Here is a 57,149-nt window from a genome sequence, read left to right on the forward strand (position 1 = left end):
ACCTGCCGTGCCCATCGCAACTCCCGAGGTCTACGCCGAGATGATCGCCCGCGCCAAGGAGCACTCCTTCGCGTTTCCGGCCATCAACTGCACGTCGTCCGAAACGATCAACGCCGCCATCAAGGGCTTTGCGGACGCCGGCAGCGACGGCATCATCCAGTTCTCGACCGGTGGCGCCGAGTTCGGCTCGGGCCTGGGTGTGAAGGACATGGTCACCGGCGCCGTGGCACTCGCCGAGTTCGCCCACGTCGTCGCCGAGAAGTACGACGTGACGATCGCTCTGCACACCGACCACTGCCCGAAGGACAAGCTCGACGGCTTCGTCCGCCCGCTCATCGCGATCTCGCAGGAGCGCGTGAACAACGGACAGAACCCGCTGTTCCAGTCGCACATGTGGGACGGCTCGGCCATCCCGATCGACGAGAACCTCGAGATCGCGCAGGAACTCCTCGCTGCCGCCAAGGCCGCGAAGATCATCCTCGAGATCGAGATCGGCGTCGTCGGCGGTGAAGAGGACGGCGTCGAGAACGCCATCAACGACAAGCTCTACACCACGGTCGAGGACTTCGAGAAGACCGTCGACGCGCTCGGCGCCGACAAGGGCCAGTACCTGCTCGCCGCTACCTTCGGCAACGTCCACGGCGTCTACAAGCCGGGCAACGTCAAGCTCAAGCCGTCCGTCCTCGCCGAGGGCCAGGCCGCCGCGTCGAAGAAGCTGGGTCTGCCCGAGGGGTCGAAGCCGTTCGACCTCGTCTTCCACGGCGGTTCGGGTTCGCTGAAGTCGGAGATCGACGAGGCGCTGAGCTACGGCGTCGTGAAGATGAACGTCGACACCGACACGCAGTACGCGTTCACCCGTCCGATCGCGGGACACATGTTCACCAACTACGACGGTGTGCTCAAGATCGACGGCGAGGTCGGCAACAAGAAGGCCTACGACCCGCGCAGCTACCTCAAGAAGGCCGAGGCGTCCATGACGCAGCGTGTCATCGAGGCCTGCAACGACCTCAAGTCGGCGGGACGCTCGGTCTCGGCCAAGTAAGGCCCCACCGATACCAGAAGGGCGCCGACGTTCTCGTCGGCGCCCTTCGTCGTCCCTACGGTGTGCAGAAATCCTCGCGACACGCCGAGGGCGAACGACGACTTCTGCACACTCGTGGTCGCTGTCGTCCCGTTATTCGCTGCAGACCTTCCACTGCTCACCGTCGAGCGTGAGGTCGAAGGTGCGGTCGGTGACATCGTCGGGATCGTTCACCGTGTGCGCGGTGACCTGCGCGATGGCGGTGCCCTCGGTGATCTGGATGCGATCGACGCTCGTCACCACCGGGATCTCGCCCTGTTCGACGGCGAGCCGGTGGATGTCGCGGAAGTTCTCCGGATCGACCGTCTCGTAGAAGTCGGAGAGCGCTCCGCAGGTCGACTCCCGCAGAGTCTCCAGGTCGCCCGATTCGAGTGCTCCGACGAATGTGTCGATGCCCGCGCGGATCCGGCTCTCGGGGGAGTTGTCGGCGCGGTCCTTCAGGAACACGATCACGCCGGCCGCGACGATCGCCACGACCACCAGCACGGCCGCTGCTCCGACAGCGATCAGCCGACGACCGCGGCTCTTGTCGCGGGCCGGCGGGATGCGCGTGGGCGTGGGCTGGACGGCGACGCGGACGGGCTCGGGCTGAACCGTCGGTTCCTCACGGCGCGGAGCGATGCGCTGCGGCGGCGCCTTCGGCACGTGGCTGCGGACCGGGATCTGCACCGTGGGCGCATCGGCGGAGGTGACATCGGGCGCGGGCTCGGATTCGGGGGTCGGGCGGGACTCGACGGTCTCGGGTTCGACGACGGGAAGCGCCACGGTCTCGTCCGTGGTGACGCTCTCGTCTGCAGCCTGTTCCGGCTCATCGCTGCTCGCGTCCTCACCCGAGGACGCCGCATCGGTGGTCGGCTCCTCAGGTTTCTCGGAGACCTGCTCCGCCGGCTCGTCGGCCTTCTCGGTTCCCGCGCCCACTGCATCCTCGGGCACTGCATCCTGGGACGCTGCATCCTGGGGCACTGCATCCTGGGGCACTGCATCCTGGGGCACTGCATCCTGGGGCACTGCATCCTCGGATACCGCTTCTTCTGCGGCTGCTTCGTCGGTCGCCGCCGGCTCGACAGGGGGTTCGTTTTCCGCACTCTCGTCCGGTGTCTCGACAGAAGGGGTCGTCGAAGTCTGCTCGGGTGACTCTTCGTTCTTCGGGTCCGACAACGTGCTGCACCTCGCTCGACGGCCTGCGGTTACCCGGGGACTCTATCGAGCCTTCGCCACGGAAGGGCACAATGACCCCATGACGTCTTTCGGTGATCTTCTCGGACCGCAGCCCACCCTTCTCCCCGGCGACGACGACGCGGAGTCGGCCCTGCTGAACAACGAGGACCCGGCGAAGGTCGCAGCCGACCATCCCACCGCCTCGATCGCCTGGGCGTACCTCGCCGAGGCCGCACTCGACAGTGGCGAGACGATCCAGGCATACGCCTACGCACGCACCGGATATCACCGCGGTCTCGACCAGCTGCGCCGCAACGGCTGGAAGGGTTTCGGTCCCGTGCCCTACAGCCACGAACCCAACCGCGGTTTCCTGCGTTGCGTCGCCGTCCTGGCCCGGGCAGCCCGAACCATCGGTGAGTCGGACGAGCACGCCCGCTGCCTGGACCTGCTCGAGGACTGCGACCCGCGGGCAGCGGAAGAACTCGGCGTCGAATAGACGCCCGTACATGTCTGTGTTGAACAGACTGTCCGCGGCGACCCGGCGTCGACCCACCCGTCAGGGAGCTCGTAAACGCCTGACCGACTCGTTCGATCGGCTGCGCACATCGGCGCTGCCGATCGTGCAGTGCGCGCTGGCGGCGGGCCTGGCGTGGTGGGTCGCGAAGGATCTGGTCGGGCACCAACAGCCCTTCTTCGCCCCCATCGCGGCAGTCGTCTCCCTCGGGCTCGGTCTCGGCGCCCGATTGCGGCGTTCCGTCGAACTCGTCTGCGGTGTGACCGTCGGGATCGGCGTGGGCGACCTGCTCGTCTCGCTGATCGGCAGCGGACCGTGGCAGATCGCGCTCGTCGTGACCATCGCGATGAGTACGGCGGTCGCGTTGAACAGCGGCCCGATCTTCGCGATGCAGGCCGGGAACTCCGCGGTGCTCGTGGCGACGCTGCTGCCACCCGGTGGCACCGGTGGGCCCGATCGGATGGTCGACGCCCTGGTCGGGGGTCTCACGGGCATCGCGGTCGTCGCGATGATCCCCACCCATCCGGTGCGGCGTGCCCGGCGCAACGCCGCCGAGATCCTCGCCACGGCGAGCGAGGTCCTGAGGAAGGTCGAGACCGGGCTCGTCGAGAACAACCCGAAACCGATCGAGGACGCCCTCAAGCAGGCGCGGGCCACCCAGCCCGCGATCGACTCGATGCGCACCCACCTCAAGGGCGGTCGGGAGATCAGCCGGATCTCGCCGCTGTACTGGAACAGCCGCAAGCGTCTCGCGGTCCTGACGGCTGCCGCCGACCCGATCGATCACGCGATGCGCAACATTCGCGTGCTCGCGCGCCGGTCGCTGACCCTCGTCCGCGACGACGAGATCCTCGATCCGCGGCTCGTGCAGCGGTTCGCCGAGGTGGCCGATGCGGTGGACGTGCTCCGCGAGATGGTTCTCGCGGAGCCGGGGGAGCAGCCCGACCAGGCCGAGGCTGCACGTGTGCTGCGCAGCATCGCCAAGAAGATGGATCCCGAACTCATCGCCGGGGCAGGAGTGTCGGCCACGGTGGTGTTCGCGCAGATGAGGTCACTGATCGTCGACCTGCTGCAGACCGCCGGACTCAAGCGGATCACCGCGATCGCGACCCTTCCATCCACCGTCGAACATCCGGCCTACGACCCGGACGAGTAAGCCCTCCGAGCCCGCCGGGCACGTAGCCGTTGAAACATATGCGCATTCGTGCATACGATGGCCCGAGGTTCGGAGAGGGAGTTCGATGGGTTCGGGTCACGGGCACTCACACGGCGTCGGCCACGGTCACGGTCAGGGCGCCGGTCCCACGCGCGCCGTCATCCGGCGCATGGCCTTCGCGCTGGGCATCCTCGGAGCGTTCTTCGTACTGGAGGCGTTCGTCGGTCTCCTGATCGGTTCTCTCGCCCTGCTCGCCGACGCGGGCCACATGCTCACCGACGTCGTCGGGGTGTCCATGGGCATGGTCGCCCTCATCCTCGCCCGACGCGGGAGCAGCGCGGCCTCGCGCACCTTCGGCTGGCATCGCGCCGAAGTCCTCACCGCGATGGTCAACGCGGTGCTGCTGCTCGGCGTCGCCGGCTGGGTGTTCTACGAGGCGATCGACCGCATCGGCGACGCCCCCGAACTTCCCGGCCTGCCCATGATCGTCACCGCCCTCGCGGGACTGGCCGCCAACATCGTCGTGATGCTCATGCTGCGGGCCGACGCGAAGGACAGCATCGCGGTGCGCGGCGCCTACATGGAGGTGCTCGCCGACGCCGTCGGATCCGTCGGCGTCCTCATCGCGGGCGCACTCGTCATGATCTTCGGCTGGAGCCTGGCCGACGTCGTCGTCGGTGTGCTCATCTCCCTGTGGGTCGTGCCGCGCGCCCTGCGACTGGCCGCCGAGTCGCTGCGCATCCTCACTCAGACCTCGCCGGCGCATCTCGACGTCGACCTGCTGCGCACCGACCTGCTCGCGCTGCCCGGCGTGTGCGGCGTGCACGACCTGCACGTGTGGACGCTGACCACCGGCATGGACGTCGCGACCGTGCATCTCGTCAGCGACCACGACCCGCAGTGGATCCTCGACTCGGCGCGCACCGCGCTGTCGTCGCACGGGCTCGAGCACGCCACCGTCCAGGTGGAGTCGACAGTCGACGGCAAGCAGTGCGAGAAGGACGTCACCTGGTAGCTCACCGCGCGAATCGGTTCGGCCGCAAAGTCCACCGCCCCGGCCCGCCGTAGAGCCGGACGACGTCCAGCGGTCCCACGTCGACCCTCCGGAACGACGCCGCCGGAGCGTCGAGAGCGCACACCGTCGCCGCTCGCACGACCGCCGGGTGTGTCACCACCCCGACCCGTTCGTAGCCGTCGTCCTGTGCCGCCAGCCAGGTGCCGACCCGGCGGATGAGGTCCTCGACGGACTCGCCGCCGTGCGGTGCGGCCGCCGGCTCGGTCAGCCACATCGCCAGCTCGCCCTCGGGCACATCGCCCATCGCCGACCCGCACCACCTGCCGTAGTCGAGCTCGCGCAGCGCGGAGTCGATCTCGGCGGGGACACCGAAGGCGTGGACCGTGTCGACCGCGCGTCGCTCGGGTGCACATACCCACCGGTCGACGACCGGCACCGCGAGGCGTCCGAGTTCGCGGCGGCCCCGATCGGAGATCGGTTCGTCGCACGGAAATCGGGCCTGTTCCGTCGCGCGCGTGGAAGCGTGTGCGACGACGAACAATCGGGTCACGGCAGGTACGTCCTCTCCGCTTGACATCGCACAACGCCCGGTGCGAAGGTGCGTCGGTAAAGATGTGCCGAGGTGTAGGCAATCCGGTGGAAAGCCGGAGCGGTCGCGCCACTGTAACCGGAGATGTCGAAATCTCCGGAAGCCAGAAAACTCCCGCGGCACATGACGGAATCGAATGGGGCGCGAAATCCCAGGAGGATTGTCATGGCTGTTGTCCATACCCCCGACGAGTCGCTCGGCTCCGCCGCACTCGCAGTCGCTCTCGCCGCAGTGATCGTCGCGGCTTTTCTCGTTCTCTACCTGGTCGGATTCGATCAGGGCGCGATCTCGCGCACCGGCATGTTCATGCACGAACTGATGCACGACGGCCGGCACCTCCTCGGTCTTCCGTGCCATTGAGAACGGGGACCACGATGCCCGGAACCTACCTCCACCTGCTGCTGCGGGGCCTGCTCGCCGGACTCGTCGCGGGTCTGCTCGCCGGCGGTGTCGCCTTCGTCGTCGGCGAACCCCACATCGAATCCGCGATCGCGCTCGAAGAAGCTGCCGGCGAGGCGCATTCGCATGATCACGACCACGCTGCGACCACCGGGGAATCCCACGGTCACAGTCACGGCGAGGATGCGCTCGTCGACCGTACCGGGCAGAAGGCCGGACTGTTCCTCGCGACGACTCTCGCCGGTCTCGCGTTCGGCGCCCTCTACGCGTCGGTGCTGCACTTCGCGCGTCGCCTCACCGACATGCCGGGCTGGAAGCTCGGATTGTTCGGGGCGGCCGGAGCGTGGCTCGCCGTCGAGGCCGTCCCGTTCGTGAAGTATCCGGCGAATCCGCCGGCCGTCGGTGATCCCGACACGATCGATCAACGCACCCTGCTGTGGCTCGCCTCGGTCGTTCTCGGACTCGTCGCGATCGCCGTGGCCGTCGCGGTGGCGAAGGCGCTGGCCGCCCAGGATCTGCACACCGTCCGCATCGCAGGCCCGGCGGTTGCCTTCCTCGTCGTGGTGGGTCTCGGATATCTCGCCTTGCCGAAAATCGACGAGGTGGGGGAGGGCTTCCCCGCGACGCTGCTGTGGGAGTTCCGGGTCGCGTCGTTCACCGTGCAGCTCACCCTGTGGGCGGTGCTCGGTGTGGTCTTCGCGTACCTCACCGAACGCGCGTCCCGTCGCGTGACGATCCCGGCCTGACGGCATGGGTTCGGGTCTGCTCGTCGCCGGAACGACCTCGGATGCAGGAAAATCCGTGGTCGTCACCGGGATCTGCCGATCCTTGGCGCGGCGCGGCCTGAAGGTCGCGCCGTTCAAGGCGCAGAACATGTCGAACAACTCGATGGTGACGAGCGAGGGCGCGGAGATCGGGCGCGCCCAGTGGATCCAGGCAGTGGCTGCCCGTGCGATCCCCGAGGCCGCGATGAACCCGGTGCTGCTCAAGCCCGGCGACGACCGGCGCAGCCACGTCGTGGTTCTCGGGCGGCCGGCCGGAGCGCTGGAGGCGGGTGAGTTCGCCGGTGGACGAAAGCATCTCGCCGACGCGGCATTCGGTGCCTTCGACGACCTCCGGCGTAGATTCGACGTGGTGGTGTGCGAAGGTGCCGGGAGCGCGGCCGAGATCAATCTGCGCGACCACGACTATGTGAACATGGGTCTGGCGCAACATGGTTCGATGCCGACCGTCGTGGTCGGCGACATCGACCGCGGTGGTGTGTTCGCCTCGATGTACGGGACGCTGGCCCTGCTCGACGCCGCGGATCAGCAGTTGATCCGCGGCTTCGTGATCAACAAGTTCCGCGGCGACGTCTCGCTCCTGAAGCCCGGACTCGACTCGCTCGAACGGCTCACCGGCCGCCCGGTGCTCGGCGTGCTGCCATGGCAACGCGACCTGTGGCTCGACTCGGAGGATTCACTCGCCCTCACCTCCCGTCCCGCACACGATGGTGACGGCGCACTGAGCATCGCCGTCGTGATGCTGCCGCGGGTCAGCAACTTCACCGATGTCGACGCGTTGTGCCTCGAACCGGACGTGCGGGTCCGCTTCGTCGACGACCCGCGAGCGCTCGCCGGCGCCGACGTCGTGATCGTGCCCGGAACACGCGCGACCCTCGCGGATCTCGCGTGGCTGCGCTCGCGAGGACTCGACACCGCGATCGTCGACCACGTCCGCCGAGGTGGACCGGTCCTCGGTATCTGCGGCGGCTTCCAGATGCTCGGCACGCGCATCGACGACCCGCACGGCGTCGAGGGTGTTCCCGGCGCAAGCGCGGCGGGTCTCGGGTTGCTCCCGGCCCGAACCGAGTTCGGACACGAGAAGGTCCTCCGATTGCCGAGGGGGTCAGCGTTGGATGCGGCTGCCTCCGGATACGAGATCCATCACGGACGCGTCACCGTCGACGGTGGCACCGAATTCCTCGGTGGCACCCGGGAGGGTTCGGTGTTCGGCACCATGTGGCACGGCGCCCTCGAAGGGGACGCGTTGCGCTGGGCGTGGTTACGCGAGGTCGCTGCGGTGGTGGGCCGCGAGATCCGCACCGGGGAAGTGAGTTTCCCGGCCGCACGCGAGGTCCGCATCGAGGCGCTCGCGGACCTCGTCGACGAACATCTCGACATGGACGCTCTGCTCACCATGCTCTCCGACGAGCGAACCCTGCCCGTGCTGAGGGGAACCCTGCGGTGACGGTCCTCATCCTCGGTGGGACGGGGGAAGCCCGTTCCCTCGCCGCGGCATTGGACGACGCGGACATCGCGTTCGAATCCTCCCTGGCAGGCCGGGTCCGCAATCCACGCCTGCCCGTCGGTCCGGTGCGCATCGGAGGGTTCGGCGGAGCGGACGGTCTCGTCCGGTACCTGACCGAGCGCGGTATCCGAGCCGTCGTCGACGCCACCCATCCGTTCGCCGCGGGCATCAGCGCGAACGCCGCCGCGGCATGCGCCGCCGCGAACGTGCCACTGGTGCGCCTGCAACGACCGGGCTGGCACGACGCGCACGGCCGGTGGACGTGGGTCGACGACCACGACGGCGCCGCGCACGTCGCCGCGACCGGCCGGAGGATCTTCCTCAGCACCGGACGGCAGACACTCGACCGCTTCGTCGGACCGCTCGCCACGCACGACGTGCTCGTCCGCGTCGTCGATCCACTGACGACCGAACTGCCACCGAGCTGGTCGGTGCTGCTCGGACGCGGCCCCTACACGGCGAGTGACGAACGGAAGCTGCTGCTCGACAACGGGATCGATACCCTCGTCACGAAGGATTCGGGTGGTTCGCTCACCCGCGGCAAACTCGACGCCGCCGATGAACTGGGCGTGCGCGTGATCGTCATACGCCGCCCGCCCACACCCCGCGGTGTCGCCGCGGTGGAGACCGTGACGGTAGCGCGGGAATGGGTCCTCCGGGTGGCGGAGGTCAGACCTGCGGACCTTCGGAACGCAGATCGTCGACCTTCTTCATCGCTTCGCGCAGTTCCCGGAGCCACTGCTCCGAGTGCTGCCCCACGAGCCTGACGGTCCACTTCAGTGCGTCCGAACGGGACCGCGCGACACCGGCGTCGACGAGGGTGTCGAGCACCTTCCGTTCGGGTTGGCGCAGTCGCGTCATGACCGGGACGGCGAGGTGGGTGAACAGGTCGGTCCGGTCGCCGACCGTCACGCCCCAGGCCACCTTGCGGCCGTAGCGGGCCTCGGCCTCGTCGGCGATGCGCATCCGGTCGGCGCGCGTGGTCTCGCGGAATCGAGCGATGCGTCCGTCGATCTCGGTGTCGCTCGTGCCGTCGGGTACCCCGAGGGGGCCGACGACGAAGATCTCTTCTCTGTCGATCTCGATGTCGGGCGGTCCGGTGAACCAGTCGTCGGGGAGCCTGCCGGCGAACCACTCGGCGGCATCGCTCGCGTCGGGGACGTCTGCCTGTTGCCAGCCGCCCGGTCGTCCGAATCCGTGGATGTGTGAATGTCGCATGATGTCCTCCTCGGGACGCGACCCGGTGCGTGTCGCACCGATCAACCTGTGCGCGTTGCACTGATTACAGTGTTGCACCGCAAGCGTGTCGTGCGCCACTGTCGAGCGGCGAACGGTGCGGTCAGCGACCGTTCCGGGGAGTCAGAACTCCGGAGGTGACCGGAGGGGCGCTGCGCAGGGGAGCGGTGGAGAGCACGACGGGTAACCACACCGCAGTGGATGCCATCACCGCGCCCCAGCACAGATACAGGCCGACGTGCGGTGCGTGAGAGGTGTGGGCGACCATCCCGGCCTGTGACCAGACGGCGAACAGTCCCACCATCGACGCCGCCCCCGAACCGAGCATCGCGAGCGTTGCGGCACCCCACCGGCGGCGGAGCAATGCGACGAGCGGTACGAGGATGCCGAACACCACCACGAAGACGTCGAAGACACGGAGGGGAAGGGTTGCGGCCTCGGAGTCCCAGCGCAGAAGGGTCGTCAGGGACGTCACCGAAGTGGCCTGGGGAAGCAGCAGACCCATGACCAGCAGCGCGACGCACCCGGCCAGGATCCGGACCCGCGAGCGGCCGACGACCACCTCACCGGCGACGCGGTGTTCGATGCGATCGAGATCGTGACGGAATTCCGCCAGGTCGTCCATGGTGCACCCCCGGAGCGCGGCGACGCTTCGGTCCCAGTATGCGACGCGGGTCACATCGGCGTGCGGGTTCGGGAAAGCAGTTTCGGGCAGGCGCGATCGGGCATGCTCCAAGGCGTGAGCCGATACGACGCGTACATCTTCGACGTGCAGGGCACGCTGATGGACTTCTACACCCCGGTCACCCGGGCGGTGGCCCATGCGCTCGGACCCGATGCCGATCCGGCGACCGTGGGCGACCTGGTGCGGGCCTGGAGGAGCGACTACTACGAACGCATCCTCCGTCTCGACCAGTCGGTGGAGAAGTGGTATCGCGTGCAGGACTCTTACGTCGACGGACTCGGCGACGTGTGCGAGCAGTTCGGGATCGACCTTCCCAAGGACGTGCGCGTCGAGACGGCGCGGGCCTGGCAACGCCTCGAGGCATGGCCGGACGTGCGGCCCGGGCTGAACGAACTCCGTTCGCAGGCAGTGGTGGCGACACTGTCCAATACGGACATGGCCACGATGATCGCGCTCTTCCGCGACCAGCAGCTCGAGGCCGATGCCATCCTCACGGCCGAACTGTTCGGCGCCTTCAAACCCGAACGTTTCCTGTACGAGCGCACCTGCCGGTATCTGGGCGTCGATCCCTTCCGGGCCGCGATGGTCGCGTCGCATCCCTACGATCTGCGGGCCGCCCGCGAAGTCGGACTGAACACCGTCTTCGTGTACCGGCCGCTCGAGAACGGCCGCGTCGAGGACTCGGTCGACGACACCGAGGGGGAGTTCGACCATCGCATCGAGGACCTGCGGGACATTCCGTGACAGGTTGTCGGCCGTGGACGCCGACGTGTTGTCGGAGTTGACGCGACCGACTCGGCGTGGCGCAGTGCGCCATGTTCGTCGCGTCCAGCAACCGGAGTTACGTTTCGGGCAGAACGAACACGGATTCACCCCGGAACTTCACCCTCGGCCGGAATTCCCGTCGCGGCTGGGAAATATCGGGGAGGCTATCGACGGACGAGGGCGACCGCGATGGCGGTCGCCACGGCTCCGAGTCCGACCTTGGAGGCGAGTCGCGCGGTACGGCCGATATCTTCCGGGGCCGGCGCGGGTCCGTCGCCGAGCGTGCCGCGATCCTCGACCACACCGTGGTAGACGTTCGAGCCGCCGAGCCGGATCCCGAGAGCACCGGCGAACGCCGCTTCGACCGGACCGGCATTCGGACTCGGATGCTGACGGGCGTCCCGGCGCCACGCCCGGACCGCGCCCCGGCCGTCGTCACCGAGTGCGACAGCCAGCAGGGCGGTGAGGCGAGCGGGGACGAGATTGAGCAGGTCGTCGAACCGGGCCGAGGCCCAGCCGAACCGTTCGAGCCGCGGTGTGCGGTGACCGACGCGCGCGTCCAGGGTGTTCGCGGCGCGGTACCCGAGCAGGCCGGCCGGACCGAGGACCGCACCCCACCACAGCGGGGCGACGACGGCGTCGGAGGTGTTCTCGGCGACCGACTCGATCGTGGCGCGCGCGATCCCGTTCTCGTCGAGCCGAGACGGGTCGCGGCCCACCAGGTGGGTCACCTGTTGCCGCGCCGCGGCGAGATCGCCGTCGCGGAGTTGGGCGTCGATCGTCCGGGCCTCGAATCCGAGGGAGCGGCCGCCGAGCACGGTCCAGGTGGTCAGCGCCGTGACCGCCACCGCCGGCACCGGACGACCGCGGGTTGCGTGGTCGGCGACGTATCCCAGCGCTCCGGCAGAGCCGACCAGCAGCGAGGTGAACACCACCCCGGCAACGCGGTGGTCGGCATACAGCCGGCCCTCGGCGGCGCGCGCCAACTTCCCGAAGCCGCTCACGGGATGCCACCGCTGCGGGTCGCCGACGAGTTGGTCGGCGGCGTAGCCGAGCGCCAGTCCGAGTGCCCTGTGCTTCACAGGATCGTTCTCCACGCCTCGACGAGCGTTGCCGTGGTCGCCGCGTCGCGCACCGCGATCCGTACCCAGTCGTCACCGAGGCCGGGGAAGGTGTCGCCGCGACGCAGCGCGAAGCCCATCTCCCGCAATCTCTCCCGCGTTCCCTCTGGCGTTTCCGCCAGCACGAACGGGGCTGTCGCGGGGGAGACCACGTGGATTCCGAGTCCGGTGAGGGCGTCGACGAGAACCTTCCTGTCGCCGGCGATCTCCTGTGCGATCACCTCGGTCTCGCGTACTGCGTCACCGGATGCGCACGCGATCATCGCGGCCCCTGCGGGAGTGGACACCGACCAGGGTGGTTGCTGCGCGGCGAAATCCGCGAGCACTGCGGCGTCGCCGACCACGTATCCGGCGCGCAGACCCGGGATCGCCCACGTCTTGGTGAGCGACCGCAGCACCACGAGTCCCGGAACGAGCTGTCCCGTCAACGATTCGGTTTCGCCGGGAACGGCGTCCATGAACGCCTCGTCGACCACGACCACCCGTCCCGGTCGGGTCAGTGCCAGGAGCGTGTCGGCCGGGTGCAGGACCGAGGTGGGATTCGTTGGATTGCCGACGATGACCAGGTCGGCATCCTCCGGGACCGCACCCGGATCGAGGACGAACCCGTCATCGCAGCGCAACACGACCCGCGTGACACGATGTCCGGCGGCCAACAGTGCGGCCTCCGGTTCGGTGAACTGCGGGTGCACCACCACCGGCTTCCGCCACGCCCGTGCCCGAGCGATCAATGTGAACGCCTCGGCACCTCCGGCGGTCGGGAGGACCTCGTCGACGCTGCGGCCGTGACGATCGGCGAGAGCGGCGCGTGCATCGCTCGGGTCGGGATACCGGGCGAGATCGTCCAGCGATGCACGCAGGGCGTCGTCGAGCCATGCCGGTCGCGGTCGGCGCGAGACGTTGACGGCGAGGTCGACCAGCCCCTCGGTCGCGTCGCGGTCGCCGTGATGGTGCAGGTCGGGTTCGGGTGTTCGACGACGCGCAGGTGCCGAGGTGGGTTCGGGGGCGGGTTCCGCCGACCGTGCGGCGTCTGCGAAACGTCGCGCGAGATCGGGATGTCCGGCCCAGTGCGTGTGCAGGTACGACGCGTGCACGCTCGCGGTGGCGATGCCGTCCGGCCGGCCGTCGAGCAGCCACGCGGGAGACGAGCCGGAATCGATCACGGTGCGGTGGAACTCGTGACCGGTGACGCGGGTGCCGGCGGGGGCGAGCAGGGTGTCCTGCGGTGCGATCGCGGTGCGGTAACCGAGGGTCAGGCGCGGGGTCATCCGTGCCACCGTGTCGAGGGCTCCCACCATCTCGTGCCCGTCGATCTCGCGCCCCAGATAGAGCAGACCGGCGCACTCGGCGACGGTCGGAACTCCCGCCGCGATCGCCTCACGCAGATGCGCGCGCAGGGGGAGGTTTGCGGCGAGGTCGGCGGCATGTACCTCGGGGAACCCGCCGCCGAGGTAGATGCCCGCGGTGCCGGTGGGCAGTCGTTCGTCGCGCAGGGGATCGAAGGTCACCGGTCGGCATCCGTGTGCGCGCAGCAGTTCCTCGGTCTCGGTGTAGCGGAAGGTGAAGGCGCGGCCTCCGGCGACGGCGATCACCGGTCCGTCCTCGGTGGATGTGCCCGGTGACCACGGTGTCGCCGACAGAGCGGGTGCTGCCGAGGCGATACCGAGGATCTCGGTGAGATCGATGCGCTCGGCGATCCGCGCGGCGAGACGATCCACCTGCGCGGTCGCCTCGTCGCGCTCCTCGGCGGGCACCAGGCCGAGATGGCGCGAGGGGACGGTGACGCCGTCGTCGCGACCGAGCACACCGAGCACCGGGATACCGGTCGGTTCGAGTGCGCGGATCACCTCGTCCGAATGTCGCTGCGATCCGGCCTTGTTCAGGATCACGCCGGCGATCCGCGTGCCGCGGTCGTAGGACGACATGCCGTGCACGATCGCCGCGATCGACCGGGAGGCGTGCGAGACGTCGACGACGAGGATCACCGGTGCGGACAGCAGGGCGGCGGTGTGGGCGGTGGACGCGTACCCCTCGGTGCCGATCATCCCGTCGTACAGCCCCATGACACCTTCGATCACGGCGATGTCGGCACCGGCGGCGCCGTGCAGGAAGAGGGGAGCGACGAGGTCGTCGCCGACAAGATGCGGGTCGAGGTTGCGGCCCGGTCGGCCGGTGGCGAGCGAGTGGTAGCCGGGATCGATGTAGTCGGGACCGATCTTGTGCCCCGACACGATGTGGCCGGCGCGACGCAGTGCCGCCATGAGACCCGTGGCGACGGTGGTCTTCCCGTGCCCGGATGCCGGTGCGGCGACGACGACGCGTGGAACCCTCACCACTCGATCCCTCGTTGGCCCTTCTGTCCCGCATCCATCGGATGCTTGACCTTCGTCATCTCCGTCACCAGGTCGGCGACCTCGACGAGTTTCGGGTGCGCACGCCGCCCCGTGATCATGACGTGCTGGTGTCCCGGCCGTGAGGTCAGCGTATCGACGACCTCGTCGATGTCGACCCAGCCCCAGGCGATCGGATAAGTGAACTCGTCCAGCACGTAGAGGCCGTGCTGCTCCGCGGCGAGACGTCGCTGGATCTCACGCCACCCGGCGAGCGCATCGGCGGCATGATCCTCCTCGGTGCCTTCCTTGCGCGACCACGACCAGCCGGAACCCATCTTGTGCCACTCGATCGGCCCCCCGGTGCCGCGCTCGGCGTGCAGATCGGCGAGGGTTTCGAAGGCGGTCTGCTCGCCGAGTCGCCACTTGGCGGACTTGACGAACTGGAAGACGGCGACCGACCAGCCCTGGTTCCAGCCACGCAGTGCGAGGCCGAATGCGGCTGTGGACTTTCCTTTTCCGTCGCCGGTGTTGACCATCAGCAGCGGCCGGTTGCGGCGCTGCCGGGTGGTGAGACCGTCGGCGGGGACGACGGTGGGTTGTCCCTTCGGCATCAGGCGGCCCTCTCTCGGACGATTCCGGTCAAAGCGTCGGCATCGACCTCACCGACGGGCACATACTCGGCGCCGAGGCGTTCGGCGAGACGGGCCGCGAGACCCATCCGGAACCGGCCCGTCTCGGAATCGACCACCACGGAGGAGATTCCCTGTGCAGCGATGACGTCCGCGGCGTCGAGCGAGCGCTGCACAGCGTCCGGTCCGGCGGTGGCGCGACCGTCGGTGACCACGACGAGCAGGGCGCGTCGACGCGGATCCCGCAGGGAATGACGCCGAAGGGTGGTGGCCGATTCGATCAGTCCCTCGGCCAGCGGGGTCCGTCCACCGGCGGGAAGTTCTCGCAGCCGTGCGGCAGCCACGTCCACCGAATTCGTCGGCGGGAGTGCGACGGTCGCACCGGTGCCGCGGAAGGTCACGAGTCCGACGGTGTCGCGACGGCGGTAGGCGTCGAGCAGCAGCGACAGGACAGCGGTCTTGACCTGCACCATCCGGTTGCGTGCTGCCATCGACCCGGATGCGTCGACGCAGAGCAGGACGAGATTGGTCTCGCGGCCTTCGATGATCTTGCGGCGCACCTGCAGACCCCGATCGGTGAAGGCGGACGCGCGGATCGTGGCGGGCAGATGAACCGGGCCGGTGTCGCCGCGGCGACTACCCACGGTACGGCCGATCGTGGTGACCGCCCGCGACCGGCGACCGGCCGCCCCGCGCCCGACCCGATCGACGGAGAACACCCTGGCGCGAAAAGGATCCGTCGCCGACGCCAGGCTGGTGGACGACCGATCACCCGAACCGGAGGACGTCTCCGCCGCCGAGTCGTCGGGTGCGCTCTCGCCACCACCGGGATCGTCGTCGGGGCCAGGATCCGGATCGTCTCCACCGAGAAGTTCGTCGAGCAGATCGTCGCTGCTGGTGGGGGCGTCGAAGGGGTTGCGGCGCCGACGGTGTGGCAGTGCGAGTCGGGCCGCTGCCGCGATGTCCTCGCGTGTCACCTCGAGCCGGTCGTGCCAGGCCGCGTGTGCGATCGCCGTGCGGGCGGTGACCAGGTCGGCGCGCATGCCGTCCACGTCGAACGCCGCGCACACCTCGGCGATCGAGACCAATGCGTCGTCGCTCAGTGCGACCTGCGGGACGAGTTCGCGGGCGGAGGCGACTCGCCGCGACCACTCTGCGTCCCGATCCGCCCATCGCGCGGTGAACCCGGCCGGGTCGGCGTCGAAGGCCATCCGCCGCCGCACGATCTCGGCGCGCATGTGCGGGTCGCGGGGCGCGGTCACGTCCACGGCGAGTCCGAAGCGGTCGAGCAACTGCGGGCGAAGCTCACCCTCCTCGGGATTCATCGTTCCGACCAGTACGAATCGGGAGGCGTGCTCGACGGAGACCCCGTCGCGTTCGACGGTCGAGCGGCCCATCGCCGCGGCGTCGAGCAGCAGGTCGACCAGGTGGTCGTGCAGGAGGTTGACCTCGTCGACGTACAGCACGCCGCGGTGGGCCAGTGCCAGAAGACCGGGTTCGTATTCGGCCGTGCGGTCGGCCAGTGCCTTGCCGAGATGCAACGCTCCGGTGACGCGATCCTCCGCCGCGCCGACGGGTAGTTCCACCAGCCGGACCGGCCGGACATGCGAGGCCGCACCGGGCGGATGGGGGCCGTCCGGGCAGGACGGATCGGGGGCGTCCGGATCGCACGAGAACCGGCACCCGTCCACGACGGTGACCGGGGGCAACAGTGCGGCGTGGGCACGCACCGTCGTCGATTTCGCGGTGCCCTTCTCGCCACGCACCAGCACACCGCCGATCGTCGGCGACACCGCACACAGGGTCAGGGCCAGCGCGAGGTCGTCGGAACCGACCACCGCACCGAACGGATACACGTGCACTTCGACCTCCACAGGCTCCCGCTGGGATGTTTTTCGCGGCAAGCTGTTCGAAGGCCGGTATTCGGACTTCCCGGTCGGACGCCGTGCGATCGCCTTCCCGGACCGGACGGTCCAGTGGCTGCGCGGATGCGCGTGATCGACGACTCCCGGGTCACCGCAGCGGGCCTGTGCCGGATTCTCACCGGCTTCCCGATTATCCCCGTGAGGGGCACCTTCGATTGCCTTGCCACGGCCGAGTCTAGGCCATGGCGCGTGGGCTATGGTTCACCGCCATGGGACCGATACGACAGACGACAGGCATCACCGTTGTCGGAATCGGGGCGGACGGATGGTCCGGTGTGCCGTCCACCGTCCGGGAGCGGATTCTCGCGGCCGAGGTCCTGCTCGGCGGCCGGCGCCACCTCGACCTGGTTCCCGCCGGCACAGCGGTGCGCGAGGAGTGGCCGTCGCCGCTCCTGTCCGGGCTCGACGACCTCCTCGACCGGCACGCCGGCAAGGACGTCGTCGCGCTCGCATCCGGTGATCCGCTGGTCTCCGGGATCGGCACCACGCTGATCCGACGCCTCGGAGGCGACGCCGTGGAGGTGATCCCGGCGATCTCGTCGGTGGCACTTGCCCGTGCACGCATGGGTTGGTCCGCGGAGGAGTGCGAGACGATCACCGTCGTGGGTCGCGAGATCGATGCTCTGCGCAGAGTTCTGACGCGCGGACGCAAACTCGTCGTCCTCGTCGACGGTGCACGTGTCGCGGATGTTGCGACGCTCCTGGAGGCCGCCGGTTTCGGGAACTCACGGGTCGCGGTGTTGTCGCATCTCGGTGCTGCGGACGAGTCCCGGATCGATGCGAAGGCGGCCCATCTGACCGATACGGGCGTCCGGTCTCTGAGTCTGATGTGCGTCGAGGTCGACGGCCCCGCCGGGTTGTCGGTGCTGCCCGGTCTCGACGACTCCCTGTTCGAGCACGACGGGCAGCTCAGCAAGCGGACCGTACGCCTCGCGGCGGTGTGCGCACTCGCACCGCGACCGGGCGAGTTGCTGTGGGACGTCGGTGCGGGAGCCGGGTCCGTCGGAATCGAATGGGCGCGAACCGATCCGCGCTGTCGTACTCTCGCGATCGAGAAGGACGAACGGCGCGCCGGCGCGATCGAACGCAATGCCGCCGCGCTGGGTGTGCCGTCGATCGTGCGCATCGTCCGAGGTGCTGCACCTGCCGCGCTCGTCGGACTCCCGGTGCCCGATGCGATCTTCTTGGGCGGGGGAGGAAGTCGCGAGGGTGTGCTCGACACGTGTTGGGACGCATTGCCTCCCGGCGGTCGGCTCGTCGCGCACGCGGTGACGCTGGAGACCGAGGCGGTCCTGGTGCAGTGGTGGAAGACGCACGGCGGTGAACTCACCCGTCTGTCCGTCGAACACGCAGATCCCATAGGAACATTCACCGGCTGGCGTGCGCAGCGACCGGTCGTGCAATGGAGCGCAGTGAAAGGCGAACGATGACCGTCCATTTCGTAGGATCCGGACCCGGAGCGGCCGACCTGCTCACGCTGCGAGCGGTGAATTTGCTGCGCGAGGTCCCGGTCGTGCTGTACGCCGGTACCTATCTCGATGCCGACACGCTCTCGCACTGTCGTGACGACGCCGAACTGGTCGACACGCAACACCTGGACCTCGACGAGATCACCGCGCATCTCGTCGACGCGCACCGGCGCGGCCTCGACGCCGTGCGGCTGTGCTCCGGCGACCCGTCGCTGTACTCGGCGCTCACCGAGCAGACGCGACGGCTCGACGCCGCGGGCGTGCCGTGGGACGTCACACCCGGTGTGCCCGCCTACGCCGCGGCCGCGGCGGCACTCGGTACCGAGCTGACGGTCCCCGAACTCGTGCAGACGGTCGTGCTGACCCGCACGCAGGCCCGATCGACGGCGATGCCCGACAGCGAGGCTCTGGCGCGGGTCGCAGGAATCCGGGCGAGTCTCGTCCTGCACCTGGCGATCACCCGCATCCGCGTCCTTGCCGAAGAACTCACTGCCGAATACGGCGCCGATTGCCCCGTCGCGGTGGTCGCGTTCGCGTCGCGACCGAACCAGGTCGTGCTGCGCGGCACCCTCGCCGACATCGCCGACGGTGTCGAGGCGGCGGGACTGAAGCACACCGCGGTGATCGTCGTCGGACACGCTCTCGGCGTGCGTGAACGGCCGGATGTGGCCTGTTCACACCTCTACGACCCTTCCCGCGAGCGCGCCGGTCTCGGATAGCTCCATCCTCGCGCGCCGAACCGGGGTTCGCCCCGGTTGCAACAGTGGCGAACCCCGGTTCACCGCGCGAACCTGTTGACAACCCGCGGGTGAACACCGCAGTCAAACGGTTGTCGAGGATCCCGAATGGCGACCGCCGACCGACCGTTTCGTCCACACCGCACCCGAAGGCATCACGAAGGTGCCCGCAGCGCCGACGATGAGCAGGCACTTCATGTCGATGCTCGCCGGATCGAGCTTCTCGAGCGTCGTGACCTCGAGCGACTCGCCGGACCGTCCCACATCGCGCCCGATCACGACGACGGTGTCGGCCGGACGATGCTTCAGCAGTACCGTTTTCGCGTCTGCGACCTGCGTCGTCCGAGACCGCGACGCCGGGTTGTAGATGCCCAGGACGAGATCGGCCTCGGACACCGCTGCCAGCCGCTTCTCGATCACGTCCCACGGCTTGAGTCGATCCGACAGGCTCATCACCGCGAAGTCGCCGCCGATCGGGGCGCCGGCACGCGCCGCGACGGCCTGCACCGCGGAGACCCCCGGCAGGACGCGGATCGGCACCGACGCGTATGTCTCGTCCTGCGCGGCCTCGAACACCGCCGACGCCATGCCGAACACCCCGGCATCACCGCCGGAGACAACGGCGACCTTCTCACCCGCCAGGGCGAGGTCGAGAGCGAATCGCGCGCGGTCCACCTCGACGGTGTTGCCGCTGGAATGACGGTGCAGGCCGGGACGTACCGGGACGCGATCGACATACGGTCCGTATCCGACGACGTGATCGACCTGTGCGAGTGCGTCGGCGGCCTCGGGGGTCAGCCACTTCTCGTCCGCCGGGCCCAACCCGACGACGAGCAGTTCGTTCGCGTCCGGATGTGTCGCCTCGACCGCGACGGACGGCCGCGATCGGTCGGCGACCGACCGATTCGTCGGAGAGCGATCACCGGCGGTGAGGATCACCGAGAAGTACGGCACCGCGTCGGCGTCGACCTCGGCGACCGGAAGGATGCGTTGCCGATCCATCGACGCGCGTTCGACATAGACGGCACCGTCGAGGCGCCCGGACTGGGCGAGAGCCTCCCGGACGGAGGGAAACGTCCTGCCCAGCTTCATGATCGCCGCACCGTCGGTGTCGGCGAGTCGCCGTGCGAGCTCCGGGGCGGGCAGTGTGCCGGGCAGGATGGTGAGGACGTCGGTGCGCCGCACCATCGGTTCGGCGGCTGCAGCAGAGGCGGCGGACACCGAGGTCACCCCTGGCACCACCTCCGTCGGATATCGCGGAGCGAGGCGGTCGTGCAGGTACATGTACGAGCCGTAGAACAGAGGGTCGCCCTCGCAGAGCACGACGACAGTGCGTCCCGCGTCGAGGTGGACGGCCAACCGGGCGGCGGACTCGTCGTAGAAATCGGCGATCGCACCGTCGTAGCCGCCCGGGTGATCGATGGTGCCCGTCGTCACCGGGTACACCAGCAGTTCCTCGATCACGCCGTCCGGGATCAGGTCGGCGGCGATCGACCGGGCGATGGATCGGCCGTGCGTGCCGGAGTAGTAGGCGAGGACGTCGGCCTCGGCGATCAGCCGCGCGGCCTTGCGTGTGATGAGTTCGGGATCGCCGGGACCGAGTCCCACGCCGTAGAACCTGCCTGACACCATCTCGCTCATTCCTTCTCCTGCGCAAGTGCATTGATCGCGGACGACGCCATCGCCGACCCCCCGCGACGTCCCCGGACCACCAGATGGGGGATCTGCAGCCGATGGTCGAGCAGCGCCTCCTTCGACTCCGCGGCGCCGATGAAGCCGACGGGAACACCGACGATCGCCGCCGGTCGCGGGGCGCCGTCGTCGAGCATCTCGAGGAGATGGAACAGGGCGGTCGGGGCATTGCCGATCGCAACGACAGCCCCCTCGAGGCGGTCGGCCCACAGGGACACTGCCGCCGCGGAGCGGGTCGTGCCCCAACGCTCGGCGAGTTCGGGGACACGCGGGTCGGCGAGCAGACACATCACGTCGTTGTCGGCAGGCAGGCGCGTACGGGTGACCCCGGAGGCCACCATGTTCGCATCCGTGAGGATCGGAGCACCTGAGTTCAGTGCAGTGCGCGCGGCCGGAACAAGATCGGGATGGATGACGAGGTCCCGTGCCAGATCGGTCTGTCCGCTCGCGTGGATCATCCGGACCGCGATCTTCTCCGCCGTCGCGGGGATCGCGGACAGATCCGACTCGCTGCGGATCGTCGCGAACGACCGGACGTAGATCTCGGCACCGTCGGTGACGTAGTCGTACCGACGCGGGGGAGGTCGAAGGGTCACGGGGTGCTCCTGGCAAGAACGACGCGGTGAGGCGAGTGTGGTGCGCCGCAGACGCGCTCGCATCCGGCGACGTGAATTCGGGAATCGGTGGTATTTCCGGCGACGATCCGGCGAGCCAGCGCTCGGGTGTCACCTTCGGCGAGGCTACACCCGGGCGCTCCCGTGCACGCTGTCACCCGCTGCCACGCCGAATCCGGGGCCGTCTCGAAGCCGGTCTCGCGAAGCGCGACGAGATCCGACGCGGACGGGAGTATCAGGCCGCGCCAGGGCGTGACGACCACACCTCGATCGGGCAGCGCAGCAACCATGGCGGGGGTGAGGATTCCCAGGGGGACCAGCACCGACACCGCATCGCCGAGCACGCCGTACGGCATCGTGAAGGCCGGTGGCCGCGGAGCGGGATCGGTGCCACCGAGTTCCGCTCCCGCACGCGGGAGTTGACGCACGTGCCACACCGACTCGCGAATCTCGACGAACCGGCGGGCCTGGCGCAGGAGCATCTCGGGAACCTTAGTGAGCCGCACCGTCGGCCCGTCGAGTCCACCCACGACGATCCGTGCCGTCCCGCCGCCGAGCGCGACCGCGGTGAGATCGCACCGCAGCGTCACCACGTCGCCGCGGCCGTCGTCGAGGCCGAACAGGAACCGGCCGGGCAGGTCGGCGAGGACCGGATCGGCGCACAGTCCGGCGTCGAGATCGCGGACGAGAGGTCGGACGTCGGTGAGTCCACCCACGAGTCCCGACAGCGGCGACGCGACGATGTTCCGCACCCGTTCGTGGCTCGCCGAGGGCAGCAGCCCGGCCGCCGTGACGGCGTCGGCCAGTCCCGCGGGGACGGCACCGCACTCGTCGAGGTCGATACCTCTGAGCTGCAGGTTCCCTCGCGACGTCAGGTGGACGTCGCCGTCGGCGTAGGCGATCGACGTGTCCGACAGTGCTCGGAGCGCCCCGTCGGGCACCTGCCCTCCGGGCACGCGCAGCCGCACCAGTGCGCCGTCCGCCGCGACATGTGGGCGAAGGATTCCGGGGCACCGATCGGGAGGGAAAGGGGGTGGCAGAGCATCCACAGACGCACATGGTTGCACACCTTTCCGGCCGGGTGCGCTACTCTCACCTTGCCGTGGTGCTCGGGAAGCCGGTGGGAAACCGGCGCGGCCCTCGCCACTGTGAGCGGATAGTTGCTCGCCCTCGTCCGTACCGGTCCGCCGGTGTGGAGGCCACTGGATCTCATCCGGGAAGGTCGGCGCAGCAGCGGTGACCCGTCAGCCAGGAGACCGGCCACGGCACGTGAGGTCCACGAGGGTTTTGGAGACTGAACATGGCTGTACGCCTGTGTTTTCGGGTTGCGTCGTGACGCGCCTGACTTTGTTGTCGACGTCCGACACCGACCTGCTGTCGGCGCGGTCGAGCGGTGCCGACTGGGTGCTCGGCAACCCGTCGCGCCTCGACGTGTCCACCGAACTGCCCGCTCTGCTCGACGGATCCGACCTGGTCGTGGTGCGGATCCTGGGTTCCGCCCGCAGCTGGCGATCGGGGCTCGACACCGTGCTCGCCGCGGGTGTCCCGGTGATCGTCCTCGGCGGCGAACAGACCCCGGACGCCGAGCTCATGGAGCATTCGACGGTGCCGATCGGCATTGCTGCCGAAGCGCATCGCTATCTCGCACACGGCGGCCCGGCCAATCTCGGGCAGCTCCACGCCTTTCTGAACGACACCGTGTTGCTCGGTGGTGACGGTTTCGAACCGCCCGCCGAGCTGCCCGAATGGGGTGTGCTCGACCGTCCCGAATCGTCCGGCGGCGCGCGGTTGCCGCGCGTCGGCGTGTTGTTCTACCGAGCCCACCACACCAGCGGAAACGTCCAGTTCGCACACGACCTCGCCGACGCGATCGACGCGACCGGCACGGCTCGTGGCGTCGTGATCCACTGCGCGTCGCTGCGCGGTGCGCCCGACGACCTGCTCGCCGAACTCGGCACCCTCGACGCGCTGGTCGTGACGGTGCTGGCGGCCGGTGGCACCCGACCCGCCACCGTGAGCGCGGGAGGTGAGGACGAGGCGTGGGACGTCGGAGCGCTCGCCGCGCTCGACATCCCGATCCTGCAGGCCCTGTGCCTGACGTGGAGTCGCGACGACTGGGCGGAATCGGACGACGGTGTGTCACCGCTCGATTCGGCCACGCAGATCGCCGTCCCCGAATTCGACGGGCGCATCATCACGGTGCCGTTCTCGTTCAAGGAACTCGACGCCGACGGCCTGCCCCGCTACGTCACCGACCCGGAACGGTGTCGACGCGTCGCCGGTATCGCGGTGGCGCACGCACGATTACGGCATGTACCTCCGGCGCAGCGCCGGATCGCAGTCATGTTGTCCGCCTATCCGACCAAGCATTCCCGTGTCGGCAATGCCGTCGGCCTCGACACGCCGGTGTCGGCGATCCGCATGCTGCGCGCCCTGCGCGAGGCCGGATACGACCTCGGCGACGGCTTCCCCGGCATGGACGTCGAGGACGACACCGAAGCCGGTAACACCCTCATCCACGCCCTGATCGATGCCGGCGGGCAGGACGAGGAATGGCTCACCGCCGAGCAACTCGCCGGAAATCCGGTGCGGGTGAGCACATCCGACTATCTTCGGTGGACCGGTGATCTACCGGCAGAGCTCACCGATGCGATCGTAGCGGCATGGGGACCGGCACCGGGATCGCTGTTCGTCGACGGCGACGCCATCGTGCTGGCGACCCTGCAAGCCGGCAACGTGGTATTGATGATCCAGCCGCCCCGGGGATTCGGCGAGAATCCGGTGGCGATCTACCACGATCCCGACATGGCACCCTCGCACCACTATCTCGCCGCCTACAAGTGGGTCGAGCACGGTTTCGGTGCCGACGCCGTGGTTCACCTGGGCAAACACGGGTCGATGGAGTGGCTGCCGGGCAAGAACGCGGGTCTGTCCGCCGCTTGTGCGACCGACGCCGCGATCGGGAACCTGCCGCTGATCTACCCGTTCCTCGTCAACGATCCGGGCGAAGGGGCACAGGCCAAACGCCGAGCCCACGCGACGATCGTCGACCACCTCATCCCACCCATGGCGCGCGCCGAATCCTACGGCGACATTGCTCGTTTGGAGCAGCTGCTCGACGAGTACTCCAATATCGCGGCGATGGACCCGGCCAAGCTGCCCGCGATTCGGGCTCAGATCTGGACGCTGATCCAGGCCGCGAAACTCGATCACGATCTCGGGCTCGACGACCGCCCGCACGACGCCGAGTTCGACGACTTCCTGCTGCACGTCGACGGCTGGCTGTGCGAGGTCAAGGACGCCCAGATCCGCGACGGCCTGCACGTCCTGGGCGCCGCGCCGGTCGGGGAGGCGCGGGTGAATCTGGTGCTGTCGATCCTGCGTGCCGCGCAGGTATGGGGCGGTAAGAGCAACGCCGTCCCTGGATTGCGCACCGCGCTGGGACTGAAGCCCGATGCCCCACTGGCCGAGGTCGACGGAATCGAAGGCGTTGCGCGGTCGCTCGTGCAGGCCATGGAGGACGACGACTGGCGTACCGGGTCCGCTTCGCGCATAGTCGAATCCGTCCTCGGCCATCCTGATATCGAGGTCGCTCGCGTACTCGCCTTCGCCGCCGAGGAGGTGGTGCCTCGCCTCGCGGGCACGACCGCCGAACTCGACGCCGTCCTGCACGCCCTCGACGGCGGGTACGTCCCTGCCGGACCGTCCGGCTCGCCGCTCCGTGGCCTGGTCAACGTGCTGCCGACGGGCCGCAACTTCTACACCGTCGACCCGAAGGCCGTGCCGAGCCGGCTCGCGTACGACACCGGCGTCGCACTCGCGAACAACCTGATCGAGCGGTATCTCGCCGATACGGGGGAGTACCCCCAGTCGGTGGGCCTGTCGGTGTGGGGGACATCGGCGATGCGCACCGCCGGCGACGACATCGCCGAGGTGCTCGCGCTCATCGGTGTGCGTCCGGAATGGGACGCCGAGTCGCGTCGGGTTCGCGAACTGACCGTGCTCCCGCTCGAGGAACTCGGCCGGCCCCGCATCGACGTCACGGTCCGCATCTCGGGTTTCTTCCGCGATGCGTTCCCGCACGTCATCGGGATGCTCGACGACGCGATCCGCATGGTCGCCGCCCTCGACGAACCCGACGAGCAGAACTTCGTGCGAGCCCATGCTCGGCGGGACGAAGCCGAACACGGCGACGCCGACCGTGCGGTGCGGCGCATCTTCGGATCGAAGCCCGGCTCGTACGGTGCCGGCATCCTGCAGCTCATCGACTCCGGGAACTGGCGCACCGACGCCGATCTCGCCGAGGTCTACACCGCGTGGGGTGGCTTCGCCTACGGGCGTGGGTTGCACGGTGTTCCGGCCGCCGACGACATGCGTGCGAACTACCGGCGGATCGCGGTGGCGGCGAAGAACACCGACACTCGCGAACACGACATCGCCGACTCCGACGACTACTTCCAGTATCACGGCGGCATGGTCGCAACGGTGCGAGCGCTGACGGGCACCGACCCGAAGGCGTACATCGGCGACTCCACCACCCCCGATGCGGTGCGCACCCGATCACTGGCGGAGGAGACTGCACGGGTGTTCCGCGCCCGGGTCGTCAACCCGCGGTGGATCGGTGCGATGCGGCGGCACGGCTACAAGGGCGCCTTCGAACTCGCCGCCACCGTCGACTACCTGTTCGGCTACGACGCCACCGCAGGTGTCGTCGAGGACTGGATGTACGAGTCGCTTGCCCAGAACTACGCGCTCGACCCCGCGAACCAGCAGTTCCTCCGCGAAGCGAATCCGTGGGCGTTGCGCGGCATCGTCGAACGACTCACAGAGGCGGCCGATCGTGGGTTGTGGTCCGAGCCCGATCCGGAGACGATGAACAGGCTGCAGCAGGCCTATCTCGACGTCGAGGGCGATCTCGAGGACCGGGGGTGAGAGTTCGGCTCATCGGGATCGGCCCCGGCGGACCGGACGATCTCACGGTCGCGGCGGTGCACGCCCTCGAGAGCGTCGACGTCTTCCTCGTACCCGACAAGAAGCGGGGCGTGGACGATCTCGTGGCGGTCCGCGAGGAGGTCCTGCGCCGCCACACCTCCGGTGCGCATCGGGTGATCGTGGTGCCCGACCCGCCCCGGGACCGTAACCCGGCGCACTACGGCGACGAGGTGCGCGACTGGCACGCCGCCCGCGCCGCAGCCTACGAATCCGTTCTGCTCGAACAGGTTCGGGACGACGAAACCGTCGGATTCCTCGTATGGGGAGACCCGAGCCTGTACGACAGCACGATTCGTGTCGTCGACCGCATCCTCGGGCGAGGGAACGTGCGGTTCGATTACGACGTCGTTCCCGGAGTCAGCAGCGTGCAACTGCTCGCGGCCCGACATCGTCTCGTGCTCAACACCATCGGCGGACCGATCACCGTCACGACCGGTCGCAGGCTGGTGCAGGACGTCGCAGCGGGTGCGTCGAACATCGTGGTGATGCTCGACGGCGGCCTCGCCTGCGCGGACCTCGACGGGGCCTGGAACATCTGGTGGGGTGCGAATCTGGGGACCGACGACGAAGAACTCGTCGCCGGCCCGCTCGCCGAGGTGCTCCCGGCGATCCGGGAGGCTCGTGCCCGGGCCAAGGGGGTCCGAGGCTGGGTGATGGACACCTATCTACTCCGACGAGGATGAGTTCGGGTCGCCCGGAACCGTTCCCCGCGCGTACCAGGCGCGGGCGTCGAGCGAGAACGGTCCCGACGGAAGAGCATCACGACAGGCGTCACGTACTGCAGCGCGGTGCCTTTCGGGCATCGACACCAGGTGCCGCCCGGCCGGTCCTACGCCGAACGTGAAGGGCTCCCAGAAGTCGGAGAAATCGGCGTAGTCCACGCGTGCGGACAGGGCGCCACCGATCACGTCGTCCAGACCGGCACGGCGGAACCGCTCGGCGATGTCGCCCTCGGTGGTACCGGCCAACCTCGTCTCACCCGGAGACCCGGGCTCGACCGTTCCCACCGCGGCCCAGAAGATGCGGAGCATCGTCATCCCGCCGGCCGTGGTGTCCCACATGCATGCGGCGACGGTGCCGCCCGGGCGGGTCACCCGCACCATCTCGCGCACGCCCACTTCGGGATCGTTCATGAATCCGAGGACCAGCGACGCCAGGGTGACGTCGAACGTTCCGTCCGGCCACGGCAGATTCTCGGCCACCCCGACGCGAACGTCGATCTCCGGTGCTATCTGCCGGCACGCCGCTGCGAACTGGGGAGCCGGGTCGATCGCCGCGACGTTCGCTGCGCCGACCCGGCCGACCAGTTCACGGGTCAGCCCACCCGGCCCGCAGCCCACGTCGCAGACCCGATGCCCGGCCCTCACCTCGCTCGCGTCCGCCAAGGCGGGCGCGAGCGTCGCTGCGTAACGGCCCATGAAACGGTTGTACTGTTCGGCCGGTCCGGCGAACTGCATATGCCCAACATATCGGCCCGATCGGTGGCCTCGTGGCGGTTCACATCGTCCTGATCGAGATCACTTCTCGTCGTCGTCCGAGCGCTCGACCACCTCGGGAGCGTTCTCCCGCGTTGCCATGCTGCCGTTGCGACCGTGATCGACCGGCCCCGGTGGGTCCTTGCGCACCTCGTCGTCCTTCTTCGACGTCGTCACTTCTACCTCCGTACGCTGGGCCGACTCGTGTCCGGACGGATACCCGCAGACGTGCACGCGCACACTTCGGGGTGGCGTCGGTGCTCCGGACCGGATTGACTGGACCCAACGACACAAGGAGGCAGCATGCAGATCCGTGACAGGGTTTTCGTCGTCACCGGTGGAGGCAACGGGATCGGACGCGATGTCGTCCTCGAACTCCTCGTGCGTGGCGCGCGGGTCGCGGCGATCGACTTCCGCACCGAGGCTCTCGACGGCACCCGTGCTCTGGCGGACGCCTATGTCGACCGTCTCACCACCCACACGGTCGACGTCTCCGACCGCGCTGCCGTCGAAGCGCTGGTGACCGAGGTGACCACTGCGCACGGACGGGTCGACGGCGTCGCCAACGTCGCCGGCATCATCCAGAAGTTCGTCCCGTTCGCGGAGCTGCCGTACGACGAGATGAACAAGGTCCTCGACGTCAACTACTGGGGTGTCGTGCACATGTGCAAGGCGTTCCTGCCCGCACTGCTCACCCGGCCCGAAGCGAGCCTGCTCAATGTCTCGAGCATGGGAGCCTTCGTGCCCGTGCCGGGCCAGTCCGTCTACGGCGCGAGCAAGGCGGCGGTCAAACTGCTCACCGAAGGTCTGTACGCCGAACTGCGCATGACGAAGGTCGCGGTGACGCTGGTGTTCCCAGGCGCCGTCCGCACCGGCATCGCCGAGAACTCCGGTGCCGCCATCCCGGGACGCAGCACTGACGCCTCCGTCAAGATCACCTCGTCCGCCGAGGCAGCCCGCAGGATCGTCGACGCGATCGAGAAGGGCACCTTCCGGGTGTGCATCGGCAAGGACGCGACGATGCTCGACCTGCTCGCCAGGCTCATGCCGCGTCGCAGCATCGAGTTCCTGGCGAAGAAGATGGGCTCGCTCGTCGAGCGCTGACCTACCGGCGACCGGTCCGCAGCGGATGCGGCCGGGGCGGGACGTCCGTCGGCGACCGGCTCAGCACGATCGGCAACCACTGCGAGGTCATCACGATCATCACCAGCCATTCGGCGACCAACGCCACGGTCGGGTGATGCGGAGCGTTCGTGATCATTCCCGCCTGCGACCAGTACGCCAACAGCCCGAAGAACGACGACAGCCCCGAGCCGAGCATCGCGAGCGACGCCAGCTTCCATCGTCGCAGCCACAACGCCAGCGTCGAGATCACCACCCCGAACACGAGGGCCAGGGCCGCGAAGATCCGCAGCGGCACCGCCACGGGTGCGGTGTCGCCGAACCAACTACCGAAGACCGTCCACGACCACGCCGACGACGTCTGCGGAAGCACCATGCACACCGTCAGGACGACGACGCAGATCGCCAGGACCCGTCCGCGGCGACCGGCGTCGAACTCCCCGGCGACCTTCTTCTCGATCCGGGCGAAGTCGTTCCGATAGGCCGACAGGTCCGCGCTCGTACCGTCCGCGCTCATGCCTCGACCTCTCCGTTCCGACACATGGGTGGCCATTATGCGCCGCACACCGATGTGACCTCGCTCATGTCGTCCACCTGCGATTATGCTCCGACACATGCGTCCGGAGCGGTGCCGGTGTGGCGCCATGGTGCACCGGGTATCGCCCCTTACGAACCCGATCGAGGGCGGGCGAGAATGCCGGACCAGGACCAGTACCGCATGCAGCACCCGGGAGAGCAGCACCCCGTTCCGCCGCTCGAGGAGCAACCGGAGATCGCCTACCCCGGCCGGCCCGCCGAACTCGCTCCGGCCTATGTCTTCCTCGCCTCCCAGGAGTCGAGCTACATCACCGGGGAGACCATCGCCGTCACCGGCGGAGTCCCGTTCACCTGAGAATCAGAGCGCGAAATGGTCATCGGAGCGCGTAACAGCGCGCATCGATGACCATTTCGCGCCCCGGAGTTCACGAGGTCTGCATGTCGAGCAATTCCGACACCGTCACGAACCGGTAGCCCTCGGCGCGCAGGCCGTCGACGATCCCGGGAATCGCCTCCAGCGACGCTGTCCGGGAGGGGTACATGACGTGCAGCAGGATGATCGAGCCGGGACGGGTCTCGTCGAGTGCGGTCTGCACGATCGTCTCGGTGTCGGACGCATCGGAATCCGGTTCGACGTCCCACATCACGGTGGTCCGGTCGTGCTGGTCGAGATAGCGGGGGAGCGCGACGAGCTTCTTGCCGTAGGGCGGGCGAAAGGTGATCTCCCCGTCGAACCCGGTCTCGCGGATCGCGGCGTCGGTGCGCTCGATCTCCTCGGCCACCGTGCCGCTGCCGACGAGCATCATCCTGCGGTGCGTCGCGGTGTGATTACCGAGTTCGTGCCCGGCCTCGACGATGGCCCGGCCCAGCTCCGGTCGTTGTTCGAGTTCCGAGCCGGTGACGTAGAAGGTGGCGGGGACGTCGGCGTCCTCGAGGGTCTGCAGGACCTGCGGGGTGAGGACGCTCGGGCCGTCGTCGAGGGTCAGCGAGACCACCTTCTCGGGTGTCTCCACCCTATGGACGAGTGCCCCGAACAGCTGGAAGGTGCGGGAGTTCGAAAGCTGGAAGGTCGCGACGGCGACGACGACCAGCACCACGAGCACGGCGGATACGACGACGAGGGTTCTTCGGCGGGATGCCATTCGGACATGGTGCCTCATCCGGTGTCGATGGGTGGAGGACGCCCGGTTGCGCGGTTCCGGGACCGACGCCGGGTCTTGCGAGATTCGCGAAACGTTCGATGCGGTCGGCCACGAGTTCGGGATGTTCGACGACGTTCGTCGCGTGGCTGATGACGCCGGGCACGATCTGCTTCCCGTCGGGAAGCTTCACGTCCTCCCACACCCGCCACTCGTGTTCGTGACGGACGTTGGCGGCCTCGAACGAGTACGACCCGGCGTCGATGTCGAGCATGGTTTCGACGAGGTACTCGAACTCGAGATCGGTGGTGTGCGGGCCGTGCCAACTGCCCCAGCACAGATGGAAGCGGATCCGGTCCTGGGGCAGACCCCGCAGGGCGTAGTTCAGCGCTTCCACCCGGATGCGGGTGAAAGCCAGGTAGTCCTCGACGGTCGGCTCGGGGTTGATCTGGTCCCAGTTCTCGGCGACGGACGGGTCGTCGATCTGCAGGATCAGACCGGCGTCGATGATCGCTTTGTACTCCTCGCGCATGGCATCCGCGCATGCCCAGATGAATTCTTCCTCGGTTGCGTAGTGCTCGTTGCCGATCCGCGAGGCGCTACCCGGTGACAAGGAAGTCATGAAACCGTTCTCGACCCTTGCGGCCGCCAGCGCGGACTTCAGATTCGCGATGTCCGACGCGATGGCGTCGTGGCCGATATAGGTGACCGGTCCGGTCGCAGTAGGGAAGAGGGGTGCCTCCTCCCCGATCGACACCCCGCTGTCGGGATCGCCGTAGGCCTCAGCGAACAGCGTCCAGTCGCGCCGGTCGGGGAAGGTGGTCAGACGCACGTTGCCGGGTGTCGACCGGATCGGTGTACTGCCGAACGGTCCCCCGTCGGTCAACTGGAGACCGGACAGGCGCTGGAACGAGTACGACCACCAGGCACCGTAATCGACGGTCGAGGACATGGCCTTGCCGTACTCGCCGTCGCCGGGAGTGCAGATGCCGAGGTCGACCTGGCGCCGAACCAGCGCGGTCACCTCGTTGCCGAGCAACTGTGCGAACTCCTCGGAGGTATCGAGGCGAAAGCCGTCTGCCGCTTCTCGTCGTGCTCGGTTGGCTTCGACGAGAGCAGTGGTGCGCGGGAGACTTCCCGCATGGGTGGTGCGAATGCGAGGGGTGGACATTGTCGACGACCTTCTTCGTAGTGCGGTAGTTATCGGTTCAGTTCGGCGCGCACGGTGGCTGCAGCGGCGACGAGATTCGCCAGTGAGGCCGTGACCTCCGTCGTGCCGCGGGTCTTGAGCCCGCAGTCCGGGTTGACCCACAGTCGCTCGGCTGGCACCGCCTGCAGAGCCTTGCGCAACAGTGCTGTGATCTCGTCCTCGCTCGGGACCCGCGGCGAATGGATGTCGTACACGCCGGGGCCCACGCCGAGGTCGAATCCCGCGGCGTCGAGATCGTCGAGGACCTCCATGCGCGAGCGGGCCGCTTCGATGGACGTGACGTCGGCGTCGAGTTCGACGATCGCCTCGATCACCTCTCCGAACTCCGAATAGCACAGGTGGGTGTGGATCTGCGTGGAGTCGGCGACACCGGATGTCGCCAACCGGAACGCACCGACCGCCCACTTCAGGTAGTCGGGTTGTTCCGACGCGCGCAGCGGCAGGAGTTCACGAAGCGCAGGCTCGTCGACCTGGATGATGCGCACCCCGGCGGCCTGCAGGTCCACCGTCTCGTCGCGGATCGCGAGCGCGATCTGGTCGGCGGTCTCGGCGAGCGGTTGATCGTCGCGGACGAACGACCACGCCAGGATCGTGACAGGGCCCGTGAGCATGCCTTTGACCGGCTTGTCCGTGAGAGACTGGGCGTAGACGATCCACTCGACCGTCATCGGTGCGCGGCGTGCGACGTCACCGTAGAGGATCGGCGGCCGCACACACCGCGTGCCGTAGGACTGTACCCAGCCGTTGGCGGTGGCGAAGAACCCGTCGAGCTGCTCGGCGAAGTACTGCACCATGTCGTTGCGTTCGGGTTCGCCGTGCACCACAACGTCGAGCCCCAGCTCCTCCTGCAGCGCAACCACTTCGGAAATCTCGTCCCGCATCCGCCGCACATACTCGCCGTGGTCGATCTCGCCTGCGCGCAGCGCTGCGCGGGCCACCCGGATGCGGGTCGTCTGCGGGTACGAGCCGATCGTGGTCGTCGGCAACAACGGCAGATCGAGATGGCGACGCTGGATCTCGCGCCGACGGTCGGCGGGTGTGCGGGTGCGATCGGTGGAGATCGATGCGAGGACACCGCGCACCCGATCGTTGCGCAGGCGCGGATCCGAGGCCCGCACCTGTGCGGCGGTACGGGCAGCGGCGAGTTCGTCGGTGACGGCGTCGCATCCCGTACGCAGAGCGGTCGCGAGAGTGACGATCTCCGAGACCTTCTCGCTGCCGAAGGCCAACCACGTGCGCAGCGATGCGTCGAGATCCGGTTCGGCATCGATCGTGTACGGCACGTGCAACAGTGAGCACGACGACGACACCGCAACGGCGGCGGCGGAACCGAGCAGGGTGGCCAGCGTCGACAAGGCCTGTTCGAGGTCGGTGCGCCAGACGTTGCGGCCGTCGACGACGCCGGCGACGATGAGCTTGTCGGCGAGCTCGGGCAGGCCTGCGATTCCGGTGGTGCTACCGGCTACCAGGTCGACGGCGAGACCTTCGACTCCGGTGCGTGCGAGCCGCTCGAGCGCCGGCCCGAGGCTGCCGAAGTACGACGCGACGAGAATCGACGGCCGCTTCGGTGCCTGCACCAGGGCGTTGTACACCCGTCCGATCGCATCGAGGGCAGGTGAGTCGAGGTCGCGGACCAACGCCGGTTCGTCGAGCTGTACCCAGTCGACCCCGGTGTCGGCGAGCTGCGCCAACAGGTCCAGATAGAGGGGAACGAGCTCGTCGACGCGGCCGAGCAGCGGTCCTTGCCCGTCGACGGGCTTCGACAGCAGCAGGAAGGTCAGTGGACCCAGGACGACGGGGCGAGCGGGCACATTGAGCTCGCGTGCCTGTGCGATCTCACCCAGAATCTTTGTGGCATCGAGTTCGAAGACGGTGTCGGGTCCGATCTCGGGGACGAGGTAGTGGTAGTTGGTGTCGAACCACTTGGTCATCTCGAGTGGGGCAATATCGTCGGTGCCGCGTGCTGCGGCGAAATAGCGGTCGAGGTCGTCGGCGATATCCGCGACCCGGGCAGGCAACGCCCCGAGCATGACTGCTGTGTCGAGGACGTGGTCGTAGAACGAGAACGTTCCGACCGGGATCGAGTCCAGCCCGGCTGTGTGTTGACGTGACCACGTGTCGGCGCGCAGTTGTGCGGCAACCGATTCCAGGCCACTGCGGTCGAGGCGCCCGGCCCAGTAGGCTTCGGTGGCCTTCTTCAGTTCGCGGTTCGGTCCGATGCGTGCGGAGCCGAGCACGGTGGCGGTGAATGAGGATGCTGTCGGAGCAGACATCAGGTTTTCTCCGGTGTTCGTCGCTGGGTGGTCTACCGCCCGATGAACGCGCATCCCGATACGAGCCCCGTGTTCTCGACCTGTGGTCGAGGTGTTGCCGATCGGCGCGCGCCCATTCCACGAGGCGGCATACCGTCGGGCACGGCGTGCCCGACACGATCGGCAGGTCTTCGGACTCGCAGGCACCCATTCCCGATTCCGTCGGGATGGACCTAGTGGCCGTCGCTTCCCGGACCTGGTGGTCCAGTGCTTGGTGACGGCGGTCGTTCCTGCATACCGCTGCGGGACAGTCCCGGATTCCCACCGGGTTCCCTCTCACACCCGATACCTGTCGGCATCGGGTGCTTCGGCGCGCACATGAGGTCTTCGGGGCTCCTCACGACGACATGCGGCGAACCGATCGCAGCGCCGACTGTACAAGGATCGCCTCCTTCCTCGGCGTGCGTGGGCTGGACGACGCTCTACCAAGTCCGGAATGCGTTCCTCTGTATACGAACTCGGGAGTGTGAGGATTGCCCGGTCGGCTCGGATCCGGTGGCAGGATCCGAGCCGCCGGGCCGGAGACAGCGAGACTCAGCCGGTCGCGGAGGTCCCCTCGGGGGAGTGCTCGGGCGAACGCCGGCGCCGCAGCAGACCGACCGCGACGTCGACGAGCAGGAATGCGAGCAGGCTCAGTCCCAGCAGCGGAGCGAACCACCCGACGGTCACCGCAGCAGCGACCACCGCGACGACGGTGACCGGGTGCAGGCGTCGCCACGTCCCACGCAGCGGTGGGCGCGCCACCCGGCGCGATCCGCGGGTGGGGCGACGCTGCCACCACAGCTGGTAGCCGCGCACGATGACCGTGCCCAACGCGACCGCGAGAGCGAGCAATACCAGCTGGTTGAGCAGCCCGAACAAGATGCCCATGTGCAGGGCGATGCCCCAGGTGGTGAGCTGGGCGGCCAGCGGCCAGTCCGCGAACGTGTTGGTGGCGGTCACCGCCCCGGTGGCCGGGTCGATCGCGACCGCGTCGGTGACGAACTGCCAGGGCTGGCGGGTTTCGGTGACGGTGACGGCAGTGTGGCCGTCGGCCGGGATGCTCATCTCGACGTGTTCGGTCACTCGATGCTCGGCAGCGGCGGCAAGGACGCGGTCCAGAGCGCCGATGTTGCGATCGAGTGCGCCCGTATCGGCAACAGCGGCAGTATGGCCGTCGTGGCCGTCGTGTCCACCGGCTGCAGGCGCGGTGTCCGAGACGCCGAGGGTGGTATCGAGCGTCGGGGTGGTCCAGCTCAACGCGGTACGCAACTCGCCCACATTCGCCCCGGCATATGTGGACCAGGTCAACCCGGTGGCCGACAGGAAGATCGAGCCGACCGCGATCCACAGGCCGGTGGTGCCGTGCCAGCCGAGGGTGCGGTTGCGGCCCCGCGCGCCGCGGTCGAAGGTCAGCAGTCGCGCCGACTGCCGGGTGCGGGTGCGCTGGGTGCGGTAGCGCTGCACCCACAGGTACACCCCGCCCAGAGCGATGACCCACAACCAGGAGGCGGCCAGTTCGCTGTAGATCCGGCCGGGCTCACCCAGATGCAGGTGCCGGTGCAGCTGGGAAATCCAGGTGCGTACCGGCAGCGCGCTGCTACTGCCGTAGACCACCGACTGACCGGTCGACGAGGCGGTCGCGGGATCGATGAACACGGCAGTGCGCTCGGATTCACCGAGGGACGGATCGGTGAACAGCACCCGGGTGGTCTCACCGACCTCGGATGCGGGGCGTACCGCTGAGACGGTCAGGTCCGGGCGTAGCTGCTGGGCGGCGCGGACCTGCTCGGCGACCGGCAGTGCCGGACCGGTGGAATCGACGTGCAGCAGGTCGCGGTAGAGCACCTGTTCGAGGGTCGGGGCGATCGCGTAGAGGCCCCCGCTGATCGTCGCGATCAGCAGGAACGGGGCCACCAGGATCCCGGCGTAGAAGTGCAGCCGCATGATCAGCGGCCGCATGCTGCGCGGCGGTGAAGAATCCTGCGCCGCAGCCCGGGCGGGCTCGGCGGCGGAATTGTCCGCGGCGATGGTGCCGCGGTCGAGTTCGGGAACGGACATGAGTGTGTCTCGATTCGGCTGTCGTGAGGTGCTCACCGTGTGCGCGTTTTTCGGCGGTGTCCGTGCAGGAGCACGGGCACCGCTGGAGATGCGGTCGGTTAGGCGACCGTCAGGAAAGGCGGGCATCGAGGGGACTTGGCAGATCGAATCCGGTCGATGCCGCTGAGGGCACGCACGCCATACACTCGGCACCCCAGCACGGGGCGAAGGCAGGACGGCGGAAGAAGAATGTCGGACACCCGTCGGCGATCGCGTGCTCTCCCGCGCCGGGGACGGCGCAGCAGGCGGATCGGGTAGGGAGGCCGACTACGCCGCGGTCGGCGGTCCGCGGGTACCGGCGGCGGCGCCGGCCAGCAACCACAACGACAGCGTCGCCCGATAGAGCGGGGTCGCCGACCAGACCACGGTCTGCGCAGGCGGGACAGAAAAGAGCACCAGCATCACGCGGGTGAACGCCCCCAGCACGTGCAGGCACGCACCTTCGACGGCGCGCACCGCAGCGGCGGAGACCGCAACAGCGGCAAGGTGGGCGGCGATCATCGCGGGCGACAGTTCCAGCCCGTGCGCGTGGTCGTCGACCACCGAGAGGGTGGTGTGCCCGACCACCTGTCCGGCAGTCAGTGCCGCGAGGAGAAACACCCAGTTCCGATCGCGCACGGTGACGGCGGCGACCGCGGCACCGACGCCGGCGCACGCCGCCAGCAGCAACACCACCGCCGACTGGCTCGGCGGCATCCCGCCACCGGCCACACCATGGGCGGCGATACTCACCGCCCCCGACACCGACCCCACGGCAGCACCGCGCACCTGCGCAAGCACCGGCATCCGTGAGTCCACGCCGCGAGGATAGCGTTGATTCCCCTCGGGTCTCTTCTCCGGTGCCGGGACAGGGCCGGGCGATGACGTCGGTCTCCCGCACAGCGGTGGTACCGGCGTCGAACAGGACACAACCGCTACGCCGTTCGAGTGGCGTTGCGCCACCACCGACCTGCACCGCCCCCGGCTCCTACTTCGGCCGAGCCGGGAATTCGGGCATGGTCGGCTCCTGCTAGCCTCAGTTCGTCCATCACGATGGGATCCGAGGAAGCCGGTGTGAATCCGGCGCGGTACCGCCACTGTGAGCGGCGCTTCGACAAGCGTCTGCGAGCCAGATACTCGCCCCATTCGTACCTTTCAGCATCGGGGCGGCCTACCCCGAGAAAGGCTGCGCGAAGCCGTGCACCCATCTCTCTCCCATTCTGTCTCCGCTGTACCTCTTCGGCGTCCGGATCCTGTCGAAGGGCGCGCCATCGCGATCGCCCACGCACCGGGAATCAGTGATCAGGTCGCTGCGACCCGCACCTTCCATGCCTTGATCCGGCCCGAGTGCCGATTCCCCCAGCGCATCGAAAGGACGGCCGTCGCATGACTCCGCTGAACCGTCGGACGCTGAGCGTCGCCGCCGCATGTCTGACGCTGATCAGCGCGAGCGCATGTGGCGCAGACGAGGAGAACGCCGCGTCGGCCGACTCCATGACCGTCGAGAACTGCGGGATCGACGTCACCGTGGAAGCGCCACCGGAACGCGTGTATGCCGCCTACCAGCCGGCCATCGAGATTGCGCATGCGCTGGGCATCAGCGACCGCCTGATCGAGACCGCCTTCCTCGATGCTCAGGTGTTGCCCGAGTACGCAGATGCCCAGGAGCAGGTGCCGTACGTCGAGAAGCTCCCCAGTCGTGAGGCGCTTCTGGCCACCGGGCCGGACTTCATCCTGTCGGGGTACAACAACGTGTTCACCGAGGACGGCGCCGGCGACGAGAGCTTCGGCACGCGGGCGAGTCTGACCCGGCTCGGCATACAGAGCTGGATCCTCGGGGATAGCCCCTGGGTGGTGGACACGCTGAGACTGGCCCATACTGGGCCGGAGAATGCAGGACATCATCATGACGAAGAAGAAGTACTCGGATGAGTTCAAAGCCGATGCTGTCCGGCTTTACGAGACTCGTCCGGATGCGTCGTACTCGACGTTGGCCGCGGATCTGGGAGTCGCTCGGGGGTCGTTGAAGACATGGGTGCACCAGGCGCGTAAGAAGGCCGCGTCGGCGCAGTCCGAGGCCACGCCAGAGCGCGGGGCCTCCGAGACGCCGCAGGATCAACTCGCGCGAATGCAAGCCGAGATTGAGCAGGTCCGGGCCCGCAACCAGGCTCTGGTCGCGGAAAACGACAGGCTCAGCGAGGAGCGAGACATCCTGCGCAAGGCCACGAAGTATTTCGCGGCAGAGACGAACTGGTGATCCGCTTCTGGTTCGTTGATGACCACCGAGACGCCCATGAGGTGAAGCGGATGTGCACGGTGCTCGGCATCCACCGGTCGAGCTACTACAAGTGGCGAGCCGGAAAGGCGGCACGCCAGGCCCGGCAGGAGGCCGATGCGGCGCTGGTGGACCGAATACGTGCCCATCACCAGGAATGGGACCACACGCTGGGCTACCGGCGGATGACCGCCGAACTGGCCGATGATGACCAGGTGCCGGGCACGGTGAACCACAAGCGGGTGGCGCGGTTGATGCGATGCAACAACATTGTCGGCGTGCACCTGCGTAAACCGAAGAACACGACGATCAAAGATCCTGGGGCGCAGGTCTTCGGAGACCTGGTCAAGCGCGATTTCACCGCTGCCGAGCCCGGGAGCGTTTTCGTCGGCGATATCACCTACCTTCCACACAGGGGCACCGGTAAGTTCCTCTACCTGGCGACCGTGATCGACGTGTGTTCCAGGCGCCTCGTCGGCTGGTCGATCGCAGATCACATGCGTACCGAACTCGTCGAGAACGCGCTCGACAACGCGGCCGCGGCACGAGGATCGCTGGAAGGAGCAATTTTCCACTCGGATCACGGACGTCAATTCACGTCCTCGGACTACCAGGCGACATGCCGCCGGCACGGCGTGCGGCAATCGATGGGCCGAATCGGGTCGAGCGCCGACAACGCGATGGCCGAGTCCTTCAACGCGTCCTTGAAACGGGAGACGCTTCAGGGGGCGAAACGCTGGCTCGACGAAGCACAATGCCGCACCGAGGTTTTCCGCTGGATCACCCGCTACAACACCCGTAGAAAGCACTCGGCATTGCAGAACCGATCACCAATTGACTACGAGACCGACCGCATGTCTACCCTGGATCAGGCCGCCTAACGAACACACCCAAGTGTCCACTCTTCAGGGGCCACGCCCCTCAGCCCGCTGTGCCCCAGCGCGGACGGACTGTCGGACGAGGCGATCGACCCCGCCACCGTGAGCGTCGAGACGATCTATGACGACCTGCGCGACCTCGGGGCCCTGTTCGACGTCGAGGAGCGCGCCGAGGAGGTCATTGCCGATCAACAGCAGCGCATCGCGGCGGTCGACCAGGTGCTGGCCGGGGCGGACCGCCCGAGCGTCGCGATCGTCCTACTCGATGAGGGCGGTGGCATCCGCGTCGCCGGTGGCATCGACTTCGGTACCCGGATCATCGCGCAGGCCGGGGGCGTGAACGCCTTCGCCGACCTCGTCGAGCGACGCCACGTCGCGATCGACCTCGAAGAGCTTATCCGTCGCGACCCCGATGTCATCTTGACCAGCACCTGCTGCGACGCCTCCTATACCCGCCAGGACGGCGCCGAGGAGGCGCAGACGATCGTGCAGAACCCGGCGCTCGCGGGCCTGTCGGCGGTGCAGAACGGTGCCGTGCATCCCTTCCTGTTCGCTGACCGCGCCGCCGGAGTCCGCATCGCCCATGCAATCGAGCTGCTGGCTTCGCTGCTGCACCCCGACCTGGCCATCCAGGACGAGACCGGACAAGACGGGGGCGAGTGAGGTAGGCGGTGACGACGGCGGCAACGACCCCGGAGCGGTCTGCGGACGGTCCGGCCCCGGCTGCCGGCGCGCCTGTCGTGCGTTCCGGCCTGCTGAGCGGCAACCGTACTCGCCTACTCGGGCTCGCGGTGGCCACGGCTGTTCTGGTGGCCGTGACCCTCGGCTCGGTCCTGCTCGGCACCCTGCCGGTCGGCCTCTCCGACGTGGTCGGGGCCGTTACAGGTTCGGCGGACAGTGACGTCGAGCGTGCGGTGCGATATATCCGCATCCCGCGGACCGTGACCGGATTGCTGGCCGGGATGGCGCTCGGCCTCGCCGGCGTGGTGATGCAAGGTCTGACCCGCAACCCCTTGGCGGGACCCGGACTGTTGGGCATCAACGCCGGCGCGGCGCTGGCGGTGGTTTCGGCGATGGTCGGTCTCGGCATCACGAGCGCTGCCGGTTACGTGTGGTTCGCCTTCGCAGGAGCTGCGGTGGCCGCCGTCTTCGTCTACATGCTCGGCTCGCTCGGTCCGGGTGGTGCCACGCCGGTGAAGCTCGCTCTGGCCGGGTCGGCGTTGACCGCGCTCCTGGGCGCGGTCACCACGATGATCACCCTCCAGGACGCCTCCACGATGGAGGACTTCCGCTATTGGGTCGTGGGATCGTTGACCCGTTCGGACAGTGACGCTTTGGCCGCGGTAGCGCCGTTCATCGCCGTCGGTGTCGTCCTGGCTGTTGGCCTGACCCGCGCGTTGAATGCTCTGGCTCTGGGTGAGGATCTCGCCCGCAGCCTCGGTGCCCGTGTGTGGGTCGACCGCATCGCGGGGGCTCTCGCTGTGGTTCTGCTTGCGGGTGGCGCTACCGCTATCGCAGGTCCGGTCGGGTTCATCGGGCTCGTGGTACCCCACATCGCACGGATGATCACGGGCTCGGACTACCGCTGGGTGCTCGCCTGGACCATCGTGCTCGCGCCCATGCTGCTGCTGATCGCCGACATCCTCGGACGACTCCTGGTCCAACCCGAACAGCTGCAGGTCGGGATCATCACCGGCCTGGTCGGCGCCCCGTTCTTCCTCTACCTGGTCCGCAACCGCAAGGTGGTCGGCACATGAGTTCGCCGGTGCGCCGCGGTCCAACCCGCGACACGCTCCTGGTGGCCCCGCGAGGTACCCCGGTCTCCTTTCGGATCAGCCGCTCCTCTGTGCTGCTCACCGTCCTCGCCGGCGTGGCCGCCGTTGCGGTCGCCACGGCTTCCTTGGTCCTCGGGGTGTACCCGATCTCGGTTTCCGACGCCGTCACCATCGTGGGAGGCGGAGGCACCCTCATCGAGCGCGAGGTCGTGCTGGGCGACCGCCTGCCCCGGGCACTGACCGGGCTCGGTGTCGGCGCGGCTTTTGCGCTCTCGGGGGCCATATTGCAGCGCATCGCCGCCAATCCGCTCGTCAGCCCCGACATCATCGGCATCAATTCCGGGGCGGCGATGGGCGCATTGACCGTGCTGCTTGTCGTGGGGGGCAGCGGTCTGCAGCTCGTGTTCGGTGCGCTGGCCGGCGCGGTCCTCGCTGCGCTGATGATCGTGCTCATCGCTTACCGGCGCGGTCTGCACGGCTTCCGGCTGGTGCTGGTCGGGATCGGTGTCGCGGCGATGCTTTCCTCCGCTATCTCCTATCTGCTCACCCGTTCCGACATCCACCGAGCCATGAGCGCCGCTGCCTGGCTGACCGGCAGCCTGGCCAATCGGAGCGGGCTGCACGTGACCATCATTGTCATCGCGCTGGCGGCGACGGTCCCGGTCCTGATCGTGGAGTCGCGGCACCTGCGGCTGCTCGAGCTCGGCGACGATCTCACCCGCACCCTGACCGGAGCCGGTCAAGGCCGCAAGGTGCTGTTGCTGCTGATTGCAGTGGTCCTCGCCGCGATGGCGACCGCAGCTGCCGGACCCATCGGTTTCGTCGCGCTGGTGGCGCCGCAGATCACTCGCCGCATCCTCGCCGAGCGGCAGATCGGCCTTGCGCCCTCTGCCGCCGTCGGCGCCCTTCTGGTGGTCGGCGCCGATCTGGCGGGCCGTTCGATTTTCGCGCCGTCGGAGATGCCCGTCGGAGTCCTCACGGCGATCCTCGGAGCGCCGGTCCTGCTCTATCTCCTCGCCCGCGCCCACCGCATCGGAGCCGCCGGATGACACCACAGCCAGCACACGCGATCCGGTCGGTCTCGTTGACGACCGAGCAGCTCAGCCTGGGCTACGGATCCTCGCTGATCGTCGACCAGGTGAGCACGAGCCTGCCTGCCGGCCGTATCACGGCGATCGTCGGACCCAACGGGTGCGGCAAGTCGACGCTGTTGCGGGGCCTGGCCCGCCTGTTGTCGCCGCAGCACGGCCGAGTCCTTCTGGACGGTACCGAGCTCACCGAGATGCCGGCGCGCACACTGGCCCGCGCCCTCGGTCTGCTGCCGCAGCAGCCCCTTGCCCCGGACGGCATCACCGTCGCCGATCTCGTCGGCCGGGGCCGGCATCCCCATCAACGGTGGTTCCGACAGTGGAGTGCCGAAGACGAGCGGGCGGTGGCTGCCGCACTGGCGGCGACCGGCGTCGACCAGCTGGCCGAGAGCCCGATCGAAGAACTGTCCGGTGGCCAACGCCAACGCGTGTGGATCGCGCTGGCGTTGGCCCAGGATCCCGACATCATGCTGCTCGACGAGCCCACGACCTTCCTCGACCTGGCCCATCAGATCGAGGTGCTCGATCTGCTCGCTTCCCTCAACCACCGGCTCGGACGCACCATCGTGCTGGTGTTGCACGATCTCAACATGGCCAGTCGCTATGCCCATCACCTTGTGGCGATGCGCGCGGGGACGATGGTGACCGCCGGACCGCCCAGCGAAGTCATCACTTCCGAGATGGTGCGCGACGTCTTCGGTGTGGAGGCCACTGTGATCACCGATCCCGTCGCAGGCACACCGCTGGTCCTGCCCCACCGTTCGGTCGACATCGAGGCCGCCCGGTGACCGGGCGCGTTCTGCCTTCGCGGACGGACCGCTCCGCGCCGGACCTCGGTCGGCGCCCGGCTTCACACTCATGTGTGCCGGAAGCCCCTACCTGTGCGATCGCGTGGATCGGGTTCCAGCCCCAGAAATTCCGCGGATGCGGTCCCACGCCTCGAGGTGCTCCCAGACCGGTTCATCGGTCAACTGTTCGGTGTTGGTGAGAAACGGGGTGGGCAGCATGATCGTGAGCATCTGCTCGTCCCGGCCGTTGAACATGCGCAGCCCCCATGAGGTGACGGTGTCGTCCCTGCCGATCCTGCGGTACAACTCGGCGCGGCCGCAGCGGCGGATCCGGCCGAGTTCCGGCCCACTCGCGGTGTGTTCGCCGATGCAGAGAGGGAAGTGCCACCGACCGAAGTCGACGGTGACGTACCCGTCGTACATCCCGATCTTCTTCGGTGCGTTCGGGGCCGCGACCTCCAGTGCCGAGCCTTCGATGAGCAGACCGAACCACATGTCGTTCCAATAGTTCTCGGGATCGAACACGACTGTCACGGCATCTCCTTCGAGCGGTCGTCCGGCGGGGTGGGGAAGACGCAGTCGCCGCAGACCCCGCCGGTGGGTGTGCGGTAGTAAAGACAGCAACTACGGCGACGGCCGGTCGCCGGGTCCACAGTGTCCGCCAGACGCGGATCGGACAGAAGGTCATCGACGAGAGGCTGTGCATCGGAACCGATCACCCGACCGGCACCGATCAGAGCGGATGCCGCGTTGCCCCACAACAGGCCGGCCGCGACCACGTCGCGCCACGCATGGACGAGAGGTTCGATCTGCCGGTCGAGGACTTCCGTCACGATGTCGTCGCCGAATCCGGGTTCGGTGATGTGCAGGTGCAGTCCGGCGTCGTTCCGCCACAGGAGTTGCTCGGGATCGAGCCGGATGCATCGTCCGGAGTCGACGACGGAACCGATCGCCACCGACCACACGCGTGCGACGTATCCGAAGAAGAGGGTCGATGCCGCCACGCGCGGTTCGTCGGTGTCCATCCGCGCGGCAGTATCGGCCACCAGAGCGTCGCGGGTCGCGGGGTCGGCCAGATCTGCGGTGGGACACCATCTGTCGTCGGCAGGTCCGGTACTCACGCGGAAGTACGGGCTCCATACGGCGATTCGCTCGAGAACCCCGATCGCATCAGACACGGCTGTCCTCCGCTTCCAGGTCGAACACCATCCTACGAGGATCGAACCGCATGCGTCCGCGATCGAACGCCGCTCCGATACGGCCGGATTCGGCGAGAGCAGCGGGAGTGTCGCATGTCAGTGTGCGGTCTGCTTCGAGCAGCCACATCCGGTCGGACACCCGTAGTGCGAGTTCGAGTTCGTGGGTGGACATGACGACCGCCAGATTCTGCTCGCGCGCCAGGCGTCCGAGCACGTCGACGAGTTCACCCCGTCGAGCAACGTTCACCTTCGAAGCGATCTCCGTGACCGTCCTGCCACGGAAGGCACGACGACGGGCGTGGCCGATGGTCGGATCGCGTAGTTCCACGCCGGTGGAGGTCACAGTGCCGCTCCCAGTGCTCCACGCCGTGAACGAATCAGGACGGCGATGACCACGGGCGCCCCCACGATGGCCGTGACGGCGTTGAGGGGGAACACGGTGGCCCCGAGCGCCGCGGCGATCACCACACCGGCGCGGCCGAGTCCGGCCAGCCCCGCGGTGAACCCGCCGACGCCGCCACCCACGAGCCAGGTCGGGGCGTCGGCCACCTGCGCGACCACGGCTTCGAAATCGGCGTCGACTATCTCGGACTTGTCGGGAAAGTAGTCGACCGAGGCATCGAAGTCGGTGATGCACTCGTCCGAGGCGTCGTTCTCGGTGTCGGAACCCGCCGTCGAACATCCGGCGAGCAGAAGGCTCGAGGAGGTCAACGCGACAAGGAGCTTCGGGAAGGCTGCGCGTACACGCACGGCGATTACACCCTCTCTCGGGGAAGTCCGCCCCGGGCAAGGAGGTACGGCGACGTGAGTATCTGGCTCCCGGAGATCGCTCTACCGGTCACAGTGGCGGGACCGCGCCGGAATCACACCGACTTCCTCGTGCGTCGTCGCAATGACGGTGCCGAAATTAGCACACGGAACGAAAAGTCTTCACGGGCCGGTCGTCCGCACCTTCGTCCACCGCTGCGTGTCGGGGTCGAAGGAGACGAGTCCCGTCCGCTCGAACTCGTCGAGCCACCCCCGCATCGGCCACCACCCCCAACGCTGGTGGAACAGCGCGGCATTGGTGAGGATGTCGTCGAGATGCTCGACCGGCGGGCTCGACACCGGGTGGTACTGGTGGAAGGCATGGGCGCCGCCGACCCAGGCCATCGGGACTCCGGCACGGGCGGCCTTCTGTCCGAAATCGGTGTCCTCGCCGCCGTATCCGCTGTATGCGGTGCAGAACCCGCCGATCCGGTCCCACACGAGCGACCGGGACGCGAACGACAGCGACCAGAACAATTCGTGCCTATCGTCCAGCACGATCTCACCCGAGGAGGGGAACGGACGGGCCGGATGCGGATCGATCGCGTCGCCCAGCCGGTCGAGGTCGTAGCCGTCGGCGCCCGGTTCGGACAGATAGGTGACCGGACCGTTGAGCAGCGCAGCCGGGTGCCGGCCGGCCGCCTCGGCGTACCGTTCGATCAGGTCGGGAGCCGGAATGCAGTCGACGTCGAGGAAGACGAACAGATCCGACGACGCCGTCCGCGCGCCCAGATTCCGTGCCTCTCCGACCGGCAGTTTCGCGGAGTCGACGTCCATCTCCACCACTCGCGCCGACGAGCCGGCCGTGGCGACGACCTCCGTGACCTCCGGGTCACCCATCGCGACAACGATGTGCTCGTCAGGTGTCCGGGTGCTGCGTGCGAGGCCGTCGAGTTGGCGTCGCAGATGCGTGCCGCGACCTGCGGCGACCGTGACGACCGAGACGGTCACGATCGCTCCGCTAGGTCGTCCAGGATCGCCGCCGCGCGCGCCGCGGCACCGTCGACCTGCCAGCGTTTCCATTCGACGGGGTCGAGGCCGCGTGCTCGCTCGATCAGTTCGGGCCAGCGGTTCGGGTCGGGCCACCCGTCGAGACCCACCGCCAGTCCGGACTTCTTCAAAGCCGTTGCGGTGGAACGCTGTTCGTCGAACGGACGGGGTTCGGCGATCACGACCGCAGGTCGCGCGGCGGCCGCGATGTCGGCGACGGTGTTCTGGCCCGCATGCCCGATCACGACGTCGGCGCCGGTGAGGACGGGCCACGGATCGTCGACCCACGGGCCGCCCGCGACACCGAGACCCTCCCACACGTACTGGGGGTAGCGTGACGAGAACCGGTGCAGATCGTCGACGGTGATCGACGATCCGCCGCTGCCGCTCATGACGAGGACCCTCGGCTTCTCACCGGCTGTGCGGGTGGGAGACGGGCGTCCGTCGAAACGGCTGATCCCGCCGACGTACGAGGTGGCGTACGAGCGCAGCCAGTGCGGATCGTAGACGTCCTGCGACCACGGTGCGATGAGATGGTCGGCGACGCGATAGGCCAGCGTGTGGGCGGTATCGGTGCGCTCGCCCGGCATCGCGAGCACCACGACGGGGATCCCGTACAAGCGGGCGAGGAGCGTCACCTCCACCGACACATCCACTACCAGCAGGCTCGGGCGGGTCGCGGCGATCCACGACCCCAGCGCGTGCATGCGTTCGCGGAGACCGTTGTCGTGGGTGGGAACCCAGTGGAGGACGTCGTGGGCCGTCGTGTCCTGCGCGGTGTCGACGGCGAGGTCGTCGCGGGGGAGCAGCACGACGTCGTCGAAGGCGTCGGCGGCAGTGCCGAGCGGCGCCGACGACAATGCCGTCACCGGCGTCCGCAGATCCGCGCAGATGCTGCTCGCGCGGGTGCGGTGTCCGTGCCCGTGGTGATGGATGTAGTAGCCGATCATGCCGCTCCCGCGAGTTCCCGATACAGCGAGACGTAGGCATCGACCGTCGTGCGTTCCGAACAACGCTCCTCCGCGCGGGCTCGGGCGGAGGCACGGGACAGACCGACAGCGCGGGGTACCGCCTCGGCCAGGCCGTTGATGTCGTCCGGCGCGACCAGGCATCCGCTGCTCTCGTCGACGACCTCCGGGATGCCGCCGCGCGCGAAGGCCACCACGGGTGTCCCGCATGCCAGGGACTCGGCGACGACGAGCCCGTACGGTTCGTCCCATTGCGGGGTGATGAGTGCTGCTGCCGAACGTCCCACCGCGGCAGCGAGATCCGGCTGGGAAAGATGACCGAGATAGATCACGTCGGGACCGAGGAACGGTTCGACGTGTTCCGCGAAGTACCCCCGGTTGCTGATCGGGCCCGCGATCCGCAGCCGGTAACCGACCCGGCGCGCGGCCTCGATCGCGAGATGCGCGCCCTTCTCCGGCACGAGGCGGCCGAACCAGATCAGATCCTCACCTCCCGAACCGACCGGCCACGCTCCGAGATCGACACCGTTGGGCACGACCGCCACCGGACCGGGCGTGACGTGTTCCCAGGCCGTCGCGGTGTGCCGGCTGACCGCGACGAACGTGCCCGGGCACCCACCCGGAGTCGCCATCGCCGACTCGAGCCACGGCGTCGGCGGCGTGTGCAGCGTGCAGAGCAGCGGGGTGTGCAACATGCGGGCCATCGCTATCGGCAGGTAGTGCAGGCTGTGGTTGTGCACGACGTCGAAGGCATCGGCGGACGGTCCGGCGAGATCGAGCATCAGCGACAGGTAGGCGTGGTGGTCGCCGAGGAAGCCGTTCGACGGGGGCATCGACACGTCGCTGCGTGCGAGTTCGCTGACCTCGAAGGACGGCACCTCGAGGAACGAGGCCGGAAGTTCCGGATCGGATCCGGGTGCGGCGAAGAGCGTCACCTCGTGGCCGTCCTTGCCGAGCGCGTGAGCGAGATGCCACACGTGCGCTTCGAGTCCGCCGGCGAAGGGCTGGCGGATCGAATATCTGTTCGACGCGACGAGTGCGATGCGCAACGGCGTCATGATCTGCTCCGGCTGCTCATCGCGCGCAGGTAGATATCGCGATGGGCGCGGGCCAGCGCGCGACGTTCGTCCATACGTTGCGACCAGTCGGCTCGCGGAAGATCCCTGCTCTCGTACAGTTCTCGCACGCAACGATCGAGCGAGTCGGCTTCGAAGGTGTCCTCGTCGTAGGTGTACACCCCGCACCGACGCTGCTCGCCGTAGAAGCCGCAACTCGGCGCGATCACAGCGGTGCCGAGGTCGAAACACGCCTCGAGCCAACCCGAATGGGTTCCGAAACGGTAGGGCAGCACCGACACCGACAGATCCGAGAGGTACTGCCACAGTTCGTCGTCGGAGAAGTACGGATGCACCCGCACGTCCACCTGGGGTTGCTCGCCGTACTGCAGGATGCGGGAACCGGCTTCCGGGTTGTACCAGTACGCATTGTCGGGATCGAAGATCTCGTCGTGCACGTTGATCTGCAACACCGCATCGGGTAGCGAGCGCACGGTCTCGGCCAGCGTGTCGAGCACCGGGAACAGATCCATGTTCGCGCGCAGGCTCTTCGCGTGGACTCCCACGACGAACGGACTTTCGTCGCGACGCGGTCGCTCGAGCCAGTGCTGTTCGACGACGTGCGGATGTGGCAGGACCGTCGCCTCCCGGCCCCAGCGCAGACGGATCCGCTCGGCGGCGCCCGGCGTGAGGGTGATCAGTTCGTCCGCGGCCGGAATCAGCACGTCGAGTTGCTTGTGGTGCTCACCGGGGGTGGGATGGTGCGGGTTCCGCAGGTCGTGCACCGTGTACACGAGAGGCTTGTCGTGCTCGGCGAGTTCGGCGACGACGTCCTGCAGCTGCTCCGCGCCGATCGCGTCGAATCCGAAATGGATGTGGAAGACGTCGAATTCCTCGTGGTGGTCGCTCACCCAGCCCGGTTCGAGCATCAACGGCGGCCACCAGCCCCCGGGAACCTTGCGGCCGTCGGCGGGAACCGGATCCGTCAACCGGATCACGTCGTCGCCCTCCGGGCAGGCGAGGTGCCGGACGTAGACGTGCGACGCAGGCACCGACGCGACTCGAATCACCACAACCGACCCTCTTCTCCCTCGCGCGACATTCGCCGTACACACCGAAAGGCCGGGAACGCCGTCCCCGGCCATCGTCCGGTGCCCTGCGGCTACCCCCGCGGGACGGCCTTCACACGTCCTGACCGACTCGTCCGGTCTTCACTAGGGTGGCGGTAGGCAACGATCATCGAGCGAGAGGATTCGGTATGGGTGTGAGCTTGGCCAAGGGCGGCAACGTTTCGCTGTCGAAGGAGGCTCCGAACCTGACGGCGGTGACGGTGGGTCTCGGCTGGGACGTGCGCGCGACGACCGGCGCGGACTTCGATCTCGACGCCAGTGCACTGCTGACGAGCGAGAACGGCAAGGTCCTGTCCGACCAGCATTTCGTCTTCTACAACAACCTGCGTTCGCCGGACGGCTCCGTCGAGCACACCGGCGACAACCTCACCGGTGAGGGCGAGGGCGACGACGAGAGCGTGAACGTCGACCTCGTCGCCGTTCCCGCGGAGGTCAAGTCGATCGTCTTCCCGGTGTCGATCCACGACGCCGACGCGCGGGGCCAGTCGTTCGGTCAGGTGCGCAACGCGTTCATCCGCGTCGTCGACCGCGCCGACGGCCGGGAACTCGCCCGCTACGACCTCACCGAGGATGCGTCCACCGAGACCGCGATGGTCTTCGGTGAGCTGTACCGCCACGGTGGCGAGTGGAAGTTCCGCGCCATCGGCCAGGGCTACGCCTCCGGTCTGGCGGGCATCGCACGGGACTACGGCGTTAACGTCGGCTGAGCCGACAGGGGTCAACGTCGGCTGAAGATGGGTTTCAGCGGACGAGCTTCCACTTCTTGTCGTGCCGGTAGAAGGTCGACCGCTTGAGAGCCCGGGGGTTCGCGACCCCGTCGCGGGTGACGACTGCGGCGGGGGAACCCAACTGCATGGCCCGGCCCGTCAGCCACTTGTAGCCGCCGAACCAGCGCGGCCGGTCGATCGCGGCCCGCAGACCGGGCATCGCGGGTGTGGGTTCGACGCGGATGCCGGGCACCGTGCCGGAGAACAGGCGGGTGTCATCGACGTAGGCCTCCCCGACGAGCGCATCGCCGTTCTCACCGCACAGCAGCGCACGGCCGACGAGGGCGATACCGGCGTCGTCGCGGATGAGCGGCAACGGCTTCGCGACCCCCTGCAGGGCGACGGTGGCGGCCTTCGACCCCGTCCGCAACCCGTACGCCTCCGTGGCCGGGGTTCGTGTCTCCGGGACGTACGCGACCTCCAGGTCGAGGCGTTCGGTGCGCATCAGCCGGGTGACGGTCGCGGCGAACGCCGCGTCGTTGCCTACGAGGATCAGACGAGGGTCCTCTACCGACTCGAGATGCGCGAAGACGTCCTCGAAGTCGTCCTTCTCGGGGAGGGCAGGCGCAGACAGTGCGGTCACGGGGGTCAGCGCCAACGGCAATGGCACGTCACCGCATCTGAGCACTACCGGGGTCAACGGGTCTCCTCGAGGGGTCGGGTTCGTCGGGCTCTCGGCTGCGTCCACTGTAATGGGAAGGCGGTGGGGGAGGGCGGCGGCGACCCGCCACCGCGCGCCGCAGCTCCGGCGCTTCTGCAGTCCCGTCATTCGCGCTCGTCGGAGGGTGGACTACACTGTGGTCCCGGCTGCTGCCCGGTTGGGCAGGACCCTGCAGGCGAGACCGCCCGCACGTAGACACCTGCCTGAGGAGAGCGCGACATGCCGGCAATCGTCCTGATCGGAGCCCAGTGGGGCGACGAGGGCAAGGGCAAAGCTACCGATCTACTCGGCGGACGTCTGCAGTGGGTCGTGCGCTACCAGGGCGGCAACAACGCCGGTCACACGGTCGTGCTGCCCAACGGCGACAAGTTCGCCCTGCACCTGATCCCGTCGGGCATCCTGACGCCCGGCGTCAACAACGTCATCGGCAACGGTGTCGTGGTGGATCCGGGTGTGCTGCTCACCGAGCTCGAAGGCCTCGAGAAGCGCGACGTCGACACGTCCCGTCTGCTGCTCTCGGCCGATGCGCACCTGATCATGCCGTACCACGTGGCCATCGACAAGGTCACCGAACGCTTCCTCGGCAAGAAGAAGATCGGCACCACCGGACGCGGTATCGGCCCCTGCTACCAGGACAAGATCGCCCGCGTGGGCGTGCGGGTCGCCGACGTGCTCGACGAGAAGATCCTCACCCAGAAGGTCGAGGCCGCACTGGAATTCAAGAACCAGGTCCTCGTCAAGATCTACAACCGCAAGGCGCTCGACCCGCAGCAGGTGGTCGACGAGGTCCTCACCCAGGCCGAGGGTTTCAAGCACCGCATCACCGATACGCGCCTCGAACTGAACAAGGCGCTCGAGCGCGGCGACACGATCCTCCTCGAGGGTTCGCAGGGAACGCTGCTCGATGTCGACCACGGCACCTATCCGTACGTGACGTCGTCCAACCCCACCGCCGGCGGCGCCGCTGTCGGTTCGGGTATCGGCCCGGCGAAGATCTCGACGGTGCTGGGCATCCTCAAGGCCTACACCACCCGCGTCGGCTCGGGTCCGTTCCCGACCGAGCTGTTCGACGACCACGGCGCCTACCTCGCCAAGCAGGGTGGAGAGGTCGGTGTCACCACCGGTCGCGCCCGCCGCACGGGATGGTTCGACGCCGTCATCGCCCGCTACGCGACCCGCGTCAACGGCATCACCGACTACTTCCTCACCAAGCTCGACGTGCTGTCGGGTCTCGACACCGTGCCGATCTGCGTCGGCTACGAGGTCGACGGTGTGCGTATCGACGAGATGCCGATGACGCAGACCGACGTGCACCACGCCAAGCCGATCTACGAGGAGATGCCGGGCTGGTGGGAGGACATCACCCACGCCCGCACCTTCGAGGAGCTGCCGAAGAACGCGCAGAACTACGTGCTGCGTCTCGAGGAGCTCTCCGGCGCCTACATCTCCTGCATCGGTGTGGGGCCGGGCCGCGACGAGACGATCGTCCGGCGCGACGTCATCCGCTGACGGGGTAGCTCCCGACCCGCGCCGATTCGTCGTCGGACGGGCGCCGATCCCTCACTGCATGTTCACCGACGGTTCGCACGGACTGTGCACGCTCGTCCCGCACAGTCCGTCGGACCCCGGGGAGAACCATGTACGTGTCCCGTCGAACCCTGCTGCGCACCGTCGCGCTCGGAGCCCTCGCGGCTCCGGCGGTGGCGTGCTCGTCGGGAAGTTCCGTTGCAACGCCGAGCCTCGTCCGTGAGCGGCCGATCCTCACCCACGGTGTGGCCACCGGCGACGTGCGGGCCGACGGGGCGCTCGTGTGGGCGCGCTCGGATCGACCGGCGCGGCTCGTCGTGGAGACGGCGGCCACCGAATCCTTCACCGATCCCGTCCGACACGTGGGTGGTCTGCTGACGCCCGAGACGGACGGAACCGGCCGACTGCGGCTGACGGGACTGCCGGCCGGCGAGCAGGTGCACTACCGTGTCGTCCTCGAAGGCGAGGACGGCGCCACGTCCGAGCCGGTGACGGGTCTGTTCCGCACCGCCCCGACCGCACCCGGCGACATCAGGCTGCAGTGGTCCGGCGACACCGCCGGTCAGGGCTTCGGTATCAACCCCGACATCGGTGGGATGACGATCTTCGACACGATGGCCCGTCGCGACCCGCACCTGTTCGTGCATTCCGGCGACGTCGTGTACGCCGACAATCCGCTGAAGGAGACCGTCGAGCTGCCGGACGGCCGGATCTGGCGCAACATCGTCACCGAGGCCAAGAGTGCTGTGGCGCAGACCCTCGACGAGTACCGCGGCCAGTACGCCTACAACCTGATGGACGAGAACTATCGGCGGTTCAACTCCTCCGTCGCGCAGATCGTGCAGTGGGACGACCACGAGACCGTCAACAACTGGTACGCGGGTGAGATCCTGGATCTCGAGCAGTACACCGAGAAGAACGTGGACGTCCTGGCGGAACGAGCTTTTCGTGCCTTCCACGAGTGGCTCCCGCTCGATCCGGCGGAGGCCGTCGACGGACGCATCCACCGGGTCGTGCGGTACGGACCGCTGCTCGACGTCTTCGTACTCGACATGCGGACCTACAAGGACGCCAACGGCACCAACGTCGGCGCGGCGGGGCAGGTGCTCGGCAGCGCGCAGACGCAGTGGCTCATCGACGAACTCACCCGTTCGACCGCCACCTGGAAGATCATCGCCGCCGACCTGCCGATCGGCCTGGTCGTACCCGACGGCGATACGGCCTTCGAAGGAATCGCGAACGGGGACAACGGCGCTCCCTCGGGCCGGGAATCGGAGATCGCGCGGGTCCTGTCGGCGGTCGAGGCGCGCAGGATCACCGGCACCGTGTGGTTGACCGCCGACGTGCACTACACGGCCGCGCATCACTATTCGCCGGACCGCGCCTCGTTCACCGACTTCGACGAGTTCTGGGAGTTCGTCTCGGGACCGCTCAACGCCGGTGCTTTCGGACCCAACGAGCTGGACGGGACGTTCGGTCCCGAGGCCGTCTTCGTGCACGCGCCCCCGGCGGCGAACACCTCGCCGATGGACGGATATCAGCACTTCGGGGAGGTGTTCATCGACGGCGCGACGAAGCAGATGCGGGTGGAGTTGCTCGACTCGCGAGGGACGGTCCTGTTCCGTCAGGTGCTCGATCCACCGGCCTGATCCCGCCCGCGCGATGCGGGGCATACTGGATCGGTGATCACTCGAGCGATCGGAGCCGTGTCGCTCGTCCGCGACCTCGGGAACTGGCAGGATTCGGGGCAGTCGCATTCCCGTCGCTCCGCTCGCCCCGATCCCAGACCCGCCTACCGGGCGCTCGCGGACAGCATCCGCCTGCTCGTGCACGACGGCCGCGTCCCGCTCGGGGTCGCCCTGCCCAGCGAGCGGGAACTCGCCGCGGCGCTGTCGGTGAGCCGCACCACCGTCGCGTCCGCCTATGCGGCGCTGCGGGAAGAAGGCTATCTGCGCAGTCGGCAGGGTGCCCGCAGCACGGTCGCCGTGCCCGCTCACCGGGGCGCGGAGAACACCGGGTCCCGGATGCCGATCGGCCCGGCGATCGATCTGAGCAACGCCTCGCTGCCCGCGCCGGCAGCGGAGATCGAAGCGGCGTATGCCGCGGCGCTGCGGTCGATGTCGACCTATCTGGACTCGCACGGCATGGAACCGATAGGGGTGTCGGTGCTGCGCGAGGTCATCGCCCGCCGCTACCGCGAGCGTGGACTGCCCACCTCGCCCGACCAGATCATGGTCACCTCCGGGGCGCAGCACGCGATGCGCCTGCTGCTCGGTGTGCTCGACGACCCCGGCGACCGGGTGGTCGTCGACCACCCCACCTATCCCAATGCGCTCGAAGCGATCCGCCGCTACGGCGCGCGCCCGGTGCCGGTTCCGGTGCGCCCGGAGAACGGCCCGCACGGCGGCTGGGATCTCGACGGTGTCGCCAGTGCAGTCCGGCAGACCGCGGCGCGCACCGCCTTCCTCGTCCCCGACTTCCACAACCCCACTGGCCTGTGCCTCGACGAGGACGGCCGCGCCGAACTGGCCCGCATCATGCGCGACACGCGGACCACGCTCGTCGTCGACGAGTCGATGGTCGATCTCTGGCTCGACGCCCCGCCGCCGCCTCCCGTCGCAGCCATGCCTGCCGGCGCGTCGGTGGTGACGGTGGGTTCGACGGCGAAGTCGCTGTGGGGTGGCCTGCGGGTGGGATGGATCCGCGCCGACCGCGACACGATCGTCCGGCTGGCCGGGGCACGGACTGCGGTCGACCTGGGCACGCCTGTCATGGAACAGCTCGCGGCCGCGCATCTGCTCTCCGAAGTCGACGAACTGCTCGAACGTCGCCGCGCCGCGTTGAGGGAACGACGCCGTGCGCTGTGCGCAGCCTTGGACCGGCGGTTGCCCGACTGGGAGTACACGCCGGGCCAGGGCGGGATGTCGTTGTGGGCGCGGATGCCCGAGCCGGTGTCGACCTCGCTGGCTGCCGCCGCGCCGTCCCACGGTGTGCTGCTCTCCGCCGGTCCGCGCTTCGGTGTGCAGGGTGCGTTCGAACATTTCGTGCGTCTGCCGTACACGCAGGATGTCGAGGTCCTCGACGACGCCGTCGAGGCGATGGCCGCCGCCTACGAGCAGGTCGCCTCCGGGCGCACACCCGACGAGGCGCGGCTCGTCGTCTGATCCTGTGCGCCAGGACGATCGTCGGAGCGTCGGCGGGCTCGGGCTGCCGGATCAGACCCAGAGGGTGTCGATGTCGGTGGCCTCGGCCGCCGGACCGACCGGCTCGCCGGCGGGGGTGCGGGAGAAGCGCGGCGCCGGTGCGTGCTGCACGACGCCGTCGATCTCGATCAGCGACCCGCGTGCGACGAGATGCTCGTTCTTCTCCGCCTCGGCCCAGGTGAGGACCGGGGAGACGCAGGCATCGGTACCGAGGAAGATCTCGGTCCACTCGTCGCGGGTCTTCGACAGGAATTTGTCGGTGAAGATCTTCTTCATCTCCGCCCAGCGGGAAGTGTCGAGCTGGTGCGGCAGGTCGGCCGGATCGAGCTCGAGGCCCTGCAGCAGCAGCGCGTAGAACTGCGGCTCGATGGAACCGACGGCCATGTACTTGCCGTCCTTGGTCTCGTAGACCTCGTAGAACGGGGCGCCGGTATCGAGCATGTTGACGCCGCGCTCGTCCGACCACGCGCCGCGACCGCGGAACGCCCACATCATGTGCGAGAGAGCGAGGGCGCCGTCGACCATCGCCGCGTCCACGACCTGGCCCTTGCCGGAGGTCTGACGCTCGACGAGGGCGGACAGGATGCCGAAGACGAGGAACATCGAACCGCCACCGAAGTCGCCGACCATGTTCAGCGGCGGCACCGGACGCTCGCCCTGGCGGCCGATGGCGTGCAGGACGCCGGTGAGGGAGATGTAGTTGATGTCGTGGCCGGCGGCGTTGGCGAGCGGGCCCTCCTGGCCCCAGCCGGTCATGCGGCCGTAGACGATGCGCGGGTTGCGCTCGAGGACTACGTCCGGTCCGAGGCCGAGTCGTTCGGTGACGCCGGGACGGAAGCCCTCGATGAGGACGTCGGCGCGCTCGAGCAGGGTCAGGACCTTCTCGATGTCGGCGGAATCCTTGAGGTTGGCCTCGACGATGCGACGGTTGCGCTGAATCGGATCGCGCTGTCCCTCCGGCGGGATCTCGCCGGGGCGCTGCACGATGACGACATCGGCGCCGAGATCGGCGAGCAGGGTCGCGGCGTGCGGGCCGGGACCGAGACCCTTGAACTCGACGACGCGGACACCCGCGAGCGGACCCTTCTTCTCAACAGCTTCAGCGGACACTCGACGAACCTCGCTCCGATGTGTAGGGACTGTCGCAACGGAGAGTACCTTAGCGAACGTTCAGAATATGGCTCCGGTTGCTGGGGTTCCGGTCGTCGGGAGTGGATCACTCCTCGTAGAGGTCGGCCTCGCTCAGTCCGGTCGCCTCGAAGGCCTCGCCGAGATCGGTGTGGCGGACGACGGTGACCACCTGGTCGTCGACCACCCGGAAGGCGATCGCCTCGTCGCGAGGACCCGGATCGGACGCCCAGGTCACCGTCTCCTCGACCACCACGATTCCGTGGTGGACGAACAGGCGGCCTGGTTGCAGCGTGACCCCTGCCGTCGTCGCCCACTCGCGCAGTTCGTCGAGTCCTTGGTCGGGATCGTCGTCGGGGGTGGGGAGCACGATGTCGTCGCTCGACAACTGCACGAGCGTGTCGATGTCGTTGCTGTTCACAGCGTCGTGCCAGGCCAGGACCGTAGCGATCTCCGAAGTACTCATGATCGAGAGCCTAGTCGCCGGATCGCCGAGGTGGGGGCGTGAATCCGCCGAATCCGCTGTCGCACTCGGGCGCTCCGGAGCACAGTGGACGTATGACGATCACCGGCCAACTCGTGAGCTTCGTCCCGAGCACCGACCTCGACGTCTCGGAGATGTTCTACGTCGACACCCTGCGCTTCCGGAAGCTCTCCC

The 57,149-nt window shown here is 68.3% G+C and carries 55 protein-coding genes, 1 pseudogene and 6 riboswitches (1 of these 62 running past the window's edge); of the genes and pseudogenes, 26 read left to right on the top strand and 30 right to left on the bottom strand.

Annotated features, from left to right (window positions below; all coding sequences use genetic code 11):
• The first annotated feature begins 7 nt into the window (after positions 1 to 7).
• Positions 8 to 1,042 (top strand): class II fructose-bisphosphate aldolase, encoded by a 1,035-nt coding sequence (gene fbaA / locus M3330_RS16220; RefSeq protein WP_006552988.1) that lies wholly within the window; start codon positions 8 to 10, stop codon positions 1,040 to 1,042.
• Positions 1,043 to 1,174: 132 nt separating this feature from the next.
• Here fbaA and M3330_RS16225 read toward each other — a convergent pair whose 3' ends face one another.
• Positions 1,175 to 2,014, bottom strand: a complete 840-nt coding sequence (locus M3330_RS16225; RefSeq protein ID WP_230809874.1) for a hypothetical protein — start codon at positions 2,012 to 2,014, stop codon at positions 1,175 to 1,177.
• Positions 2,015 to 2,318: 304 nt separating this feature from the next.
• On the opposite strand from M3330_RS16225, the gene M3330_RS16230 reads away from it, so the two are divergent.
• The 3 genes from M3330_RS16230 (at position 2,319) to M3330_RS16240 (ending at position 4,924) form a co-directional block, all read left to right on the top strand.
• Complete coding sequence (locus tag M3330_RS16230) at positions 2,319 to 2,735, top strand: DUF3151 domain-containing protein (protein WP_006552986.1); 417 nt, start codon at positions 2,319 to 2,321, stop codon at positions 2,733 to 2,735.
• A gap of 10 nt (positions 2,736 to 2,745) precedes the next feature.
• Complete coding sequence (locus M3330_RS16235; RefSeq protein WP_255025507.1) at positions 2,746 to 3,909, top strand: aromatic acid exporter family protein; 1,164 nt, start codon at positions 2,746 to 2,748, stop codon at positions 3,907 to 3,909.
• An 85-nt stretch (positions 3,910 to 3,994) separates the two neighbouring features.
• Complete coding sequence (locus M3330_RS16240) at positions 3,995 to 4,924, top strand: cation diffusion facilitator family transporter (RefSeq protein ID WP_006552984.1); 930 nt, start codon at positions 3,995 to 3,997, stop codon at positions 4,922 to 4,924.
• Position 4,925: 1 nt separating this feature from the next.
• Here the strand turns inward: M3330_RS16240 and M3330_RS16245 are convergent, their stop codons facing one another.
• Positions 4,926 to 5,474 (bottom strand): histidine phosphatase family protein, encoded by a 549-nt coding sequence (locus M3330_RS16245; RefSeq protein ID WP_006552983.1) that lies wholly within the window; start codon positions 5,472 to 5,474, stop codon positions 4,926 to 4,928.
• Positions 5,475 to 5,554: 80 nt separating this feature from the next.
• Positions 5,555 to 5,624: riboswitch (cobalamin riboswitch) on the top strand.
• 54 nt (positions 5,625 to 5,678) lie between these two features.
• On the opposite strand from M3330_RS16245, the gene M3330_RS16250 reads away from it, so the two are divergent.
• The 4 genes from M3330_RS16250 to M3330_RS16265 are packed head-to-tail and all read left to right on the top strand — an operon-like array spanning position 5,679 to position 8,968.
• A complete protein-coding gene (locus M3330_RS16250) occupies positions 5,679 to 5,873 on the top strand; it encodes a CbtB domain-containing protein (RefSeq protein WP_006552982.1) in 195 nt (64 codons plus the stop codon).
• Between the two features lie 14 nt (positions 5,874 to 5,887).
• Positions 5,888 to 6,658, top strand: coding sequence for a CbtA family protein (locus tag M3330_RS16255; protein WP_019291054.1), 771 nt, complete (start codon positions 5,888 to 5,890; stop codon positions 6,656 to 6,658).
• A gap of 4 nt (positions 6,659 to 6,662) precedes the next feature.
• Positions 6,663 to 8,141: a cobyric acid synthase gene (locus tag M3330_RS16260; RefSeq protein WP_006552980.1), complete on the top strand. Its 1,479-nt coding sequence runs from the start codon at positions 6,663 to 6,665 to the stop codon at positions 8,139 to 8,141.
• A complete protein-coding gene (locus tag M3330_RS16265) occupies positions 8,138 to 8,968 on the top strand; it encodes a cobalt-precorrin-6A reductase (protein ID WP_019291055.1) in 831 nt (276 codons plus the stop codon). The genes M3330_RS16260 and M3330_RS16265 overlap by 4 nt, the downstream gene beginning before the upstream one ends.
• Here the strand turns inward: M3330_RS16265 and M3330_RS16270 are convergent.
• Both M3330_RS16270 and M3330_RS16275 read right to left on the bottom strand, forming a co-directional pair.
• Positions 8,871 to 9,419 carry a hypothetical protein gene (locus tag M3330_RS16270; RefSeq protein WP_024101881.1) on the bottom strand — a complete coding sequence of 183 codons (549 nt, stop codon included), beginning with the start codon at positions 9,417 to 9,419 and terminating at the stop codon, positions 8,871 to 8,873. The genes M3330_RS16265 and M3330_RS16270 overlap by 98 nt on opposite strands.
• A gap of 121 nt (positions 9,420 to 9,540) precedes the next feature.
• A complete protein-coding gene (locus tag M3330_RS16275; RefSeq protein WP_019291057.1) occupies positions 9,541 to 10,062 on the bottom strand; it encodes a hypothetical protein in 522 nt (173 codons plus the stop codon).
• Between the two features lie 102 nt (positions 10,063 to 10,164).
• Here M3330_RS16275 and M3330_RS16280 point away from each other — a divergent pair, with 102 nt between their 5' ends.
• A complete protein-coding gene (locus M3330_RS16280) occupies positions 10,165 to 10,866 on the top strand; it encodes a haloacid dehalogenase type II (protein ID WP_019291058.1) in 702 nt (233 codons plus the stop codon).
• A gap of 185 nt (positions 10,867 to 11,051) precedes the next feature.
• Here the strand turns inward: M3330_RS16280 and M3330_RS16285 are convergent, their stop codons facing one another.
• Genes M3330_RS16285 through M3330_RS16300 form a run of 4 tightly spaced genes read right to left on the bottom strand, consistent with a single transcriptional unit; the run spans position 11,052 to position 16,832 of the window.
• On the bottom strand, positions 11,052 to 11,969 hold the full coding sequence (locus tag M3330_RS16285) for a cobalamin biosynthesis protein (protein ID WP_024101880.1): 918 nt from the start codon (positions 11,967 to 11,969) through the stop codon (positions 11,052 to 11,054).
• On the bottom strand, positions 11,966 to 14,341 hold the full coding sequence (locus M3330_RS16290; RefSeq protein WP_255025509.1) for a cobyrinate a,c-diamide synthase: 2,376 nt from the start codon (positions 14,339 to 14,341) through the stop codon (positions 11,966 to 11,968). The genes M3330_RS16285 and M3330_RS16290 overlap by 4 nt, the downstream gene beginning before the upstream one ends.
• Positions 14,338 to 14,952, bottom strand: coding sequence for a cob(I)yrinic acid a,c-diamide adenosyltransferase (gene cobO / locus M3330_RS16295; protein WP_006552973.1), 615 nt, complete (start codon positions 14,950 to 14,952; stop codon positions 14,338 to 14,340). Before cobO ends, M3330_RS16290 begins: the two co-directional genes overlap by 4 nt.
• The gene (locus M3330_RS16300) at positions 14,952 to 16,832 is read right to left on the bottom strand and encodes a VWA domain-containing protein (protein WP_183079255.1); all 1,881 of its coding nucleotides are present in this window, start codon (positions 16,830 to 16,832) and stop codon (positions 14,952 to 14,954) included. Before M3330_RS16300 ends, cobO begins: the two co-directional genes overlap by 1 nt.
• Before the next feature lie 34 nt (positions 16,833 to 16,866).
• Positions 16,867 to 17,063: riboswitch (cobalamin riboswitch) on the bottom strand.
• Positions 17,064 to 17,104: 41 nt separating this feature from the next.
• Between M3330_RS16300 and cbiE the strand changes: the two genes are divergently transcribed.
• Both cbiE and M3330_RS16310 read left to right on the top strand, forming a co-directional pair.
• Positions 17,105 to 18,325: a precorrin-6y C5,15-methyltransferase (decarboxylating) subunit CbiE gene (gene cbiE / locus M3330_RS16305; protein WP_255025513.1), complete on the top strand. Its 1,221-nt coding sequence runs from the start codon at positions 17,105 to 17,107 to the stop codon at positions 18,323 to 18,325.
• Positions 18,322 to 19,083: a cobalt-precorrin-4/precorrin-4 C(11)-methyltransferase gene (locus tag M3330_RS16310; RefSeq protein WP_006552970.1), complete on the top strand. Its 762-nt coding sequence runs from the start codon at positions 18,322 to 18,324 to the stop codon at positions 19,081 to 19,083. Before cbiE ends, M3330_RS16310 begins: the two co-directional genes overlap by 4 nt.
• Before the next feature lie 102 nt (positions 19,084 to 19,185).
• On the opposite strand, the gene M3330_RS16315 is transcribed toward M3330_RS16310, so the two are convergent.
• The 3 genes from M3330_RS16315 to M3330_RS16325 are packed head-to-tail and all read right to left on the bottom strand — an operon-like array spanning position 19,186 to position 22,375.
• On the bottom strand, positions 19,186 to 20,742 hold the full coding sequence (locus tag M3330_RS16315) for a precorrin-2 C(20)-methyltransferase (RefSeq protein ID WP_039585528.1): 1,557 nt from the start codon (positions 20,740 to 20,742) through the stop codon (positions 19,186 to 19,188).
• Entirely contained in the window at positions 20,739 to 21,389 is a 651-nt protein-coding gene (locus M3330_RS16320) for a precorrin-8X methylmutase (RefSeq protein ID WP_247849494.1), read from the bottom strand. Before M3330_RS16320 ends, M3330_RS16315 begins: the two co-directional genes overlap by 4 nt.
• Entirely contained in the window at positions 21,386 to 22,375 is a 990-nt protein-coding gene (locus M3330_RS16325; protein ID WP_247849492.1) for a cobalamin biosynthesis protein CobG, read from the bottom strand. The genes M3330_RS16320 and M3330_RS16325 overlap by 4 nt, the downstream gene beginning before the upstream one ends.
• A gap of 118 nt (positions 22,376 to 22,493) precedes the next feature.
• A riboswitch (cobalamin riboswitch) is annotated at positions 22,494 to 22,687 on the top strand.
• Between the two features lie 52 nt (positions 22,688 to 22,739).
• Between M3330_RS16325 and cobN the strand changes: the two genes are divergently transcribed.
• Together cobN and cobF are read left to right on the top strand one after the other, a co-directional pair.
• Positions 22,740 to 26,339, top strand: a complete 3,600-nt coding sequence (gene cobN / locus M3330_RS16330) for a cobaltochelatase subunit CobN (protein ID WP_255025521.1) — start codon at positions 22,740 to 22,742, stop codon at positions 26,337 to 26,339.
• Positions 26,336 to 27,082, top strand: a complete 747-nt coding sequence (cobF, locus tag M3330_RS16335; RefSeq protein ID WP_247849489.1) for a precorrin-6A synthase (deacetylating) — start codon at positions 26,336 to 26,338, stop codon at positions 27,080 to 27,082. The genes cobN and cobF overlap by 4 nt, the downstream gene beginning before the upstream one ends.
• Here cobF and M3330_RS16340 read toward each other — a convergent pair.
• The gene (locus tag M3330_RS16340) at positions 27,065 to 27,856 is read right to left on the bottom strand and encodes a class I SAM-dependent methyltransferase (RefSeq protein WP_039585524.1); all 792 of its coding nucleotides are present in this window, start codon (positions 27,854 to 27,856) and stop codon (positions 27,065 to 27,067) included. The two genes, cobF and M3330_RS16340, sit on opposite strands and share 18 nt — an antisense overlap.
• 60 nt (positions 27,857 to 27,916) lie before the next feature.
• Entirely contained in the window at positions 27,917 to 28,051 is a 135-nt protein-coding gene (locus tag M3330_RS16345) for a hypothetical protein (protein WP_255025523.1), read from the bottom strand.
• Between the two features lie 126 nt (positions 28,052 to 28,177).
• Between M3330_RS16345 and M3330_RS16350 the strand changes: the two genes are divergently transcribed.
• Positions 28,178 to 28,978, top strand: coding sequence for an SDR family oxidoreductase (locus tag M3330_RS16350; RefSeq protein WP_006552962.1), 801 nt, complete (start codon positions 28,178 to 28,180; stop codon positions 28,976 to 28,978).
• Position 28,979: 1 nt separating this feature from the next.
• Here M3330_RS16350 and M3330_RS16355 read toward each other — a convergent pair whose 3' ends face one another.
• On the bottom strand, positions 28,980 to 29,513 hold the full coding sequence (locus tag M3330_RS16355) for a hypothetical protein (RefSeq protein ID WP_006552961.1): 534 nt from the start codon (positions 29,511 to 29,513) through the stop codon (positions 28,980 to 28,982).
• Between the two features lie 264 nt (positions 29,514 to 29,777).
• On the opposite strand from M3330_RS16355, the pseudogene M3330_RS16360 reads away from it, so the two are divergent.
• Positions 29,778 to 29,888, top strand: a pseudogene (locus M3330_RS16360) (SDR family oxidoreductase); the annotation flags it as partial.
• A 70-nt stretch (positions 29,889 to 29,958) separates the two neighbouring features.
• On the opposite strand, the gene M3330_RS16365 reads toward M3330_RS16360, so the two are convergent.
• The 5 genes from M3330_RS16365 to M3330_RS16385 form a co-directional block, all read right to left on the bottom strand.
• Positions 29,959 to 30,636, bottom strand: coding sequence for a polysaccharide deacetylase family protein (locus M3330_RS16365; protein WP_255025524.1), 678 nt, complete (start codon positions 30,634 to 30,636; stop codon positions 29,959 to 29,961).
• Positions 30,548 to 31,843, bottom strand: coding sequence for a cobalamin-independent methionine synthase II family protein (locus M3330_RS16370; protein ID WP_255025525.1), 1,296 nt, complete (start codon positions 31,841 to 31,843; stop codon positions 30,548 to 30,550). Before M3330_RS16370 ends, M3330_RS16365 begins: the two co-directional genes overlap by 89 nt.
• A 29-nt stretch (positions 31,844 to 31,872) precedes the next feature.
• Positions 31,873 to 34,155: a 5-methyltetrahydropteroyltriglutamate--homocysteine S-methyltransferase gene (metE, locus tag M3330_RS16375; protein WP_255025526.1), complete on the bottom strand. Its 2,283-nt coding sequence runs from the start codon at positions 34,153 to 34,155 to the stop codon at positions 31,873 to 31,875.
• Between the two features lie 143 nt (positions 34,156 to 34,298).
• A riboswitch (cobalamin riboswitch) is annotated at positions 34,299 to 34,502 on the bottom strand.
• Between the two features lie 226 nt (positions 34,503 to 34,728).
• Positions 34,729 to 36,234, bottom strand: coding sequence for a PepSY domain-containing protein (locus M3330_RS16380; RefSeq protein WP_220666459.1), 1,506 nt, complete (start codon positions 36,232 to 36,234; stop codon positions 34,729 to 34,731).
• A gap of 306 nt (positions 36,235 to 36,540) precedes the next feature.
• A complete protein-coding gene (locus M3330_RS16385) occupies positions 36,541 to 37,059 on the bottom strand; it encodes a hypothetical protein (protein WP_255028923.1) in 519 nt (172 codons plus the stop codon).
• A 197-nt stretch (positions 37,060 to 37,256) separates the two neighbouring features.
• Positions 37,257 to 37,412: riboswitch (cobalamin riboswitch) on the top strand.
• A 226-nt stretch (positions 37,413 to 37,638) separates the two neighbouring features.
• On the opposite strand from M3330_RS16385, the gene M3330_RS16390 reads away from it, so the two are divergent.
• From M3330_RS16390 to M3330_RS16415, 6 genes are all read left to right on the top strand, one after another.
• The gene (locus M3330_RS16390) at positions 37,639 to 38,184 is read left to right on the top strand and encodes a hypothetical protein (protein ID WP_255025529.1); all 546 of its coding nucleotides are present in this window, start codon (positions 37,639 to 37,641) and stop codon (positions 38,182 to 38,184) included.
• A protein-coding gene (locus M3330_RS16395) for an IS3 family transposase (protein WP_219129554.1) occupies positions 38,159 to 39,408 on the top strand; the annotation gives its coding sequence in 2 pieces (ribosomal slippage) (positions 38,159 to 38,489 and positions 38,489 to 39,408; 1,251 coding nt in all). Before M3330_RS16390 ends, M3330_RS16395 begins: the two co-directional genes overlap by 26 nt.
• A gap of 99 nt (positions 39,409 to 39,507) precedes the next feature.
• Positions 39,508 to 40,068, top strand: a complete 561-nt coding sequence (locus M3330_RS16400) for an ABC transporter substrate-binding protein (RefSeq protein WP_255025531.1) — start codon at positions 39,508 to 39,510, stop codon at positions 40,066 to 40,068.
• Between the two features lie 8 nt (positions 40,069 to 40,076).
• Entirely contained in the window at positions 40,077 to 41,162 is a 1,086-nt protein-coding gene (locus tag M3330_RS16405) for an iron ABC transporter permease (protein WP_197481858.1), read from the top strand.
• Positions 41,159 to 42,229, top strand: coding sequence for an iron chelate uptake ABC transporter family permease subunit (locus M3330_RS16410; protein WP_006552952.1), 1,071 nt, complete (start codon positions 41,159 to 41,161; stop codon positions 42,227 to 42,229). Before M3330_RS16405 ends, M3330_RS16410 begins: the two co-directional genes overlap by 4 nt.
• Positions 42,226 to 43,056: an ABC transporter ATP-binding protein gene (locus M3330_RS16415; RefSeq protein ID WP_064851940.1), complete on the top strand. Its 831-nt coding sequence runs from the start codon at positions 42,226 to 42,228 to the stop codon at positions 43,054 to 43,056. The genes M3330_RS16410 and M3330_RS16415 overlap by 4 nt, the downstream gene beginning before the upstream one ends.
• Positions 43,057 to 43,143: 87 nt before the next feature.
• Here M3330_RS16415 and M3330_RS16420 read toward each other — a convergent pair whose 3' ends face one another.
• The 8 genes from M3330_RS16420 to M3330_RS16455 all read right to left on the bottom strand — a co-directional run bounded on the left by M3330_RS16420 (position 43,144) and on the right by M3330_RS16455 (position 49,145).
• Positions 43,144 to 43,590 carry a hypothetical protein gene (locus tag M3330_RS16420; protein WP_200358575.1) on the bottom strand — a complete coding sequence of 149 codons (447 nt, stop codon included), beginning with the start codon at positions 43,588 to 43,590 and terminating at the stop codon, positions 43,144 to 43,146.
• Positions 43,587 to 44,234: a (2Fe-2S)-binding protein gene (locus M3330_RS16425; RefSeq protein WP_247849474.1), complete on the bottom strand. Its 648-nt coding sequence runs from the start codon at positions 44,232 to 44,234 to the stop codon at positions 43,587 to 43,589. The genes M3330_RS16420 and M3330_RS16425 overlap by 4 nt, the downstream gene beginning before the upstream one ends.
• Positions 44,227 to 44,502, bottom strand: coding sequence for a hypothetical protein (locus M3330_RS16430; RefSeq protein WP_255025535.1), 276 nt, complete (start codon positions 44,500 to 44,502; stop codon positions 44,227 to 44,229). Before M3330_RS16430 ends, M3330_RS16425 begins: the two co-directional genes overlap by 8 nt.
• A 92-nt stretch (positions 44,503 to 44,594) precedes the next feature.
• Positions 44,595 to 45,005 carry a hypothetical protein gene (locus M3330_RS16435; protein WP_200358571.1) on the bottom strand — a complete coding sequence of 137 codons (411 nt, stop codon included), beginning with the start codon at positions 45,003 to 45,005 and terminating at the stop codon, positions 44,595 to 44,597.
• Between the two features lie 35 nt (positions 45,006 to 45,040).
• A riboswitch (cobalamin riboswitch) is annotated at positions 45,041 to 45,168 on the bottom strand.
• Positions 45,169 to 45,185: 17 nt separating this feature from the next.
• Complete coding sequence (locus M3330_RS16440; RefSeq protein WP_255025536.1) at positions 45,186 to 46,013, bottom strand: glycosyltransferase family 2 protein; 828 nt, start codon at positions 46,011 to 46,013, stop codon at positions 45,186 to 45,188.
• Positions 46,010 to 47,002 (bottom strand): glycosyltransferase, encoded by a 993-nt coding sequence (locus tag M3330_RS16445; RefSeq protein ID WP_255025538.1) that lies wholly within the window; start codon positions 47,000 to 47,002, stop codon positions 46,010 to 46,012. The genes M3330_RS16440 and M3330_RS16445 overlap by 4 nt, the downstream gene beginning before the upstream one ends.
• Entirely contained in the window at positions 46,999 to 48,078 is a 1,080-nt protein-coding gene (locus M3330_RS16450; protein ID WP_255025540.1) for a glycosyltransferase, read from the bottom strand. The genes M3330_RS16445 and M3330_RS16450 overlap by 4 nt, the downstream gene beginning before the upstream one ends.
• Positions 48,075 to 49,145 carry a glycosyltransferase gene (locus M3330_RS16455; RefSeq protein WP_037218061.1) on the bottom strand — a complete coding sequence of 357 codons (1,071 nt, stop codon included), beginning with the start codon at positions 49,143 to 49,145 and terminating at the stop codon, positions 48,075 to 48,077. The genes M3330_RS16450 and M3330_RS16455 overlap by 4 nt, the downstream gene beginning before the upstream one ends.
• Before the next feature lie 188 nt (positions 49,146 to 49,333).
• On the opposite strand from M3330_RS16455, the gene M3330_RS16460 reads away from it, so the two are divergent.
• Entirely contained in the window at positions 49,334 to 49,912 is a 579-nt protein-coding gene (locus M3330_RS16460; RefSeq protein WP_006552942.1) for a TerD family protein, read from the top strand.
• Positions 49,913 to 49,946: 34 nt separating this feature from the next.
• Here the strand turns inward: M3330_RS16460 and M3330_RS16465 are convergent, their stop codons facing one another.
• Entirely contained in the window at positions 49,947 to 50,600 is a 654-nt protein-coding gene (locus tag M3330_RS16465) for a hypothetical protein (protein WP_024101848.1), read from the bottom strand.
• Between the two features lie 252 nt (positions 50,601 to 50,852).
• On the opposite strand from M3330_RS16465, the gene M3330_RS16470 reads away from it, so the two are divergent.
• The 3 genes from M3330_RS16470 to M3330_RS16480 all read left to right on the top strand — a co-directional run bounded on the left by M3330_RS16470 (position 50,853) and on the right by M3330_RS16480 (position 55,324).
• A complete protein-coding gene (locus tag M3330_RS16470; protein WP_006552940.1) occupies positions 50,853 to 52,142 on the top strand; it encodes an adenylosuccinate synthase in 1,290 nt (429 codons plus the stop codon).
• Between the two features lie 128 nt (positions 52,143 to 52,270).
• Entirely contained in the window at positions 52,271 to 53,809 is a 1,539-nt protein-coding gene (locus tag M3330_RS16475; RefSeq protein WP_006552939.1) for an alkaline phosphatase, read from the top strand.
• A 33-nt stretch (positions 53,810 to 53,842) separates the two neighbouring features.
• Positions 53,843 to 55,324 carry a PLP-dependent aminotransferase family protein gene (locus M3330_RS16480; RefSeq protein ID WP_255025545.1) on the top strand — a complete coding sequence of 494 codons (1,482 nt, stop codon included), beginning with the start codon at positions 53,843 to 53,845 and terminating at the stop codon, positions 55,322 to 55,324.
• A gap of 51 nt (positions 55,325 to 55,375) precedes the next feature.
• Here the strand turns inward: M3330_RS16480 and M3330_RS16485 are convergent, their stop codons facing one another.
• Both M3330_RS16485 and M3330_RS16490 read right to left on the bottom strand, forming a co-directional pair.
• Entirely contained in the window at positions 55,376 to 56,473 is a 1,098-nt protein-coding gene (locus M3330_RS16485; protein WP_230809903.1) for a CaiB/BaiF CoA-transferase family protein, read from the bottom strand.
• Positions 56,474 to 56,579: 106 nt separating this feature from the next.
• Positions 56,580 to 56,957: a nuclear transport factor 2 family protein gene (locus M3330_RS16490; protein WP_024101846.1), complete on the bottom strand. Its 378-nt coding sequence runs from the start codon at positions 56,955 to 56,957 to the stop codon at positions 56,580 to 56,582.
• Positions 56,958 to 57,049: 92 nt separating this feature from the next.
• On the opposite strand from M3330_RS16490, the gene M3330_RS16495 reads away from it, so the two are divergent.
• Positions 57,050 to 57,149: the beginning of a VOC family protein gene (locus M3330_RS16495; RefSeq protein WP_006552935.1), read on the top strand. It continues 281 nt past the right edge of the window; 100 of the gene's 381 nt are visible here — the first part of the coding sequence; it begins with the start codon at positions 57,050 to 57,052; the stop codon falls past the right edge of the window.

The organism is Rhodococcus sp. GA1 (genome assembly GCF_024321955.1).
Lineage (GTDB): Bacteria > Actinomycetota > Actinomycetes > Mycobacteriales > Mycobacteriaceae > Rhodococcus > Rhodococcus pyridinivorans.

Coding starts and splice junctions, on each gene's coding strand:
- M3330_RS16230 (WP_006552986.1), top strand. CDS start 2,319: ATGACGTCTTTCGGTGATCTTCTCGGACCGCAGCCCACCCTTCTCCCC.
- M3330_RS16235 (WP_255025507.1), top strand. CDS start 2,746: ATGTCTGTGTTGAACAGACTGTCCGCGGCGACCCGGCGTCGACCCACC.
- M3330_RS16240 (WP_006552984.1), top strand. CDS start 3,995: ATGGGTTCGGGTCACGGGCACTCACACGGCGTCGGCCACGGTCACGGT.
- M3330_RS16250 (WP_006552982.1), top strand. CDS start 5,679: ATGGCTGTTGTCCATACCCCCGACGAGTCGCTCGGCTCCGCCGCACTC.
- M3330_RS16255 (WP_019291054.1), top strand. CDS start 5,888: ATGCCCGGAACCTACCTCCACCTGCTGCTGCGGGGCCTGCTCGCCGGA.
- M3330_RS16260 (WP_006552980.1), top strand. CDS start 6,663: ATGGGTTCGGGTCTGCTCGTCGCCGGAACGACCTCGGATGCAGGAAAA.
- M3330_RS16270 (WP_024101881.1), bottom strand. CDS start 9,419: ATGCGACATTCACACATCCACGGATTCGGACGACCGGGCGGCTGGCAA.
- M3330_RS16275 (WP_019291057.1), bottom strand. CDS start 10,062: ATGGACGACCTGGCGGAATTCCGTCACGATCTCGATCGCATCGAACAC.
- M3330_RS16280 (WP_019291058.1), top strand. CDS start 10,165: ATGCTCCAAGGCGTGAGCCGATACGACGCGTACATCTTCGACGTGCAG.
- cobO (WP_006552973.1), bottom strand. CDS start 14,952: ATGCCGAAGGGACAACCCACCGTCGTCCCCGCCGACGGTCTCACCACC.
- cbiE (WP_255025513.1), top strand. CDS start 17,105: ATGGGACCGATACGACAGACGACAGGCATCACCGTTGTCGGAATCGGG.
- M3330_RS16310 (WP_006552970.1), top strand. CDS start 18,322: ATGACCGTCCATTTCGTAGGATCCGGACCCGGAGCGGCCGACCTGCTC.
- M3330_RS16315 (WP_039585528.1), bottom strand. CDS start 20,742: ATGAGCGAGATGGTGTCAGGCAGGTTCTACGGCGTGGGACTCGGTCCC.
- M3330_RS16340 (WP_039585524.1), bottom strand. CDS start 27,856: ATGCAGTTCGCCGGACCGGCCGAACAGTACAACCGTTTCATGGGCCGT.
- M3330_RS16350 (WP_006552962.1), top strand. CDS start 28,178: ATGCAGATCCGTGACAGGGTTTTCGTCGTCACCGGTGGAGGCAACGGG.
- M3330_RS16355 (WP_006552961.1), bottom strand. CDS start 29,513: ATGAGCGCGGACGGTACGAGCGCGGACCTGTCGGCCTATCGGAACGAC.
- M3330_RS16370 (WP_255025525.1), bottom strand. CDS start 31,843: ATGTCCACCCCTCGCATTCGCACCACCCATGCGGGAAGTCTCCCGCGC.
- metE (WP_255025526.1), bottom strand. CDS start 34,155: ATGTCTGCTCCGACAGCATCCTCATTCACCGCCACCGTGCTCGGCTCC.
- M3330_RS16380 (WP_220666459.1), bottom strand. CDS start 36,234: ATGTCCGTTCCCGAACTCGACCGCGGCACCATCGCCGCGGACAATTCC.
- M3330_RS16385 (WP_255028923.1), bottom strand. CDS start 37,059: ATGCCGGTGCTTGCGCAGGTGCGCGGTGCTGCCGTGGGGTCGGTGTCG.
- M3330_RS16390 (WP_255025529.1), top strand. CDS start 37,639: ATGACTCCGCTGAACCGTCGGACGCTGAGCGTCGCCGCCGCATGTCTG.
- M3330_RS16410 (WP_006552952.1), top strand. CDS start 41,159: ATGAGTTCGCCGGTGCGCCGCGGTCCAACCCGCGACACGCTCCTGGTG.
- M3330_RS16415 (WP_064851940.1), top strand. CDS start 42,226: ATGACACCACAGCCAGCACACGCGATCCGGTCGGTCTCGTTGACGACC.
- M3330_RS16445 (WP_255025538.1), bottom strand. CDS start 47,002: ATGATCGGCTACTACATCCATCACCACGGGCACGGACACCGCACCCGC.
- M3330_RS16450 (WP_255025540.1), bottom strand. CDS start 48,078: ATGACGCCGTTGCGCATCGCACTCGTCGCGTCGAACAGATATTCGATC.
- M3330_RS16460 (WP_006552942.1), top strand. CDS start 49,334: ATGGGTGTGAGCTTGGCCAAGGGCGGCAACGTTTCGCTGTCGAAGGAG.
- M3330_RS16470 (WP_006552940.1), top strand. CDS start 50,853: ATGCCGGCAATCGTCCTGATCGGAGCCCAGTGGGGCGACGAGGGCAAG.
- M3330_RS16475 (WP_006552939.1), top strand. CDS start 52,271: ATGTACGTGTCCCGTCGAACCCTGCTGCGCACCGTCGCGCTCGGAGCC.
- M3330_RS16490 (WP_024101846.1), bottom strand. CDS start 56,957: ATGAGTACTTCGGAGATCGCTACGGTCCTGGCCTGGCACGACGCTGTG.